The sequence below is a fragment of the Sinosporangium album genome, from assembly GCF_900100605.1.
Taxonomy (GTDB): Bacteria; Actinomycetota; Actinomycetes; order Streptosporangiales; family Streptosporangiaceae; genus Sinosporangium; species Sinosporangium album.
Map to the genome: position 1 here is coordinate 1 of NZ_FNCN01000030.1, position 56,156 is coordinate 56,156.

General features: G+C 67.5%; 54 protein-coding genes, 4 tRNA genes and 1 pseudogene (1 of these 59 running past the window's edge). 29 read left to right on the top strand and 30 right to left on the bottom strand.

Annotated elements, in window-relative coordinates:
* The first annotated feature begins 707 nt into the window (after positions 1-707).
* Positions 708-1,529, top strand: a complete 822-nt coding sequence (locus tag BLQ73_RS24110) for an alpha/beta hydrolase (RefSeq protein WP_093173653.1) — start codon at positions 708-710, stop codon at positions 1,527-1,529.
* Here BLQ73_RS24110 and BLQ73_RS31665 read toward each other — a convergent pair.
* Positions 1,516-2,961, bottom strand: a complete 1,446-nt coding sequence (locus BLQ73_RS31665) for an NsdA family TPR-like regulatory protein (protein WP_143020410.1) — start codon at positions 2,959-2,961, stop codon at positions 1,516-1,518. The genes BLQ73_RS24110 and BLQ73_RS31665 overlap by 14 nt on opposite strands.
* 823 nt (positions 2,962-3,784) lie before the next feature.
* On the opposite strand from BLQ73_RS31665, the gene BLQ73_RS32725 reads away from it, so the two are divergent.
* Positions 3,785-3,943: a hypothetical protein gene (locus tag BLQ73_RS32725; RefSeq protein ID WP_176955641.1), complete on the top strand. Its 159-nt coding sequence runs from the start codon at positions 3,785-3,787 to the stop codon at positions 3,941-3,943.
* Between the two features lie 236 nt (positions 3,944-4,179).
* On the top strand, positions 4,180-4,863 hold the full coding sequence (locus BLQ73_RS24120) for a hypothetical protein (protein WP_093173657.1): 684 nt from the start codon (positions 4,180-4,182) through the stop codon (positions 4,861-4,863).
* A 354-nt stretch (positions 4,864-5,217) separates the two neighbouring features.
* On the opposite strand, the gene BLQ73_RS24125 is transcribed toward BLQ73_RS24120, so the two are convergent.
* The gene (locus BLQ73_RS24125) at positions 5,218-6,171 is read right to left on the bottom strand and encodes a CU044_5270 family protein (RefSeq protein ID WP_093173659.1); all 954 of its coding nucleotides are present in this window, start codon (positions 6,169-6,171) and stop codon (positions 5,218-5,220) included.
* Positions 6,168-6,746, bottom strand: a complete 579-nt coding sequence (locus BLQ73_RS24130; RefSeq protein WP_093173661.1) for an RNA polymerase sigma factor — start codon at positions 6,744-6,746, stop codon at positions 6,168-6,170. The genes BLQ73_RS24125 and BLQ73_RS24130 overlap by 4 nt, the downstream gene beginning before the upstream one ends.
* Before the next feature lie 274 nt (positions 6,747-7,020).
* Between BLQ73_RS24130 and BLQ73_RS24135 the strand changes: the two genes are divergently transcribed.
* From BLQ73_RS24135 to BLQ73_RS24150, 4 genes are all read left to right on the top strand, one after another.
* Positions 7,021-7,374 (top strand): hypothetical protein, encoded by a 354-nt coding sequence (locus BLQ73_RS24135; RefSeq protein ID WP_093173663.1) that lies wholly within the window; start codon positions 7,021-7,023, stop codon positions 7,372-7,374.
* On the top strand, positions 7,367-7,630 hold the full coding sequence (locus tag BLQ73_RS24140) for a hypothetical protein (RefSeq protein ID WP_093173665.1): 264 nt from the start codon (positions 7,367-7,369) through the stop codon (positions 7,628-7,630). The genes BLQ73_RS24135 and BLQ73_RS24140 overlap by 8 nt, the downstream gene beginning before the upstream one ends.
* 265 nt (positions 7,631-7,895) lie before the next feature.
* The gene (locus BLQ73_RS32730) at positions 7,896-8,063 is read left to right on the top strand and encodes a hypothetical protein (RefSeq protein ID WP_176955643.1); all 168 of its coding nucleotides are present in this window, start codon (positions 7,896-7,898) and stop codon (positions 8,061-8,063) included.
* 34 nt (positions 8,064-8,097) lie between these two features.
* Positions 8,098-8,298: a hypothetical protein gene (locus tag BLQ73_RS24150; RefSeq protein ID WP_143020411.1), complete on the top strand. Its 201-nt coding sequence runs from the start codon at positions 8,098-8,100 to the stop codon at positions 8,296-8,298.
* A gap of 132 nt (positions 8,299-8,430) precedes the next feature.
* Here BLQ73_RS24150 and BLQ73_RS24155 read toward each other — a convergent pair.
* The 3 genes from BLQ73_RS24155 to BLQ73_RS24165 all read right to left on the bottom strand — a co-directional run bounded on the left by BLQ73_RS24155 (position 8,431) and on the right by BLQ73_RS24165 (position 10,393).
* Positions 8,431-8,506 (bottom strand) — tRNA-Lys (locus BLQ73_RS24155).
* Positions 8,507-8,675: 169 nt separating this feature from the next.
* A complete protein-coding gene (locus BLQ73_RS24160) occupies positions 8,676-8,867 on the bottom strand; it encodes a DUF418 domain-containing protein (protein WP_093173671.1) in 192 nt (63 codons plus the stop codon).
* Positions 8,868-9,235: 368 nt separating this feature from the next.
* Positions 9,236-10,393, bottom strand: coding sequence for an acyl-CoA dehydrogenase family protein (locus BLQ73_RS24165; RefSeq protein ID WP_093173673.1), 1,158 nt, complete (start codon positions 10,391-10,393; stop codon positions 9,236-9,238).
* A 133-nt stretch (positions 10,394-10,526) separates the two neighbouring features.
* Between BLQ73_RS24165 and BLQ73_RS24170 the strand changes: the two genes are divergently transcribed.
* Positions 10,527-11,030 (top strand): PspC domain-containing protein, encoded by a 504-nt coding sequence (locus BLQ73_RS24170; protein ID WP_093173675.1) that lies wholly within the window; start codon positions 10,527-10,529, stop codon positions 11,028-11,030.
* A gap of 81 nt (positions 11,031-11,111) precedes the next feature.
* On the opposite strand, the gene BLQ73_RS24175 is transcribed toward BLQ73_RS24170, so the two are convergent.
* A complete protein-coding gene (locus BLQ73_RS24175) occupies positions 11,112-12,410 on the bottom strand; it encodes an MFS transporter (protein WP_093173677.1) in 1,299 nt (432 codons plus the stop codon).
* A gap of 373 nt (positions 12,411-12,783) precedes the next feature.
* Between BLQ73_RS24175 and BLQ73_RS24180 the strand changes: the two genes are divergently transcribed.
* From BLQ73_RS24180 to BLQ73_RS24210, 7 genes are all read left to right on the top strand, one after another.
* Positions 12,784-13,140 carry a metallopeptidase family protein gene (locus BLQ73_RS24180; protein ID WP_218126000.1) on the top strand — a complete coding sequence of 119 codons (357 nt, stop codon included), beginning with the start codon at positions 12,784-12,786 and terminating at the stop codon, positions 13,138-13,140.
* 358 nt (positions 13,141-13,498) lie between these two features.
* Entirely contained in the window at positions 13,499-15,118 is a 1,620-nt protein-coding gene (locus BLQ73_RS24185) for a metallophosphoesterase family protein (RefSeq protein WP_093173679.1), read from the top strand.
* Positions 15,119-15,191 (top strand) — tRNA-Glu (locus tag BLQ73_RS24190).
* Positions 15,192-15,314: 123 nt separating this feature from the next.
* Positions 15,315-15,389: transfer RNA gene (locus tag BLQ73_RS24195), tRNA-Asp, on the top strand.
* A 20-nt stretch (positions 15,390-15,409) separates the two neighbouring features.
* Positions 15,410-15,486, top strand: a tRNA-Phe gene (locus BLQ73_RS24200).
* A gap of 189 nt (positions 15,487-15,675) precedes the next feature.
* On the top strand, positions 15,676-16,470 hold the full coding sequence (locus tag BLQ73_RS31670; RefSeq protein ID WP_143020412.1) for a hypothetical protein: 795 nt from the start codon (positions 15,676-15,678) through the stop codon (positions 16,468-16,470).
* A gap of 208 nt (positions 16,471-16,678) precedes the next feature.
* Positions 16,679-16,858 carry a hypothetical protein gene (locus BLQ73_RS24210; protein WP_143020413.1) on the top strand — a complete coding sequence of 60 codons (180 nt, stop codon included), beginning with the start codon at positions 16,679-16,681 and terminating at the stop codon, positions 16,856-16,858.
* A 178-nt stretch (positions 16,859-17,036) separates the two neighbouring features.
* Here BLQ73_RS24210 and BLQ73_RS24215 read toward each other — a convergent pair whose 3' ends face one another.
* Together BLQ73_RS24215 and BLQ73_RS24220 are read right to left on the bottom strand one after the other, a co-directional pair.
* The gene (locus BLQ73_RS24215) at positions 17,037-18,581 is read right to left on the bottom strand and encodes a serine hydrolase (protein WP_093173685.1); all 1,545 of its coding nucleotides are present in this window, start codon (positions 18,579-18,581) and stop codon (positions 17,037-17,039) included.
* 48 nt (positions 18,582-18,629) lie between these two features.
* Entirely contained in the window at positions 18,630-19,367 is a 738-nt protein-coding gene (locus BLQ73_RS24220; protein WP_093173687.1) for a glycoside hydrolase family 113 protein, read from the bottom strand.
* A 540-nt stretch (positions 19,368-19,907) separates the two neighbouring features.
* Here BLQ73_RS24220 and BLQ73_RS32735 point away from each other — a divergent pair.
* Both BLQ73_RS32735 and BLQ73_RS35115 read left to right on the top strand, forming a co-directional pair.
* A complete protein-coding gene (locus tag BLQ73_RS32735) occupies positions 19,908-20,078 on the top strand; it encodes a hypothetical protein (protein ID WP_176955644.1) in 171 nt (56 codons plus the stop codon).
* A gap of 66 nt (positions 20,079-20,144) precedes the next feature.
* A pseudogene (locus BLQ73_RS35115) lies at positions 20,145-20,519 on the top strand (DNA-processing protein DprA); the annotation flags it as partial.
* Positions 20,520-20,857: 338 nt separating this feature from the next.
* On the opposite strand, the gene BLQ73_RS24235 reads toward BLQ73_RS35115, so the two are convergent.
* Positions 20,858-21,208, bottom strand: a complete 351-nt coding sequence (locus tag BLQ73_RS24235) for a serine hydrolase (RefSeq protein WP_275936317.1) — start codon at positions 21,206-21,208, stop codon at positions 20,858-20,860.
* 216 nt (positions 21,209-21,424) lie between these two features.
* Between BLQ73_RS24235 and BLQ73_RS24240 the strand changes: the two genes are divergently transcribed.
* Positions 21,425-21,871, top strand: a complete 447-nt coding sequence (locus BLQ73_RS24240; RefSeq protein WP_218125997.1) for a GtrA family protein — start codon at positions 21,425-21,427, stop codon at positions 21,869-21,871.
* 157 nt (positions 21,872-22,028) lie between these two features.
* On the opposite strand, the gene BLQ73_RS24245 is transcribed toward BLQ73_RS24240, so the two are convergent.
* Positions 22,029-23,462, bottom strand: a complete 1,434-nt coding sequence (locus BLQ73_RS24245; protein WP_143020414.1) for an acyltransferase family protein — start codon at positions 23,460-23,462, stop codon at positions 22,029-22,031.
* A 186-nt stretch (positions 23,463-23,648) separates the two neighbouring features.
* Here BLQ73_RS24245 and BLQ73_RS24250 point away from each other — a divergent pair, with 186 nt between their 5' ends.
* Entirely contained in the window at positions 23,649-24,896 is a 1,248-nt protein-coding gene (locus BLQ73_RS24250; RefSeq protein ID WP_093173698.1) for a sensor histidine kinase, read from the top strand.
* The gene (locus BLQ73_RS24255) at positions 24,887-25,534 is read left to right on the top strand and encodes a LuxR C-terminal-related transcriptional regulator (RefSeq protein WP_093173700.1); all 648 of its coding nucleotides are present in this window, start codon (positions 24,887-24,889) and stop codon (positions 25,532-25,534) included. The genes BLQ73_RS24250 and BLQ73_RS24255 overlap by 10 nt, the downstream gene beginning before the upstream one ends.
* Before the next feature lie 285 nt (positions 25,535-25,819).
* Here BLQ73_RS24255 and BLQ73_RS24260 read toward each other — a convergent pair whose 3' ends face one another.
* Positions 25,820-26,704: a maleylpyruvate isomerase family mycothiol-dependent enzyme gene (locus BLQ73_RS24260; protein WP_176955645.1), complete on the bottom strand. Its 885-nt coding sequence runs from the start codon at positions 26,702-26,704 to the stop codon at positions 25,820-25,822.
* 180 nt (positions 26,705-26,884) lie between these two features.
* Entirely contained in the window at positions 26,885-28,003 is a 1,119-nt protein-coding gene (locus tag BLQ73_RS24265) for a glycoside hydrolase family 19 protein (RefSeq protein WP_245691340.1), read from the bottom strand.
* A gap of 393 nt (positions 28,004-28,396) precedes the next feature.
* Between BLQ73_RS24265 and BLQ73_RS24270 the strand changes: the two genes are divergently transcribed.
* Both BLQ73_RS24270 and BLQ73_RS24275 read left to right on the top strand, forming a co-directional pair.
* Positions 28,397-29,005 (top strand): hypothetical protein, encoded by a 609-nt coding sequence (locus tag BLQ73_RS24270; protein WP_093173704.1) that lies wholly within the window; start codon positions 28,397-28,399, stop codon positions 29,003-29,005.
* Entirely contained in the window at positions 29,002-30,381 is a 1,380-nt protein-coding gene (locus tag BLQ73_RS24275; protein ID WP_093173706.1) for an XrtP-associated glycosyltransferase, read from the top strand. The genes BLQ73_RS24270 and BLQ73_RS24275 overlap by 4 nt, the downstream gene beginning before the upstream one ends.
* A 147-nt stretch (positions 30,382-30,528) precedes the next feature.
* Here the strand turns inward: BLQ73_RS24275 and BLQ73_RS32740 are convergent, their stop codons facing one another.
* Both BLQ73_RS32740 and BLQ73_RS24285 read right to left on the bottom strand, forming a co-directional pair.
* Positions 30,529-30,744, bottom strand: a complete 216-nt coding sequence (locus BLQ73_RS32740) for a hypothetical protein (protein WP_093173708.1) — start codon at positions 30,742-30,744, stop codon at positions 30,529-30,531.
* A gap of 264 nt (positions 30,745-31,008) precedes the next feature.
* The gene (locus BLQ73_RS24285; RefSeq protein ID WP_093173710.1) at positions 31,009-31,719 is read right to left on the bottom strand and encodes a LuxR C-terminal-related transcriptional regulator; all 711 of its coding nucleotides are present in this window, start codon (positions 31,717-31,719) and stop codon (positions 31,009-31,011) included.
* Between the two features lie 232 nt (positions 31,720-31,951).
* On the opposite strand from BLQ73_RS24285, the gene BLQ73_RS24290 reads away from it, so the two are divergent.
* Positions 31,952-33,040, top strand: a complete 1,089-nt coding sequence (locus BLQ73_RS24290) for a quinone-dependent dihydroorotate dehydrogenase (RefSeq protein WP_093173712.1) — start codon at positions 31,952-31,954, stop codon at positions 33,038-33,040.
* A gap of 24 nt (positions 33,041-33,064) precedes the next feature.
* Positions 33,065-33,268, top strand: a complete 204-nt coding sequence (locus BLQ73_RS24295) for a heavy-metal-associated domain-containing protein (protein WP_093173714.1) — start codon at positions 33,065-33,067, stop codon at positions 33,266-33,268.
* Positions 33,269-33,364: 96 nt separating this feature from the next.
* Here the strand turns inward: BLQ73_RS24295 and BLQ73_RS24300 are convergent, their stop codons facing one another.
* From BLQ73_RS24300 to BLQ73_RS24330, 7 genes are all read right to left on the bottom strand, one after another.
* Complete coding sequence (locus BLQ73_RS24300) at positions 33,365-35,392, bottom strand: glycosyl hydrolase family 18 protein (RefSeq protein ID WP_245691341.1); 2,028 nt, start codon at positions 35,390-35,392, stop codon at positions 33,365-33,367.
* 334 nt (positions 35,393-35,726) lie between these two features.
* The gene (locus BLQ73_RS24305; RefSeq protein ID WP_093173716.1) at positions 35,727-37,349 is read right to left on the bottom strand and encodes a beta-N-acetylhexosaminidase; all 1,623 of its coding nucleotides are present in this window, start codon (positions 37,347-37,349) and stop codon (positions 35,727-35,729) included.
* A gap of 180 nt (positions 37,350-37,529) precedes the next feature.
* On the bottom strand, positions 37,530-38,399 hold the full coding sequence (locus BLQ73_RS24310) for an N-acetylmuramoyl-L-alanine amidase (RefSeq protein WP_420820037.1): 870 nt from the start codon (positions 38,397-38,399) through the stop codon (positions 37,530-37,532).
* 102 nt (positions 38,400-38,501) lie between these two features.
* On the bottom strand, positions 38,502-38,750 hold the full coding sequence (locus BLQ73_RS24315) for a hypothetical protein (protein ID WP_093173720.1): 249 nt from the start codon (positions 38,748-38,750) through the stop codon (positions 38,502-38,504).
* Between the two features lie 116 nt (positions 38,751-38,866).
* Positions 38,867-39,961, bottom strand: a complete 1,095-nt coding sequence (locus BLQ73_RS24320) for a LacI family DNA-binding transcriptional regulator (protein ID WP_093173722.1) — start codon at positions 39,959-39,961, stop codon at positions 38,867-38,869.
* A gap of 608 nt (positions 39,962-40,569) precedes the next feature.
* Positions 40,570-40,773: a developmental transcriptional regulator BldC gene (gene bldC, locus BLQ73_RS24325; protein WP_013133571.1), complete on the bottom strand. Its 204-nt coding sequence runs from the start codon at positions 40,771-40,773 to the stop codon at positions 40,570-40,572.
* Positions 40,774-41,096: 323 nt separating this feature from the next.
* Positions 41,097-41,966 (bottom strand): DUF8083 family protein, encoded by an 870-nt coding sequence (locus tag BLQ73_RS24330; protein WP_093173724.1) that lies wholly within the window; start codon positions 41,964-41,966, stop codon positions 41,097-41,099.
* A 116-nt stretch (positions 41,967-42,082) separates the two neighbouring features.
* On the opposite strand from BLQ73_RS24330, the gene BLQ73_RS24335 reads away from it, so the two are divergent.
* Both BLQ73_RS24335 and BLQ73_RS24340 read left to right on the top strand, forming a co-directional pair.
* Positions 42,083-43,186: a Glu/Leu/Phe/Val family dehydrogenase gene (locus tag BLQ73_RS24335; RefSeq protein ID WP_218126002.1), complete on the top strand. Its 1,104-nt coding sequence runs from the start codon at positions 42,083-42,085 to the stop codon at positions 43,184-43,186.
* Positions 43,187-43,338: 152 nt separating this feature from the next.
* Positions 43,339-43,572 (top strand): DUF3073 domain-containing protein, encoded by a 234-nt coding sequence (locus tag BLQ73_RS24340; protein ID WP_093173728.1) that lies wholly within the window; start codon positions 43,339-43,341, stop codon positions 43,570-43,572.
* A 225-nt stretch (positions 43,573-43,797) separates the two neighbouring features.
* Here BLQ73_RS24340 and purM read toward each other — a convergent pair whose 3' ends face one another.
* A complete protein-coding gene (purM, locus tag BLQ73_RS24345) occupies positions 43,798-44,823 on the bottom strand; it encodes a phosphoribosylformylglycinamidine cyclo-ligase (RefSeq protein WP_093173730.1) in 1,026 nt (341 codons plus the stop codon).
* The gene (purF, locus tag BLQ73_RS24350) at positions 44,820-46,253 is read right to left on the bottom strand and encodes an amidophosphoribosyltransferase (protein ID WP_176955646.1); all 1,434 of its coding nucleotides are present in this window, start codon (positions 46,251-46,253) and stop codon (positions 44,820-44,822) included. The genes purM and purF overlap by 4 nt, the downstream gene beginning before the upstream one ends.
* A 306-nt stretch (positions 46,254-46,559) precedes the next feature.
* Here purF and BLQ73_RS24355 point away from each other — a divergent pair, with 306 nt between their 5' ends.
* Positions 46,560-47,915, top strand: a complete 1,356-nt coding sequence (locus BLQ73_RS24355; RefSeq protein ID WP_093173734.1) for a DUF4190 domain-containing protein — start codon at positions 46,560-46,562, stop codon at positions 47,913-47,915.
* Between the two features lie 66 nt (positions 47,916-47,981).
* On the opposite strand, the gene BLQ73_RS24360 is transcribed toward BLQ73_RS24355, so the two are convergent.
* From BLQ73_RS24360 to purS, 6 genes are all read right to left on the bottom strand, one after another.
* Entirely contained in the window at positions 47,982-48,428 is a 447-nt protein-coding gene (locus BLQ73_RS24360) for a sterol carrier family protein (RefSeq protein ID WP_093173736.1), read from the bottom strand.
* 262 nt (positions 48,429-48,690) lie between these two features.
* A complete protein-coding gene (locus BLQ73_RS24365) occupies positions 48,691-49,503 on the bottom strand; it encodes an adenylate/guanylate cyclase domain-containing protein (RefSeq protein ID WP_245691347.1) in 813 nt (270 codons plus the stop codon).
* Positions 49,504-49,625: 122 nt separating this feature from the next.
* Positions 49,626-51,881, bottom strand: coding sequence for a phosphoribosylformylglycinamidine synthase subunit PurL (gene purL, locus BLQ73_RS24370; protein ID WP_093173738.1), 2,256 nt, complete (start codon positions 51,879-51,881; stop codon positions 49,626-49,628).
* A complete protein-coding gene (gene purQ, locus BLQ73_RS24375) occupies positions 51,878-52,558 on the bottom strand; it encodes a phosphoribosylformylglycinamidine synthase subunit PurQ (RefSeq protein WP_093173740.1) in 681 nt (226 codons plus the stop codon). The genes purL and purQ overlap by 4 nt, the downstream gene beginning before the upstream one ends.
* A 339-nt stretch (positions 52,559-52,897) precedes the next feature.
* Entirely contained in the window at positions 52,898-53,296 is a 399-nt protein-coding gene (locus BLQ73_RS24380) for an ATP-binding protein (RefSeq protein ID WP_176955648.1), read from the bottom strand.
* A 223-nt stretch (positions 53,297-53,519) separates the two neighbouring features.
* Positions 53,520-53,765, bottom strand: coding sequence for a phosphoribosylformylglycinamidine synthase subunit PurS (gene purS, locus BLQ73_RS24385; RefSeq protein ID WP_093173743.1), 246 nt, complete (start codon positions 53,763-53,765; stop codon positions 53,520-53,522).
* A 476-nt stretch (positions 53,766-54,241) separates the two neighbouring features.
* On the opposite strand from purS, the gene pdhA reads away from it, so the two are divergent.
* Positions 54,242-55,342, top strand: a complete 1,101-nt coding sequence (gene pdhA / locus BLQ73_RS24390; RefSeq protein ID WP_093173745.1) for a pyruvate dehydrogenase (acetyl-transferring) E1 component subunit alpha — start codon at positions 54,242-54,244, stop codon at positions 55,340-55,342.
* On the top strand, positions 55,339-56,156 hold the 5' portion of the coding sequence (locus BLQ73_RS24395) for an alpha-ketoacid dehydrogenase subunit beta (RefSeq protein WP_093173747.1). The gene runs 166 nt beyond the window's last position; the window shows 818 of its 984 coding nt (coding positions 1-818); the start codon lies at positions 55,339-55,341; its stop codon lies beyond the right edge, outside the window. The genes pdhA and BLQ73_RS24395 overlap by 4 nt, the downstream gene beginning before the upstream one ends.

A 56,156-nucleotide genomic window follows, 5' to 3' on the forward strand; every position in this document is an offset into this window, starting at 1 on the left:
ACGTTCACGCAGTTCAGAGCTGTACTTCCTCGGTGGTGCCATAGCTCCTCACCCTTCCAGGTTCAGGAGCCTCCAACCAACCCGGGGTGATCCACCTACCTGCACCGGCCCTTCGCGGCCGGTGAGCATCGAAACCAGGTCGCCTGCCGGGAGGGTGGGACCCAGCCGCACCAGCACCGGCTCTTTGCGACCGGTGAACATCGCAACGACTGCGGCAACCAGCTTGCCCGGTGGGCAGAGCAGGCAGCACGGGCCCTTTACGGCGGGTGAGTATCGCAATTCCCGCATCGAGGAGCGAGCCTTGCACACAATCGCTCAGCGTCGGCCCTTCGCGGCCCGACCATTAGGTCGAAGGTCTCAGCCGGGGAGAGGGGTGTGTAGTTCGACACGACACCGTAGGGGAACCGTGCTGTAGACACTTATATCGACTCAACTCTGCATGTCATACTGATGAGGGCGCGCTCCTAGGCTGGATAATCTCGACCTTCTGTCTAGGTGAGAGGAATGCGAAGCCGTTGTAAAAGGTAAATGCGGGAACAGGGAGTTGCTGAGCAGGGATTCTTCGTTGCCCAGTCGCGAGACTTCCGCAGTGCGTCGCGGGTCTACCTTCTATCTCTCACAGGCACCTAGTCCATGTGGCTGCTGTGCCGACATCTATTCGAGGTGTTATCGCCGACGGCAAAGATTTTAAGTGAGGAGATTTAGGTGTGAGTGCAGAAAGCCAAGAAATTGCCATTTCTACCCTCGATGGACTCTTCCTCTCTGGGGCCTTGGTTGTTCCTTCTGGCTTGCCCAGCGAAATCGTGGTCCTTGTGCATGGAGGTGGCGTAACCCGTGAGGAGGGCGGGTTCTTTACGCGCATTGCAGAAGCTCTGTGCAGTGCCGGTATCGCCAGTCTGCGCTATGACTTGCGAGGCCATGGTGCTAGTCAAGGACTTATGGAAGAGGCGACACTATCTGCACATCTCAACGACATTCGTGCTGCAATAGAGTACGCCCGTCGGGAACTCGAGGTGAGCGCACTGCATCTACTCGGGGCAAGTTTCGGTGGTGGTCTGGTGGCGTATTATGCAGCTAAACGTCCTGGTGAACTGGAGCGGTTGGTGCTCTTGAATCCGCAGTTGGACTACAAGAATCGCTATATCGATCAGAAATCACACTGGCAGAACGATCGGCTGGCAGTGCCGGCGGCTGAGCTACTGCGGAGTCAGGGTCATATCCATCACTCCTCGACTGTGAAACATGGTAGAGCAATACTCAATGAGGTCTTCTGGATTCGCCCCTGCGAGGTAATCGAGGAAATTGAAGCGCCGACGTTGATCGTCCATGGAACAAGAGACACCTTCGTGTCCGTCGATGGATCGCTGGAGGCGGCTAGGCGTCTCAGATCGGAATCGCGGTTGATAACGATCGACGGCGCCCAGCATGGCTTTGCTATCGACAAAGATCCCGCGTACAGAGATCCTCAGACGCAGGAATGGCAAAAGTTTGTGATCGAGAATATTGTTGATTGGATCAATCGGCGCTAGGTCGCTTGACGTGCAATTTCATCGCTGTGCGCAGGTCGCGGGGGGCGGGTCGCGACTCCCATGGCGCCAGCGCTTTGACCGCGCGTCGTAGTTCACGCGCAGTGCGCTCGGACTTGATGGCTGTCGCGATGTACAGGGCGGCCACACCTTCTTGGGCAGCATCATCGGGTTCGCCGCTCAGCGCGAGCGCAACTGCTCGGCGGGCGCGAAAATATGCTTCATCGCGCCAGGAGAGCGTGCCGCTTTCCAATACCTTGTTGAAAAGGTCGGCGGCCTGATATGGTTTTCCGGCCTCGATAAAGCAGCTCGCCGTGCGAAGCAGGAACGTATTCTCGTCGTAATAAGAGCCGAGTTTGGGTTCCCCGTTATCGACGGTGGAGTTGAGTATGCTTCGAGCTTGGTCAAGAGTTCTCTCGATAACGGTGAATGACTCACCGAGCATGGCGTGACCCCGTGCTTCTTGCTGGAGCACCTCAACGAGGACTTTCGGTGGAAGCTGCCAAGGTCCGTACCGCGCCGCTTGAGCAAAGGCAAGAGTCCGCACGGCATCTCGTTCCTCGTATGCCATCTGGGATTTCTTGAGCAGTACATAGCCCTGCATCGGTAGGTTTCCGGCTTCCTGTGCGAACTCGGTAGCCCTGTCCAGCCAGTATTGAGCAGCGTTGGAATCCTGGAGGTCGCGGTAGAGCCAGGCAGCGAACTCTGCGCCGTCTGCTCCAGCTACAAGCAGCCTTCGCCTTGTCTCCTCTTTCCTGAGGTCTCTGGCATGAGTTTGGATCACTTCAAGGACCGACAAGGTTGAGGGAAGGGCCTGCACAGCTCCCAGGCGGCCATCCGCAGATTTACAGCGGTCGAGTTGTCGATGGATAAGCGCAACGGCTGAGCTGTCGAAGTAGCGAGGCTCGCTCACGGCCTCGGCGAGGCGCCGTTGATCGATCTGATCGTTTGTTCCGTTGCGTTCTTCGATTGTTTCAGTCAGGTGATGTGTCGAGCTTGCATGCATCGAAATTTGGGAACTGGGCCGCTGTGACGGCTGGTTGGAGTCCAGGCTGCGGTGGTCGATCAGGTTGATCTCTCCACGGGCTGAATCAGAGTAGAGGCCATACTCTGTGTCGGTTAGGAGCCGTCTCCCAGTCGTCTTGTAGATGCGGGCAAGCATATCCAGCGCAGCCGCGCTTGGACGGCGCCCACTCTCGGGGCTCGGCCAACGTTCGAACTGATAGATCCTTGATTTGACCATGGTGGGCTCACCCGTGGTGAGGGTATTCCAACGATCGGCTACGTCCTGATGGCTCAGCCCGTGGGCTTTGCGAAAAGCGACACGCGGCCCTATGCCTGGCTCATCTACGTGGAAGACGCCGGCGATCTGCTCCCATGTGAACCCCCTACGCCGAAGCTCGTCCGCACGCTGTGCAGCTTCGCGTCGTTTCATGCTCTTCTGCATCGTTTGCCTTCGCCCGATGTTGGGGTGGTAGCTGATCGATCCGATCGTAACCCGATATCCGAGTGATCAGGAATGGTTAACCAGTTGTCGCTGACATTGTTAACCTCTTCATCCCGTCAGCGGAGTATACGCAGGTCAGAGCCGTATAAAGCTGTTAACTAGTGCGGAAGTCTTTTCGGTGGAACGCCTTCGGCATGCTGGAGACAGGTGGTGCTCTTGAGTGGGATGCCGCACTGGGCGCCCTCTGCTGTTAGTTATCTCCCCCGAAAGGAATAGGGCCATGAGGAACGGTGAAGGACCCTCGAAGGAAGCCCAGACGCAGCGGTCCACACATGAGTGGGTAGGAGAAGATGCTCGTTCTGACCGGGCTGCTCCGCGTCCTCGGTTCATGTGTTGGAGGGTAGAGGTCGCAGCCGATAAGGCTCGGCGTGCTGAGGAAGGCCGTCGGAGGGATCTGGCGATGTTCCGCCGGATGCGCTCGCAGGGGTAGCTGTCCAGTTCGATAAGTTGCGCGCTCCTCATGGACGCAAGTCGCGGCGGCCATATGGACCCAGGGGCGGAACCTTGGGAAGGTCCCGCCCCCTGCTCGCCTCTGTTTCCTGCTCCGATGCTTGCCGTCGGCCGAGTGAAAGCGCCCTGAACTGTGGAAGTGTCTGCGAGTGACTTGGTCTGGCTGGTTTATGCCGTGGGGACCGCCGTGGCCGGTTGGGTTATGTTCAGGCAGTTGAAGCGCCTCGCGGATAGGGGCGGGGATTCGGGGTGTGATTGTTGCCAGGAGCGGTCGCATTCGCTGGAGCGAGTGTTCTTGGTGGTGAGCGCGGGTCCTCCGATGTCGGTGCTGGCGGCTCTGATGTTCCTGGCCGTGGGGGCACTGTGGCCGCTGATCCTGGTCCACCTGCTGTACTGGCGGCTCTTCCAGCCGCGCCGGGGTGGAGGGTGCGGATGCTGTTTGGAGAAGTTGCTCCACTGAGCGCGGTGGATGCGCCGCTGCTTCTCGCGTGTCAGGGAACGGCGTCAGGCGAGTTCCGAGAGCGTAGGCGGGCCTTCCCGTTTCCCGGTGTTCGGGGCGCGTAGTCGGCAACGGACGGCTGTTGCCCTCCTTTACCGCTGACGCCCCGCCGCGCAAGTACAAAGGCCGGGGCCACAAGGTGTCCCGTACGGCTGGCCCTGTCTGTCAGTCCATCGATCGAAAGGAATCGTTGTCCTATGTACATTCCGCGGGTTTCTGTACCGGACGTGCGGTTGCGTGCTGCTGGGGGCCGCAGTGGGCCGTACCGGACGGGTGACGCGCTGCATGATTTCTGGTCGGGGTGGAGTTGGGATCTGGCCGGGGCGGTGGCGTCGACCGGGTCTCTGCCGTACGGGGCGGTCCTGGTGGGGGTTGGGGGGCGGCGGAACGCGGTGTTCGCCGCGCTGCTGGCGATGCATGGGGACTGCGCGGGGGTCGTTCTGGACTTCGACGGGAGCCGGGACGTGATCGAGCGGCAGTTGGAGCTGGAGGGGGTGGCGCAGCGGTGCGATGTCGTGTCGGCCGGGGAGCGGCTGGTGGTGCCGGTGGCGCCGTTCTATCTGGTGGCGGAGCTGCCCAAGCGGTTGCCGGAGCCGGACACGGTGGGGATCGTCGGGGCGGTGGGTGCGGCTGTTCCGCTGGGTGGGCGGTTGGTGGTACTGGATACGGTGCTGGATGAGCTGGGGCCGGGGGAGGAGCACGATTTCGATGGGCAGCCTCCGCCGCCGGAGGAGCGGTGGTGGATGCCTTCGCGCTATGAGGGGCTGCTGCATCCGCTGGGGTTGCGCACCAGGGCGATGTGGACGTTGGAGAGCGGGATTTCGCTGCTGGAGTTCGAGAGGTCGTCGTCGCCGGCTGCCGCGGTCGTGGTCGCGGGTTGAATCAGGGTGCTGTTGTGGTTCTCGTTGTTCGGGTGGCGGAGCGGAGCGGGCGTGGGTAGCGTTTGCAGTGCCTTGATGTGAGCACGACACATCTGGGTGCGGAGAACCCGGGCGGCACCTCGCCGCTTGCCTGGGTTTGACCCTCCACTCCGCTTTCTCGCCGCTCGCGCGCATCAATCGGTTGGCCGGCTCACTCCGGCTACCGCTTGCCGAGCCGGGTCGGTTCGCCGCAGCAGCGGGTGACTTCCCGGGTGCTCGTCGACATACACCTCACCACGCTCGAATAGCGATCACAGCCGATCATGGCAGGCAGGCGGGCCGGTAAGGCCCGCCTTTCGTCCGCTGAGCGCAGGCTCAGACGCAGTTTTCCGGCTTCAGTGACTTGGACCAGGCCGGGAGTACATCGGTGATCTGCAGGCGGGTCACGGACCAGAGTTCACGCCCTTGCCCCGGCACGAGTTCCTGACCGCCCAAGAACACGTAGGAGGTCTTGTCGAAGATGAGGGATTCGCGGCCCTGGTTGTCCACCCGGGTCACAGCAACGCCCGATTTGCCGGTGGCGTCCTTGAGCTCTTCCATCTCGATACCCGGCAGGGCCGCAGCGATCTTGAAGATGGCCGCCTGCTGCTTGGGCGGGACCGGGCTGCCGAGAACGTCGCGGACGCCGTACCAAGTCCGAGTTGCGGCGTCCTTGCCGGGGTACATCTCGTTACCGCGTTCGGCCAGCTTGTGCCGGAGCTGCTCCTGGTCGGTCGGCCACCCGCGGAGGTCGGCGTAGGAGGGACCGCTACGGACGCCGGTGGGGCCTGGGCCGGGACACCGGGTCAGGAGCTCCTTGTATTCGCGGTCCTGGGGGCGGGACTTCGACGGCTTGTGCCAGAGGAGTTCCGGGCGGGAGCCGTCGACGGACTCCCAGACCTCGCCCGTTATGTGGCGCGGACCGACGTTGGGAACCCCCTTCTCGCTACGCGTCTCCGCGATCCGCTCATAGTGGAGGTACTGGTCGTCGCGGGGTTCCGGCCACGGGGTGGTGGTCGCGGCCTCGGCCGCCAGCCTCAGGACCTCGGCGGCGCTCACCGGCGCGGAGAAGTTGACCGTCTGGACGGCGATCACTCCTGCGGTCGTCGCCGCGACCAGGCCGCCTGCCAGCATCAGACGCCACAGGCCGACCGCCCGGCCCCGAGGCCGCTGCTTCATGCGAGCTTCGGCTAGGAGGGCGGCACGGGCGGGGGCGAGGCGATCCGCCGTGGGGTGCGGCTTGTCGGCGAACAAGTCGCGGAGTTCGGTCAGGTCGGTCAGGTCGTTCATGAGGTCTGCTCCATCGTGGGGTCGGTACTGCCGAGGGCGTCGCGGACGACGGCCCGCGCGCGGTTGAGGCGGGAACGGACTGTTCCGATCGGGATCGACAGGGCGCCTGCGACCTCCTCGTAGGTGAGGTCGGCCCAGGCCACGAGTAAGAGGACATCGCGGTCGCGGGCCTTCAGCGAGGCGAGCGCCTGGGCGAGAGGGCGGCGTACGGCATGCGCACTCGCCCGCTCAAGAGCTTGTTCCGCGGCGTCGTCGGCTTCGGGAAGCACGCCCACTTTCGAGTACGCCTTGTAGCGGTGCATCTCGGCGCGCTGATACCGGCGGATGAAATTGGTCGTGATGCCGTACAACCAGGGGAGGGCCTCCGGACGGGCGGTGTCGTAGTCGCGGCGCAGCCTGAACGCGGCGAGGAACGTCTCGAAGACGACGTCGTCGGCCGTGTCATCGCCAAGCCGGCGGGCCACATAACGGTGGATGTGTCCTGCGTGCCTGTCGAACAGCAAGGCGAAATCCTCGGGATCTCGCCACGACCGTTCGATCAGGACGGCGTCAGACAGGGTCGTACTGAGCGGCATGTTGTCGGGCCTTCCCAAGTGGTGTCGCCCGTCTTTCACACGAGTCGGGAAACAAGTTCACGGGACGACGCCGACCGCCCGGCAGGCTCGGGGTGAAGGCCAAGAGCGCACGCCAAGATCCGCCGCCTCCCCACGGCCCCCGCTACGGGAGCAGTCCCGGCAGGCCGTGACACGAGATGGATCATCGGGAATCGGTGACGGCGGGAGTGTCCACCGTGTCATCCCTCGGTCGGCCGTCTAGAAGGTGCTGGATGCCGACGGTACTGTTGAACCCGTGTCCACCTCGCATCGCGATGGCGAGGCGCTGATCCCTCGCCCGCCGCTGACAACGGCTGCTTTGCGAGTCGCGGTGGCTCAGATCGCACCGGCCTATCTAGGCCAGTTCGTTGACCATCTCGATCAGACGACAGAGCAGGCCGCGCGGCAGAGCACCGTGGCGCCCCTACAGGGGTTCTTGGAGCAATGGGGCGAGTTCGTGGCGATCCACCGCCATCCCGCCAGAGCCGCACGCCTGCGAGAGCTGGAGAAGCAGGTGGCCGCTGTCACCGACCGAGACGCGTTGAGGGTGGTCTTGGCCGAGATCAGGGAGCTCACCGCTCTCGCGCGTCGTGAAGCCGCCGGTGAGTGACATCTGGGCCTGGGAGTACGATCCAGACGAAAGGCATGTCGTTTCGGGACCCCCGGTCGTGGTCGTCACGGAGGTTGAGCGGCTGGCTGAACAGCTCGTGATTCTTGGAAGGGACGCAGCTAACGCGGGCCGGGGGCCGCTACACGGGGGAGGGCTGCGAACGCTTGATCTCTTCGGGGGGCGGGGCTTTCTGCACTTCATCGTCGCCGACCATCTGCGCTTGGTGCTGATCGTTCGCGTCACCTGGCTGGATTGAGGCAACCTGGACGTCGGTTGAGTCGGAGTTGTGCGTGCAGGATCTCCCGCTTGGCCGCTGCCGCGCAGGCGCGGGTATTCGCTGAGTACGTCGGTCAGGACGGCGGGTTGCGGAGTAGCCAAGAGACACACTGGTGGTTCGACGTCGGCGACGGCAACACCTGGTGGCGCTGTCCAGCCCGCACTGGTGGGAACGGCTGCCTCAGATGCGGCCTTTTCGCACAGTGCCGGCTAGCCACCCGGAGTTGAGCAGCAGAGTCGACACGTTGATCGGGTTCGACTTTTCGGCTTCAAGGCGGGACTTGCAGCAAGTCCTGATCGTGGACTTGCTGATGCCGCTGGTGGAGGCAACCCGTAGCTGCGTCTTCGACCGTACTGTCTTTGATGAGGCATACGAGCGGATGGAAACGGGTCTCCTCGCGGAGAATGTTTGATAGATGCAAGGTAGTGCCACTATCCGGCTTCGACATGGCGCTGCACCCTCAGGTCGACCTGGAGAACGGCTTGGTCATTCGGCTTATGACCGACGCCGAACTGTCAGCGGCTGCGCAGGTCGGTCTGCCGGATCAGGAGACCTTGGGGACGCTGAGCCGTTCGGTGTCGCGGATGCATCAGTGTGCTGTGGTCAAGGTGACCACTTCCGAGGGCGTTCCCAGAGGTCTGACCTGAAGAACGGCGACTAAGAAATCTTGCCGTGTGCCCGGTTTGTGCCCGCGAGCAGCCAGTGAGCAACAACTTGGCGAGACCTGGGCCCTTCAAGGACCCCGGGTACGTGTTTTCGCAGGTCATGTAGGGTGTGGGTGGTAGGCCGCCCGGGACTCGAACCCGGAACCTATGGATTAAAAGTCCACAGCTCTGCCAATTGAGCTAACGGCCCTTGCTATACGCAGGGTACAGCGGTTACCGAGTGCTACGCACCGGAGATCCGCCTGATCACGATAACGTACTGTGACCGGTGGGCGGGACGGGATTCGGGGTGGCTTGTTGGGCCCGGGAGGCGATGGGGTTGGTCTCCCGGGCTTTCGTGTGTGAATGGGTGGCCTGGGCTACTGGGTGGTCGGGGTGGGGCGGTGGCGGGGGCCGTAAGTGGCTTTGCGGAGGAGCCATTCGATGGGGCCGTAGCGGTGGTTGGCGGTCCGCCAGAGGCTGAGGCGGAGCTGGATGAGGTAGATGGCCGCGGCGAGGGCGAGCCAGGTGAGCCGGTGGGCGAGGCGGAGGATTGTGGCGGCGTAGCCCATGGCGAGGAGGGGCGAGGCGATGATGGCGGTGCCGGTGACAGCGTGTTTGGGGAGGACGTCGGTTCATTGGCCGAGGTTGAGGGTGCCATTGGGCGCGGGAGAGCAGCGGGGCGTATTGACGGCTTGCTACTTATGTCGGCACGGCACAGCCCCGGCCGGGGCCGGTGGGGGTGTGCGGCACCGCGGCTGTCGCTGAGGTGCCGCAGAGTCCGACCTCTTCGGGCGCACGCCGTACGGGGTCGCCCAGCGCAAAAAGGTCGAGCGCAAAAAGGCCGAGCGCGAAGGGGCCGAGCGCAAAGAGTCGAGCGTGAAAGGGCGTCAAGGGAAGGTCCCCGTGCGCTCGCACGGGGACCTTGCTCTTCCACCGATCAGCGGTAGGCGGCGAGCCCGGTGAGGGCCTCGCCGAGGACAAGGGTGTGGATTTCCTGGGTGCCCTCGTAGGTGAGGACTGATTCCAGGTTGTTCATGTGGCGGATGACGGGGTATTCGAGGGTGATTCCGTTGCCGCCGAGGATGCTGCGGGCTTGGCGGGCGATGTCGAGTGCGGCCCGGACGTTGGCGAGTTTGCCGAAGCTGATCTGCCGCGGCGTGATCGTGCCGGCGTCTTTGAGCTGGCCGAGGTGGAGGGCGGTGAGGTGGGACTGGCCGAGGCCGACGGCCATCCAGGCGAGCTTCTCCTGGGTAAGCTGGAACGCTCCGATCGGTTTGCCAAACTGCGTGCGCGAGGTGGAATAGTCGACCGCCGACTCCAGGCATGCCCGGGCGGCGCCGACGACGCCCCACAGGATGCCGAAACGGGCCTCGGAAAGGCAGGACAGCGGGCCCTTGAGGCCTTTCACGCCGGGAAGTACGGCGGAAGCCGGCAGTCTGACGTCGTCGAAATAGAGCGAGGACGTGACGGAGGCCCTCAGCGACATTTTGCGGTGGATCTCCGGCGCGGTGAAGCCGGGCGTGTCAGTCGGCACGACGAAGCCGCGGACGCCCTCGTCGGTCTGGGCCCATACGACGGCGACGTCGGCGATGGAGCCGTTGGTGATCCACATTTTCGAGCCGTTGAGGATCCAGTCGCCTGAGGGGTCGCGTTTGGCGTGGGTCCGCATGCCTCCGGGGTCGGAGCCGTGGTCGGGTTCGGTGAGGCCGAAGCAGCCGATGGCGTCGCCGGCGGCCATGCGGGGGAGCCATTCCTCTTTCTGCTCGTCGGTTCCGTACTTCCAAATGGGGAACATGGCGAGCGATCCCTGCACGGAGACGAAGGAGCGCAGGCCGGAGTCGCCGGCTTCGAGCTCGCGGCAGGCCACGCCGTATGAGACGGCGTCGAGCCCGGCGCAGCCGTACCCTTCGAGGTGCATGCCGAGGACGCCGAGTTCGCCGAGGGCCGGGGCGAGCTCTTTGACGGGGAATGTCGCTTCTTCAAACCAGTCGGCCACGTCGGGGAGGATGCGGTCGGCAACGAACTCTTTGACGGTGTCGCGGATCAGGCGCTGCTCGTCAGACAGCTGGTCGTCGATACGTAGCAGGTCGTCCATGGGGGTGTTTCCTCTCCTCCAGCCGCCATTGGCCTCTGTCAGGGTATTCCTGGTCGAATGGCGGGGTGCCCCCAGGGTTGGGCCAGGGGAAATCCCGATGTACTCATGAGTCCTATGACGGCAATCTGGCCATATGAGCGACATCAACCTTCAAGGTGGCCATGGTGTGAAGAAGCTGAGCCGTAGCCAGGATGGACGCATCATCGCGGGCGTGTGCTCGGGTATCGGCAGGTTCCTCGGTGTCGATGCGAACATCGTGCGTTTCGCGATGGCGGCGGCGACCCTCTTCGGAGGCCTCGGCGTGGGCGCCTACGTCGTCGGCTGGCTGCTCCTACCCGACGAGACCCAGCGCGCCTCGATCCTCCAGGACCTGGTCGACAGGCACAAGAACGGCGCCGCACCCTGGCAGCAGAACAAGGCCGGCGATTCCCCCGCCTGGGGGACGGAACCCCCGCGCTATGACAGCGCAGACCAGTTCCGGCCTACCGGCGCTTACGGCGACGTGCGTACCGACTCCATGTCCACCCCGGGAGCGTACGGCGCGGCGCAGCCGTCCCGGACGCCCCAGCAGCCCCAGGTGCCCGCACAGGGGCCGGACGCCGGGGCTGCCGACTCCTCGAACCCCCGCGCCTTCTGAGAGGCGGAGCCGGGCCCCGAAGGGCCGACGACCGCCTGAGGGGAGGCGGGGGTAGGACACGACAGGACAGAGCGGGGCGGGTTAGGACGAGGTGGACGCCTCCGCCCGGACCTTGGCGATGATCCCGTCGCGGGACTCGGTCCACAGGAGCGCGAGCAGCGTCGCCGACAGCAGGCCGGCGATGCCGGCCAGGGCCACCACGGCCTCGGGTCCGAGCTTCTGCGCGGCCGCGCCGCCGATCAGGATGCCGACGCCCTGGACCGCGAGCAGGCCGGAATGGACGAGGCCGAACGCCTGGCCCCGCCGTTCCGGGGGGACGCACTGCACGAAAGCGGCATTGGCGGCGAGCTGGTAGGCGCCCCCGATGCCGGACAGGATCCAGAGGAAGAGCACGATGACCAGCGGTGGCCGTACGGCGCACGCGATCAAAGGGGCGCACGTGAGCATGGCCATCCACCCCATCGCACGTAAACGTCCCGACGGCGAGACGAACCGCGCGAACAAGAACGCACCGATCACCGTGCCGGTGGGCATCGCGGCCATGAGCAGACCAGTGATCACCGCCACGGGAAGGCCGCTGCCGGTCAAGGTGGCGGCGTACGGCGCGGCGATGCCCTCCGGGAGCACGTAAAAGCCGCACAGCCACGCGAACATCACCAGCGTGCGCAACCGCCTGTCGCCGAAGACCAGCCGCGCGCCCGCCCGAGCCGTCGCCCACATGCCGGGGCTCTTGCCGGGAGGCGCCGGCGTGGCGCGGCGCCGTACGCCGGCGACGATGATCAGTGCGGAGGCGATGAACGTGGCGGAGTCCAGTGCCAGCGCGCGGTACGGCCCGAGGCCCGCGATGACCGCGCCCCCTACGGCGAAGCCCAGCATCTGGACGGCCTGGTTGGTCATGTTCTGGAGGGCGGAGCCCGCGACATAGCGGTCACCACTCAAGATCTCCGGCAGCAGCGCGGCCCGCGCGGCCGAGAAGGGCGCGCTGAGCAGCACCACGCAGAAGACCAGGACGCACAGTGCCCAGAAGGGCACCCCCGGGATGGCCATGACCGCCACGAGCAGGGCCCGGATCACGTCGCAGACGAGCATGACCCGGCGCCTCGGGTAGCGGTCGGCGAGCCCCGCGAGCAGGGGCCCGCCCATGATCGGCGGAAGGTAGGTCAGGGCATAGACCGCCGCGGTGGCCAGGGGGGACTGGGTGCGGCCGTAGACGAGCACGGCCAAGGCGACCTGCGCGAGCTGGTCGCCGAGTAGGGACAGGCACTGGCCGAACCAGAGGGCTCGGAACTCACCGTTGGCGATGACTTCGCTATAGGTGGCTTGACTCTCGGGCAGACGGCGGTGCCTCCCGGGAAGTCTGCCGGGCTTTGTGGCCGCCATAGGACTCCGCTGACCTTGCAGGCGAACCTGACTAAGAGTGTTCGGTATGTAACCTACGGTGCCCGCTGGCGGCTCACCGCGCAACCCGATGCCGCCAAGCTCCTGCAAACTGTGATCGCTGATCATGATACGTCGGGAAAAGTGGGGCATCACAGCGCCAAAAGAGGTTACTCCATGTTTAGCGGGAAATTCTCATAGTGACCGAAGTGGACGTAGAGACTAAAAGTTGATCACCGTGGCGTGGGATGAAAAGTCGGTCGCCGAGCGCTGTGTGATCAGTGACGGGGACCTCGCCGGGCAGGGCCTCGGCGAGACGGACACCCGCTCACAGGACGGGTTCTGTGTCCGGGAAGCGGACGTAGGGGGGCGCAGAATGAGGACTGTGGACATGACGCGCATGGAGTTCGAAGCCCTGGTGAGCGAGGCTCTCGACCTCATCCCCCCAGAGCTCGCGCGTGCCATGGACAACGTCGCGGTGTTCGTGGAGGACGAGCCGCCGTCGGGCGACCCGCACCTCCTCGGGCTCTACGAGGGCGTGGCACTCACCGAGCGCGGCGACACGTACGCCGGATTCCTCCCCGACCGGATCACGATCTACATGGGCCCGACGCTGCGTATCTGCGAGACCCGCGAGGACGTCGTCGAGGAAGTGGCCATAACCGTCGTCCATGAAATCGGCCACCATTTCGGCATCTCAGATGAGCGGCTGCACGAGCTGGGCTGGGGCTGACTGTTCCCGCGTGCGGCGCTCACGGCCCGCCCCGCACCGTCCTGGGGCGTTCAGGAATTTCCTACCGCCAAATCTCCCCGTTGACCAGGCGAAATACCGGCTTACCCAGCGCTGTTAGGAAAAACTCGGTCTACCACCTCACTGCGTCTCCTTCATGAGTGGGTAGTGACTCCGTCAAAGAACGGCGCGAGAGGAACTCGGGAGTCATTCTGGCCGTGCATGAGTTGGGAGCGAGCCCGCCCATCCTCCGGCCCTGGGCCGGTGGGCCGCGTCGCGCGCCACGTGTGCGGCCTGGTGGGCCACGGCTCGCACTCTCGGTCCGCGACCTGGATGGAAGCCGCTCACTCGGGGGACATACATGGACTTCACGCACCTGAGATCCCTGGTCCGCTCCGGGGCCACCGGCACGGCGGCCCTTCTGCGGCGTGCGGGCGGGACGGTTGTCGTGAAAACCCTGCTGATCGTCGTTGTCGCCCTGGCGGGGGCCTGGCTCGCCCTGTCGGTGGGGGCGAGCGTGCGCACCCCCGTGGGGCCGGCCGAGATCGGCATGAGCCTCCAGCCCGCCACGCGGGGGGAGACCGTCGTCGACGTCCATCCCCTCGGCAAACTGCTCTTCGACACCCACGACGCGCCCGTACGGCTGCGCATCACCCTGGAGAACATCGACCAGGACCAGGCCAAGTCCATGATCGAAGATCCGCGGCTCGCGGATCGGCTGCCCGGCATCATCGAGGAGAACCTCGGGGTGGGTTTGCGGGCTCTTGCCCTACAGGCCGCGCTCTGGTCGCTGGCCGGTGCCGTACTGGCGGCCTTGGTGGTCTTCCGCCGTCTCTGGGCGGTGCTGACCGGCTTCGTGGCCACGCTTGTGGCCATCGCGGCCATTGGGGTGGGGGTGTTTGTAACGTTCCGACCGGAATCGGTGGTTGAGCCCCGCTACACGGGCCTCATCGCGGGAGCGCCCTCCCTCGTCGGCAGCGCGGAGTCGATCGTCACCCGCTTCGAGTCCTACCGCCTGCAACTCGCCAAACTCGTGACGAACGTCTCCAAGCTGTACGACACGGTCTCGGCGCTTCCCGTCTATGACGCGGACCCGGCGACCATCCGCGTCCTCCACATCTCCGACATCCACCTCAACCCCATCGCCTGGAGCCTCGTCCGCTCCATCACCGGCCAGTTCAAGATCGACGTGATCGTCGACACCGGCGACCTCACCGACCACGGCACCCGGGCCGAGGACAAGTTCGTCGAGGAGATCGGAAAGCTGGACGTTCCGTACGTCTTCGTGCGCGGCAACCACGACTCCAAGGCCACCGAACGCGCGGTCGCCAAGCAGAAGAACGCGATCGTGCTCGACGGCAAGAGCGCCGTCGTCGGCGGGCTCAAGATCTACGGCCTGGGCGATCCGAGGTTCACGCCCGACAAGTCCGTCGTCGTCGACACCCGCCTGGAATGGCTGCACGAGCTCGGCCGCACCCATGCCGTACGGTCGGCCGCCGACAAAGCCGACCTCGTCGCCGTGCACGACCCCACCGTCGGCAGGGGTTTCTCCGGGACCGTCCCCATGGTCCTCGCCGGCCACGCCCACAGGCGCAGCACCGAGGTCCTGCCCACCGGCACCCGCGTCCTCGTCCAAGGCTCGACCGGCGGTGCCGGCCTGCGCGCCCTCGAACACGAGGAGCCCACCCCCGTCCAGGCGTCCGTCCTGTACTTCAACCAGGAGACCCGCAGGCTTCAGGCCTGGGACGACATCACCCTCGGGGGCCTCGGCGAGCAGTGGGTTCAGATCCAAAGGCACGTGGAGAGCCAACCTGCGCGTACAATTTCCCAGGAGCCAACGCAGAGCCCGTCTCCAGCGGGAAAGGCGTCTGGCGCCGCGACGCCTCCGAAGGGCAAACCGCTTTGGCATCAAGGGCAAACGTCCCCTATGCTTCAGAGGTCTCCAACGGAAGACGTCACGGAACAGGAATCACTCTCCTGAGCCCCCATCGTCTAGCGGCCTAGGACACCGCCCTTTCAAGGCGGCGGCACGGGTTCGAATCCCGTTGGGGGCACCGGTGAGCAACAGCTCGCCAGAACGAAGGAAGGTCAAAAGGACCTCCGGAAGACTGGTAAGCTAAGCAAGCCGAAACAAACGGCCGAAAGGCCGGGGCAAACGATCGGAAGATCTAAAGCAAGGTCCTGTAGAGCAGTTTGGAGTGCTCGCCACCCTGTCAAGGTGGAGGTCGCGGGTTCAAGTCCCGTCAGGACCGCTCACGGCGAAAGCCGACAAGGTCAGGTAGCTCAGTCGGTACGAGCGTCCGCCTGAAAAGCGGAAGGTCGGCGGTTCGACCCCGCCCCTGACCACCATCATCTGATGCGCAACGCTGCCCCGGACGATTCTCGTTCGGGGCTTTTTCGTGTGAGTGATGGCAACGGCGTCGCCGTGGCAAGCTGCTACACGTGTGGTCACTCCTATGGCCGGTGGCGAAGGACCCGGATCAGGGCACGGTGTTGCCGAGGGCGCTTCGGACCGTTCGCGCCGTCAATACCGCCACAATGACCGAGCTGCTGCATGAAACCTCAGGTTCCGCCAAACCGCAGGCCACCGAATTCATGGCCGCGCACCTCGCTCCACGGGGAACCCACTATGTGATCCCCTGGCCGCGCAGGTCGTGGGAAGTGCCTGCCGAGGGCTGTTTCTCCGCCGCCATGATGCTCATGATGAACGACGGTGCGCTCATCATGAGCGGACTTCGCAGGTCTGTTCCCCTACTGCGTTTCCAGGAACTGCCCAGGAAGCTGTCACGGTGGGAGGAGCATCGGATAGCGCGGAGTGCGAGCCGCGTACGGCGGGACTTCCATCTGTGGTCCCGTGATCACCGGCATGACCACAGTTGTAAACATCCGCGCTGCATTGAGGAACGCGAAGGCCACTGTTCCTGCTTCATCTTGTGGGAAGACAGGAGGGCGGTGCCTGACCGTCCCGCAGGGCTGGAACGGGGTTCGGCGCAGGAGGCTATAAGGGTCTTGATGGCCAAGGGGTTCATTGACATCCGAGCCCTCAGCCACCTTGTGAAGAAAGCGTTGGCCGACGGGGACATGGACACTGCGCTGGGGCACCTGGAGCGCATGCGCATGATCGCCAATGTATGCCACAACCTTCCGGGAGACTTCCAGCCCCGGAGGTCCAAGGTCCGTGAGCGGAAAGCCATCGAGAGTCTCCGGTTCCTGCTGCGGGAACTCGATCCTGGTGATCGTGCTGCTCAGTGGGTCGCGGGACAGTTGGAAGATCGGGGATTCGACTATGTTCGTGTTCTTCAAGATCGGATCAAGTGGAAGCAGCCTCGGTAGCGGCGTCAACGCATATCGATCCGGCCGGGCGGTGGTCGATCGTGCGGAGCGATGCGAGGGCGTGCGGTGGAGTTAGGGGAGCTGAACGCCGTGATCGGCTACATTCGTCGACATGGCGACGTATCTGCCGGAGTCAGACCGGACAACCCGCCCAATTCCCCTCACGGGCCAAGAGGAGGTGCAGTTCCTTTTGAATATGTCCCAGTTTGTGAGTCAGGAATTGCTGGCCAAGGGGACGTTCCGTATCTCGTCCGGCACTGAGGACCACAAGCGGCGGTTCATGGCCGTGGCGAGCCGGGTGGGCGAACTGCTCCAGCGCAAGGTCACCTGCTACGTGGACAGCCGCGAGATCGTGATCACCCTGGAGGCCGAGCGCCCCGCGCGCTGAAGGCGGTCGGCCACGATCGCGGTGACCGCGCTGCCCACCTCGGAAGCCGCCGCAGAGCGGGTCAACACCGCCCTCGACACGACCCTCTGCGCCCAGACGTAGGCCCGCCCCTTCTTCAAGGCGGTGCCGTACCGGACCGATCGGGTGATTCTGGCCGTGTCGGCGCGGGATGTCGCGGTCAATGGCGGTGCGTACGGCCGGCGCCTGCGGCCATCGCGATGAGGGTACGGCCCGGCTGCCGGGCCGTACCCTCATCGGGTCGTACGGTCATCCGGGCTGCATGGTCATCGGGCTGTACGGTCACGGCAGTTAGCGCCTCCGTCGCGGTCTGGTAGTCGTCGACGGCCTTGCCGAGACGCGCCAGCTTCTGGGTGAAGGTCACGGGGAACAGGCCGGGCTCGGTCGGCGGCCGGTTCGCGTCGACGTATTGGGTGCCGAGGTTGGTGAGGGCGACGACGATGTAGTGCCTGCCCGCCTTGCCCGGCAGCGACTTCACGATGCCGGCGTCGGCGCCCGAGTTGCCCACCCAGCCGGTCTTGTGGGAGAAGGTCACCTCGGCGTCGGCTTCGCAGGGACGCACGTCGCGGCCGAACCGGTTGCCGGCGACGGTGACGGTCCCGTCGTCGCCGACCCAGCGCGGCGGCACTCGGTGCGGGATGCCGGGCACTGGATCGCCGCACCGGTTGGCCGTGGACAGCATGTCGTTCCACCCCTGGTCGGCGAGGTGGTTCTTGAACACCTGGCGCGAGGCCGGGCTCAGCACGGCGGAGGTCACCCGGGTGCCGTCGGGCGCGTTCCAGGCATTGCCGGGCAACCCGTTGATCAGAACGAGTAGCTTGGCGGTGTCCAGCGAGGTCATGGTGACCGGGTTGGACCAGCGTCCGCCGGTGGCGGGGTTGGTGTTCTTGAGCTGGAGGGTCTCCAGTCCGAGGCTCTGGAAGGTCTGGTTCAGCTCGTTCACGGCCCCCTTGTCGTGGAGGAGCTTGATCAGGGCGCAGGTGGCCGGGTTGTCGGAGGTGGTCAGTGCCGCCTCCAGGTAGTCGCCGACGGTGTCGCTGGTGTTGCCCCGGCACAGCGAGTTGCTCTCTGTGGGCCGGTAGTCGTAGGTGTCGGTCAGCGCGATCGTGCCCTTGTCCACCAGGCGCAGCACGCCGAAGCCGACCATCAGCTTCAGGACGGAGGCCGGGTAGGGCGACATGAAGTCGATGGGCGCCTGTTCACGGCCGGGGACGATGTCGATGGTGCCCCTGCCCTGGTTGGCATACCAGCCTTTGTCGTCCCACTGGCGCCAGCGGACGGCGGTCGTGCGGTAGTCGCGGTCCACGGGGACGGCGATGCCGTTCGGGTGCTGCGGGCTCATCAGCACCGTGCCGGACGCCAACGGCCTGCCGTGCCGGTCGAGCTCCAGGACGGTCACGTCGAGCTGCGGCTGCTGCACGATCGGCTTGGGGGCGGACGCAGCGAACAACCGGGCATATGCCTCGGGCGTCCTGGCCATCTTCTCCTCGACGTTCGCAAGCCGGGCAGCCTGGACGGAGCCGCGCGGCGCGAGGTCAAGCACCTCGTGGAAACGTGCGTCGTTCATGGCCTGCTGGAGGAAACGGGCGACGCGGTCGCTGGGGCCCTTGGCTTGCGCCTGTGCGGGCACAGCCGCCAGGCCCAGGAAGAGGATGCCGGCGGCGGCCCCCGCGGCGGCGGCGCGGCTCTTCTGCGTGAGGGACATGGAGAAAACCCTAGTGAACGATCTTGCGCGGCTTCGCGCTTAGCAGCGTCACGTCGTCTTTTCTTCGGTCGTGGCCCTCCGGGCGCGTCCGTATTCGGCCAGGGTGTGGAAGGCGGCTTTGGGTTCCCACGGCAGCCCCGGATAGGTCGTCCCTGTACGGCCGTGCTCCAGGATCTTGACGATGCCGAAGCTGGCGGTGTCGAAGTCTCGTCCGGGCTCTGAGGAGGTCGGCAGGTCGCGGCGGGCGAACGTGTTGACGAAGGCCGTGTCCGTGCCCTCCTCGTCGTAGATGCCGAGAAGCTCGCGCACGTATTTGGCTTGTTCTTCTTCGTCCCGCGTGACGGTTGTGGTCAGGCGGGGGCGGGCGCGCTCGTCCCATTCGATGATGGAATCGCCGCGTCCGCCCAGTTCGGCGGCTCCGCGGTGGGTGGTGCAGCCGAACTCGGTGACGGCGAACGGCTTGCTCTGGGAGGTCTGCGCGCGCAGACCCTCACGGAAGGTGTGCGCGGTGGTCGCGTCGCGGTATCCGGCGTCGGTGGCGATCATGTCGAATGGAGCCCAGTCCACGCCTTCGAAGGGCAGGGACGCGTAGCTGATCGGACCGCCGAATCGCTCGCGCACCTCCGTGGCGGTCCGGGCGAGGAAGGTGTTGACGCGGGCGTGCAGTTCGGGGAGCGCGGCGCGCAGCCGAGCGGGCTCCGCCATCAGGCCGAGCCGCTCCTCCAGGCTCTCACCGGGCAAGAAGCCGCTGGTGAACAAGCTGATCTCGGAGTCGGTGAGGAACATGACGCGTGTCCCTCCCCGGCGTAGCCGTTCGGCGGGGCTCCGTGTGTGGTTGCGGGGGAGGGGTGTAGCTCTTCTCGGTGTCGTCGGCGCCGTCCACGACGGTGGTCTTGTCCGTGGTCATGACCACTCTGTGGGCGTGGCCCAGCAGGTCGAGGGTGGCGGTCCCCGCGCTTGAAGCGACTGTACCCATAAATTGCGTGTTACGCATCTAGTGCGTAACACGCAATATCGGCCCCGCTGGCTCACCGACCGCATGCTCGCTTAACAGATTGCTCAGGGAGACCGGATGCCCCGACCCGCTGGTCGTACGGCCTCGGCCTGATGAAGTTCAAGCTGAGCTGCGGTGGCCGCGCGTGGGGCCACCGCGGCGACATCCCCGGCTACGAGACCCGTAACGGCATCACGGAGGATGGCCCACTCCTCGGGCGACCAAAGGCAGTAACCGTCCTCTGGTTCAGCGTGTCGTGGAGAACTCGGCATGATCCGGCGTGTGTCCCACTCCTCTGTGAAGGTGTGACGGCCAGGCACTACTCTGGCGATATGGCTCCCTGGGACAGCACAGAACGCGCCGCGATGGTGGCGCTGCTGCGCTGCACTCCTCTGGAGAAGGCTCAGCATGATCTCGTGCAGCGGATCACCGAAGAGGGCTCTGCTCTGGCGTTGCTCGATGAGCGACTGGGGCCCAGCAACCTGTTCGGTGATCCTGTGTAAGACGCCCTCAACGAGGCGTCCCAAGCGGTCGATGCTTGGGAGCGGGAGGGGATTTCCGTCCTCACTATGGGGGACGAAGGTTATCCACACCGTCTATCCGACGTATTCGACCGGCCGCCGTTGTTGTTCGCTCGGGGAGAGCATGTGGCCGACGATCAGGGAATCGCGGTAGTGGGTTCCCGCTCAGTGTCGAACCACGGTCGACATCTCGCCGGGGAGCTGGCTGAGCGGCTGGTCAAGCGGAACCTTTCTGTGGTGTCCGGACTGGCGGCCGGGGTCGACACCGCCGCGCACCAGGCGGCGATACGAGCCGGAGGGCGTACGGTTGCCGTGATCGGGACGGGGATCAAGGTGGCTTATCCTCCGGCGAACCGTGACCTCCACCGGGAGGTCGCGGAGCACGGTGCGGTTCTTTCCCAGTTCTGGCCCGACAAGGGACCGGATAAAAGACACCTGGGTTCAGGGTGGCCACGCGCAGTCCGCTGCCGCGACGATTCTCCGCGCCGGAGCGGCAGAAGTGACGGTTGTTGTAATCGCTCGGAGACTCAGGTCCGATGGCACGCAGTATTCGGATTTTTGGGGAATGCTCGGCCGCCTGGGAATACACGCTTGAAATCTGCCCTGTCACCGGGAGTTCTTGCCCACGGTGACCAGAGCTCGCTGCGGCGGCTTGCCGTACGGCATGGCCACGGCTCGTGCCTCCCACGCGCGCACGAAACCGTGTCGTCGTTGCCTTGCCGGCGCGGCCAGCCGAACGCGGGATCACGCCTCCGGCCGAACTAAGCGCCGCCGCTGTGGCCGTACACCGTGTCGCCGCACGGTAGGGGGAACGCCCGCAAGCCCAGCCCGTAGCCCATGCCGGAGCCCGCGTCGTGAAGGGTGCGCATCTGCTTGATTGCCGTCTGGCTGGTCAGTTTGCCGCCGAGTAAGGCGTCAAGGAACGTCACCACGTCGGCTGTGGTCGAGACCATCTCGCTGGCGCCGAACTCCAACGACGGGTTCATCCTGGTCACGTCCACCATCACGCTGCCGATGCGGAAGTAGCCCCGGGCGTCGGCGGGGATCTGGGTGGGCGCGAGGGTGGTGAAGGCAGGCGCGAGCGCCAGGGACTTCGTGACGACCATGCTGATCGCGTGGGCGACTCCATGGGGGCGGGGCCGTGCGTTGGGCCGCGTGGTCGTCTGGGAGGCAACAGGTCACAGGTGGCTGTGGGCAGGTCGAAGGGGACCGCTCGATAGTGGCTGTCGAGCTAGTCTGGTCATCCTCCATTTCGGGGGTGTTGGCGAGTAAAGCTCATTAGGGGTGCGTTTGTGGGAGGCCGAGTAGAGTACGGCAAGGCGAGCAGGGTGACCGGTGAGCTCGCCAAGTTCGGAGTTGTCGGCGCGATCGCTTTTATCATCAGCGTGCCAGGGGCCAATGTTTTCAGATATGTGCTTGATTTCGGACCGCTGACCTCGGTGGTCGTGGCGACGTTGATCGGAACCGCTTTCGCGTTTCTTGCCAACCGTTTTTGGACATGGCGTCACGCTGAGCGTTCCGGCCTCGCGCAGGAGTTTTTCCTGTTCGTCGTCTTCAACGCCATCGCGCTGCTCATGCAATTGTTGTGCGTGGGCTTCACGGAGTATACGCTGAAGTTGAGTAATCCTATCGCCCTCAATGTGGCGAACCTGGCCGGTGTGGGGCTGGGCACGCTTTTCCGCTTCTGGTCCTATAAGAAATGGGTGTTTCGTGCCCCGGCGGCGACCGGCGTGAGACCTGAAAGGGAAAAGGCATCGGTCGGCCCTCCGAAGTGAAGGCTGGAGATGATGAGGAGCCGCCAGGGCATGTCGGGTCGGCGGGGTGCGAGCGTCGGCCATGGCCTATCTGCTGTCGGAGGACGCGGGCTTCATCGACAGGGCGGCGGTGCCGGTGGACGGCGTGGGTCGGTGCCGGTGAGGGATCCGAGGAACGCTAGGTCGAGCGGGGAAAGGTGAGGGTGAGGCCGGCGAGGACGGCGAGGGTGCCGAGGAAAGGCGCGAAACCGGGGCTGAAGCCCACGACGGTGAGGGTCAGGATGCCGGCGCCGATCAGGAGGGTGGCGGCGGCGACGGCGGGTAAGCCGGGCTTGCCGTACGGCAGCGCCAGGGGGCGCTCGAACCGCGTGAACCAGCGCAGCAGCGGCCACAGGATGAGGCCGAGGGCCGTCAGCCAGAGGGGCAACCCCGCGAACCACCAGCCGCTCCAGGGGGTGGGGGTGGCGATGCCGAAGCCGATGACGACGACGCCGGTGACGACGGCGAGCGCGGTCATATGCCAGAGGTAGATGGTCATCATGCGGGGGGCCGCCCAGGCGGCGAGGGCGGCGACGCGGGGCGTGGCGGCCTGGCGGACGATGAACGGGCGGAGCGCGAGGGCGAGGCCGATCTGGCCGAAGGCGACCGCGAGAAGGGCGAGGGTGGGCGGCGCCATGTTGGAGATGGCCGCGCCGGGCATGCCGACCATGCTGGCGGGATAGGGGCCGAAGGCCACGAGGAGGGCGGCCGTGCCGAACCCGGAGAGCGCCATGGCCCACGGGCGGTGGCCGGTGCGGCGCAGGCGGCCCTCGGCGTAACGCAGGCCGAGCTGATGGACGGCGAGCCAGACGAAGACGATGTTGGCGTAGCCGAGGGCTTCGACGCCGCTGCTGAAGCGCACCACGTCGGTCACGATGGCTCCGGCGACCAGGGCGACGATCACGCGGGCGCCGTGGCGCCGGTCGGCTTCGAACATGAGCGGCGTCAGGGTCACGGCGACGAGGTAGACGGCGAGGAACCAGAGAAGCTGCCCGGCGAGGCGCGCGGCGGTCGTGACGGGCTGCTCGGGGAGGCCCGCGGCGAGCAGGATGTGGGGGAGCGGCAGCCAGACGGCCGCGAGGGGCAGCAGCGGCCAGGCGAGCCGGCGCAGGCGGGCCGCCAGCCAGGCGGGGCCGCCGTCGGCCGCGCCGCGCCGCCAGGCGATGGCGTTGGCGGCGCCGCCGGCGAAGAAGACGATCGGCATGACCTGGCCGATCCAGGTGATCACGAAGGTGCCGGGGGAGGAGAACGCGTTGCCCGTGCCGATCCTGTCGCCGGAGAAGGCGAGCACGGGCATGGTCCAGTGCTGGAGCACGACGAGGGCCATGCCGAAGATGCGCAGGAGGTCGATGAACGGGTCCCGCCCTCCGCGCGGACCTTCGTCGGAGCCCGGACGCCCGGGGTGCCCCCGGAGGGGCACCGGTACGGCGGAGGCCGGGAAGGACACCACGGCGGAAGCGGCGCGGTCGGCGTCGCGGCCCGTGGGGGATCGCGTGGCGTCGTCCAGACGCGTGGCCGTGTCCGTCGGTGTGGCGGTGTCCAGATGCGTAGCGGTGTTCAGGAGGGTGGGCATGCCTTCGAGGGTTTCAAGGTGCCCCGGCGTGGCGCAGTGAAGCGGGCACGTCTCTTCATGGTGTGACCGCCTCACCCCCCTGGGTAGGGCTGGCACTACCAAGCCGTTGGGTGGGGCTGGCACTACCAACGACACGCCGGTTGGCCGGGTCGTGGGCAAGGCTTGCGACTCTCTACCTTGGGGGACATGAAGTCGCTGCTTCGCCGCACCCTGATCGACAGCCGCTACCTGATCGTCCGCTTCCCCATGGCGATCGTGGGCTTCGCCCTCTTTTTAGTCGGCGTCGCGGCCGGTTTCCCGATGGCCCTTTTCTACATCGGGATCCCCGTGCTCGGGGTGACGCTGCTCGCGGCGAGGGCGTGTGCGGACGCCGAGCGCCGGTGGCTCCCCGAGGTGCTGGGCCGACCCGTGCCCCGTCCCGCATACGCGCCGCCTCCTGCGGGGGCGAAGTGGTTTCGCAGGATGGCCAACCCGCTGACCAGAGGGCAGTTCTGGATGGACCTGCTGTGGACGCTGGTCAACTTCCCCGTGTCGTTGCTGACGTTCCTCCTGACCTTGATCTGGTGGGCGATATCCGCCGCGGCCCTGTTCTATCCGCTCTTCGGGTGGTATCTGGCGTCGCTTCCGGAGGGCAAGGGAATCCTCGAACTGCTGGGCATCAGCGACAGCGTCGCGGCGGAAGTCGGCTTCAACACCCTGCTCGGCTTGATCTTCATGGCGTCCACGCCGTTCGTCATCCGGGGGCTGGCTCTCATGCAGGCCGGGCTCGGCCGGGCCATGCTGTCGGGCAACGCCGACCTGCGCCAGCGCATCGACGACCTGGCCGAAGGCCGCCGCGCCGCCGTCTCCGCCGAGGCCAACGCGCTGCGCAAGCTGGAGCGCGACATCCACGACGGTCCGCAGCAGCGCCTCGTGCACCTGGCGATGGAGCTGTCCCGCGTGCAGCGCCAGCTCAAGAAGGATCCCGCGGCGGCCGAATCCACGCTCGGCGCCGCCATCACCGCGACGCGAGAGACCCTCGACGAGCTCCGCGCCCTGTCGCGCGGCATCGCCCCGCCGATCCTGTCCGACCGCGGCCTGCCCGCGGCCCTGGCCGCCCTCGCCGGCCGCTGCACCGTCCCCGTCGAGCTCGACATCCAGACCGTCGAGCGCTTCCCCGCGGCGATCGAGAACGCCGTCTACTTCGTGGCGGCCGAATCCCTGACCAACATCGCCAAGCACAGCCGCGCCGAGATGGCCGCGGTCAGCCTCTCCAGGACCGGGGACGGACTGCTGCTGACGATCGGTGATGATGGTGTGGGCGGCGCACACGTCGCCAAGGGACACGGCCTGTCCGGTCTGGCCGACCGGCTCCGCGCGGTGGACGGCGAGTTCGCCGTCCAGTCGCCCGTCGGAGGGCCGACGATGGTCATCGCGGAGGTGCCGTGCGGATAGTTGTGGCCGACGACGCCGTGCTCATTCGAGCCGGACTCATCAGCCTGCTCGAAGAGTTCGGCCACGAGGTGGTGGCGGCGGTGGGCGACGGGAAAAGCCTCGTTCAGGCCATCGTCGAACATCGCCCTGATGTGTCGGTCGTCGACGTCCGCATGCCTCCCTCCTTCACCGACGAGGGCCTGCGCGCCGCTGTCGAAGTGCGCGGCCTCGTGCCCGGCGCCCCGGTGCTGATCCTCTCGCAATACGTCGAGGTGTCCTACGCCGACGATCTCCTCGCCGACGCTCGCGGCTCGGTGGGCTACCTGCTCAAAGACCGCGTCGTGGACGTCGACGAGTTCCTCGACGGGCTGCGGAGGGTCGCCTTGGGGGGCACGGTCTTCGATCCCCAGGTGGTGTCCCAACTGATGGTGCGACGACGTAAGAACGACCCCTTGGCCATGCTCACCCCGCGCGAGCGGGAAGTGCTCGGCCTCATGGCCGAAGGCAAGTCCAACCAGGCGATCGGCCGCCAACTCGTCATCAGCGACGGCGCTGTGGAAAAGCACATCCGCAGCATTTTCTCCAAGCTCGACCTCCACGCCGACGACTCCGACCAGCATCGCCGCGTCCTCGCCGTGCTCGCCTACCTGCGCTCCTGACCGCCCGACCGCTCCCCTCCGCACGTCGAGCAGGCGTACGGCAGCGGGCGTGTCCAGACGCGACCAGACGCGACCAGACGCGACCGCCAGTCGCCTACCGAGGCGCAACGGCGGCCCTGCGCGCAGGTCACGTGGATGTCGCCCCGGCACACCGGCCACTCAGGGCGTTCTCGGGTAGCCCGGCTCCGGGGCGCGGAGTTGGTGAACGGCCGGAGCCGTTCGCCCGGGCCGGTCGTTTGCCGGTCGCTTGCCGGTCTCACCGCGGTCGCAGGGCCGGGCGGTGGGTCAGGTGAGTGATGCGCGGTCGAGCCAGAAGTCGAGCAGGGCGCTGTCGCCGAGCACTTCGACGCGGCTGTCGGTCGGCGGCATCCGGCGGTAGCAGACGAGCAGCAGATAGCTCAGGGGGCCGCGCAGAGTGACGCTCGCCGTCGTGTGGCTGCGGCGCCAGCTGAAGCCCTTGGAGTAGAGCTCGATGAGCCATTCGGGGAAGAGGTCGGGGGAGTCGTCCGTGCCGTGAAGGTGGATGGAGCTGTCGGGGCCGCCGCGTAGTTCGGCCATGCGGGGGTTGGCGCCGATGACGCCGGGGTCGCCGAGCATCTCCAGCAGCTCGTCGATGGCGTCGACCGCCACCTCGGGGGCGACGGAGAAGTCGGCGCCCACCGTGATCGCGGTGTCGGCGCGGTGGACGACCAGGTCGTGGGTGGCCCGGCGGGCGAGGTAGTCGGTGCGGGCGGTGAACCCCCACACGTAGGCCTGCTCGTCGGGACCTGTGGCGCGCAACACGGACGCGCACTGCGCCGCCGACTCCGCGAGCCACGCGGCGGCCTCATGCGCGGACCGGGTGACCGCCTCGCCCGTGGCCCCGGGGGCTCCGCTTATGGCTCCGCCGGCCGTAAAGCCGCCGGCCTCACCGGTAAAGCGGTCAGTCCCACCGGTAACGTCGGCGGCCTCGCCTGTGGGGGCGCTGACGTCGTCGACGGGTTGCCCTGTGCGCACGGCGGCCTCGATCACGCGCAGGTTGCCGCCGACGTGGCCGACGAGATCGCCCAGCCGCCAGTCAGGGCACGTCGGCACGGGCACCGCGAGATCGGCGCCGGAGAGAAGCCCGGCGAGCATGCCGGCCTGCGCCACGAGCTCGTCGCAGTAACGCTCGTGCCCCAGAAGAGCCACACTCTTCACCCCCTCTTCCACCCTACTACCGGCCCCGTTCACACGTTCGAATCCAAGCCGCGTGTCGACGCGCACCCAAAGCGCGCGACACGCACAAAGACAGGCGCAAAGAGGGTGTGAAGGTGAAAGGCACGGCGATGCCGCCGTACTGATGCCGCCGTGCCCTTCGTCAGCCGTAGATCAGCAGGTCAGGTTGCTGCCCGGCGTGGTGCCGACGAGCTGGGTGAAGCGCTGGTAGGAGTTGACGCGGCTCTGCACCTGGGCGGGGTTGCGGCCGTTGCATTCGAGGGCGCCGTTGATGCTGCGGATGGTCTCGCCGAAACCTCGGCTGTTGACCATGGCGTCGTGGGCGGTCATGGTGCCGGGGCCGTTCTGGGTGTTCCAGTACCACAGGGCGGTCTTCCAGGCGACGGCGGGATCACGCTCGACGAGGAAGGGGTCGGCGAGGAGGTTGATGCCCAGGGCGTCACCGGCGGCCTTGTAGTTGAAGTTCCAGCTCAACTGGATGGGGCCTCGGCCGTAGTAGGCGGCCTGGCCGGCGGGGCAGCCGTACGGCTGGTTGGCGTCGCAGTAGTGGGGGTAGTTGGCGGTGTTCTGCTCCACGATGTGGACGAGGCCGCCCGTCTCGTGGTTGATGTTGGCGAGGAAGGCGGAGAATTCCTGCTTCTTGATGGTTTCGCTACCGGTGTTGGCGAACGCCGGGTAGGCGCTGAGGGCGTCGGTGAGGCCCTTGTAGGTGTAGAACGAGTTCCTGTTCGGGAACATCTGGTTGAACTGCGCCTCGGAGGGGACGAAGCGTCCGGTCGGGTCCGAGGGGCTAGGGGTGGGGGTCGGCGACGGGCTGGGCTGCGGGTTGTCGTTGCAGACGTAGGGCTCCCAGTACCACGTGCTGACGATCGGGTCGTAGCCCGGGTTCTCGTGCTTGGCGCGGTACTGCCGGTTGTTGGGGCGGTAGGTGACGATGCTGCCGGCCGCGTAAGTGCGTCCCGCCTCCCAGTCGGGGGCGGCCGGACAGGTGGGGTCGGGGCCGGGGCCGCCGGGGCCGCCGCCGCAGGCGCCCTGGTCCTGCCAGACGTTCGACGAGCCGGGGGTCTCGTTCTGGGTCCACCACTTGGCGAGCCAGTTCTTGCCGTTGTGGGAGGCGGTCTTGCCGCCGGTGTAAACGGCGGACGCGCTCCACGGTGCGGCGCATTCGGCGGCTGCGGAGGCCGTGGCGGTGACGGAAAGCGGTATACCGACCGCTACCGCGCCTGCGGCTGCGACGGCGGCGAGGGACACCCTCATGCGGGTCCTCAACACTGGGATCACTCCTTCAGGCGGCGTGTGAAACCGCGGGATCGACGGTCGGACCGATCTGTGGTGGAGACGGCCAATGAATCGGAATTGGTCTATACCAGTCAAGACAAGAGGGGCTTAAGTCTTTTTAAGGGTCTTAATGTGTGGTGTGTGCGGGTTCACGCACGCGACCCGCCGACGAGCCCCCAACGACACCCATGACCCGGAGACCCCGCGCTGACCGCGCTGACGACCGCGCTGACGCCGCCGAACGTTAACCCCCGTCGCCAGGGCCGCGGCCGTGCCCGCGCGGCTTCTCACCCTCTGGGGTGAGAAGCCGCGTCGGGGCCACCCGCCCGCCCCACCTCTGACGGCTACTTTGCGTAGTCATCCGTGGTCCTAGGTCTTGGGGGATTCATGATCACGCAGACCCTGAGAGGAATACGACAAGCACGCAACAAGGACGATCCACCTGACGTCGAGCGGCAAAGCGGCCTGCCGTACCGCATCCTTCTCACCGTGATGCTGGCCGCCCTGCTGGGCTTCGCCCTCGGCGTGGATGAACGGCTGCGCGGCTGGGAGGCGTATATCGCGAGCTATGTCGTCGCGGTGGCCGCACGCACCGAAACCGGGTTCAACATCGTTCACGCCGTCGTGTCGTTCGACCGTGAGACGGGTGAGGCGAAGGGCCTCCAGATCACGCCCGAGTGTACGGCGGCGTTCCTGGTCATCCCGCTGATCGTGGTCACGGCCCTGATCGTGTGGCTGCGCCGTAAGGTGAGCGTCTGGCCGATGCTGGCGCTGCTCGCCGCGGTGGTGCTGCTGGCCCTCACCGACCAGGCCCGCATCCTCACCGTCGTGCTCCTCATCAAGGGGCTCGGCTTCGAGCCCGGCTACTACTGGGGGCACACCATGGTCGGCACGGTCATCAGCGTGTTCGGCATCGGCTGCACCCTTGTCGTATACACCGTGCTCGCCGTCCGCAGAGGCGGGTCCGCTCAGGTGGGGGCGGTGAGCGTCCCATGACGGGTGGCCTCGGCCACGCGCTCGGCCTGACCCAGGCTTTCGCGCTGTTGCTCAGCGTCACCTTCCTCCTCTATGTGCTCACGATCCTGCGCCCCTATGTCAGGCAGCGGCCGGATCCGGCAGGGAACGGCGACGACTTCGAGTGGCACCTGTTCATCCCGTGCCGCGACGAGGAGGTGGTCATCGGAGCGACACTGCGCTATCTCCGCTCGACCTTCCCGAAGGCGCACCTGTGGGTCGTGGACGACGACTCCGAGGACGCCACCGCCCGTATCGCCGGGGCACTAGCTGATCACGACCCCTTCGTCCACCTCGTACGGCGACGCCGCCCCGAGGCCAGGGTCGGCAAGGGCAGCGCGCTCAACACCGCCTACCGCGCGCTGGACGACTGGCTCGGCCCGGAGGCCGACCGCAGGCGGCATATCGTGTGCGTGCTCGACGCCGACGGGCGTCCCGCGGCGAACATGCTGCGCGTGTGCGCGGGTCCCCGGTTGTTCGGCGACGAGTCGATCGGCGCGGTGCAGATCGCCGTGTGGATGATCAACCGCCATGACCGCCGGCCGTGTGCGGACGGCGGGTGGTGGCGCAACCTGATCGGCCGCACGCTGATCCGGATGCAGGACCTGGAGTTCCGGGGGGCGATCTCCGCGATCCAGCTCAGCCGCCGCAAGAGCGGCACGGTCGCGATGGGTGACAACGGCCAGCTCACCCGCCTGTCGGCGCTCGACAAGATCGGCGGGGAGGGGCGCGCCCCGTGGGGCGGCTCCCTGCTGGAGGACTTCGAGCTCGGCGTCCACCTTCTGCTGGCGGGGGAGCGCAACGAGTACACGCCGGACACCTGGGTGGAGCAGGAGGGGCTGTGGTCGTTCCGGCGGCTCATCACGCAGCGCACCCGCTGGGGCCAGGGCACGATGCAGTGCGCGAAGTACCTCCCCGACGTGTGGAGGTCGCGGCACTTCAGCGGACTCGGGGCTCTTGAGGTGCTCTACTACCTGTCCCAGCCGTGGCTGCGGCTGCTCGGCACGCTCATCTACCCGATTCCCCTGGTGCTGCTCTGCGTGAAGATCGTGAACGACCCCGCGGACATGGCCGGATGGCTGCTGCAAGGCGGGTGGATCCTGTTCGCGATCTACGCGGCGTTCGGCGTCCTGCCGCTCCTCGTGTGGGGACCGCTCTATTGGTGGAAATGCGAGCCGGGCATCGGCTTCTGGCGAGGCCTCGCCTACGGCTTCGTCTACGCCGTCTACATCTGCAACTTCTCCATCACGTCCTGGCGCGCCTTCTTCCGCGTCGTGCGCAGAAGGGACGGCTGGGCGAAGACCCGGCGCACCAGCGAGGCGCATACGCGCGGACGCCCGGTGGCCAGCGAGACCTGACCCTAGCGGTGCGACGGGCACTAGCGGTGCCACGGACCCTAGCGGTGCGACGGGCGCGAGAGGGGCCCGGACGTCTGCCGACGTCCGGGCCCCTCTCCTCACTCATCCGTCCGAAGGTATCCGTAGGCCCCGTGTGGGGAGCCTCCCTCAGGACGACCGCCGCAGCCTGACCATACGGATGATCAGCCGACCGCTCAGGATGAGCGTGACACTCAGCGCGATGCCGAACATCACCGGAAAACCGGTGAAAGGCAGCTCGGGACCCCAGCTCCCTACGCTCGCCGCCCCTCCGGCCCCTTCGCCCACCCCGATCACCTTGGTGGTGCTGCCGACTGCACCGTGTCCATGGCCATAGATGCGCACCTCATTTCAGCGAAAATGAGTTCGCCCCCACGGTTACACGGCGTTTTGTCACCAGCCGTGCGCCGCACACGCAGTCACCCCGCAGGGTGAGGGGAAGGCGAAGTCCGCGGGCTGTTCCCCGTGTCCCAGCAGCCACCCGCACGCCTGTACGGCACGGGCCGCCGCATGGCCGTCGCCGTATGCGCAGGCTCCCGCCGTACGGCACCGCGGAGCTCAGGCGCCGTCCAGAAAATCGATATGGGGGTACATGCCGCTGAGGGGCCGTCAGGGGGTGCGGCGCGGGCCGGGCACTTCGTGTGGCCGCGTACTCAGGACCAGGGCGATGGCATGCGCCCTATCCCGGGCGCCTATCTTGCGGAGGATCGCCTTGATATGGCTTTTCACCGTGTCGTGTGCGATGCACAGCCGTCCGGCGATCGTGCGGTTGTCCAGCCCGAGTACCACTTCCTCCAGCACCTCGCACTCGCGCGGGCTCAGACCGAACCGGTCCTGGTGGTTCTCCCATGACGACGTACGGCACCGCCCGATGCGGTCGTCCAGAACCCGTCGCCCCGCCCGCACGCTCTGCAGGTGGAACACCAGGTCCTCCGGCGGTGAGGTCTTCAGCAGATAGCCGGAGGCCCCGGCGTCCAGCGCCGACCGTGCCAGCAGCGGGTCGTCGCGAGAGGTGAGGATGACCGGCAAGGTGCGCGGACTCGCCGCCCTGGTCCAATCGCACAGTTCGAGCCCGTTGCTCCCGGCGATGTCCACCTCGCACAGCAGGATGTCGGGCTTCGTCTTCAGGATGACGTTGCGTGCCTCCGGTACCGCCGACGCGGAGCCGACCAGATCGAACCTCGGTGTCCGGGAGAACACCGCACGGAGAGCCAGGTGAATCAGCTTGGCCTCGTCGGCGATGACGATCCGGCACTCGGAATTCCGTGTGTCGGCGCGTGAGTCCGCGGTATACGTGGCACCGCGTGAGTTCTCGGCCATGACCCCCCTTTCCGGCTCGTGAAGCAATTAGGTGATCAATGTAGTCGCGTGCAACCGTGAGGTTCCGCGACACACTCACCCCCTGGGGTGATTAACCCGCCTTGACTCACCCTATGGAGTGAGGCAGTGGGGCAAATGACATTTCAGCAGCTCAGAGCTCTCCAACCTCCCCGATGGACAGGTGTTGTTCGGGCTCGGCGGCCCGCTACTCCCTCCGGTAGCCTGAACGGCGATGTATAGATTCGTGTTCACGCTGGTCCTCGGCCGCCTCGACCCCGAGGGGGTGCACCACGCGACGGTCCGCGGGCTCGCCCTGCTGTCCCGGGCGCCGCTCGCCAAGCGGCTGCTCCACCGCCGGCTCGCCCCCCGCGACCCGGCTCTGCGCGTCGAGGCGTTCGGAGTGCATTTCCCCGGGCCGCTCGGCCTGGCCGCCGGCTTCGACAAGGACGCCGCGTGCGCCGAGGGGCTCGCCGCCTTCGGGTTCGGGCATGTCGAGGTGGGCACGATCACGGCGCACGCCCAGCCGGGCAACGCGCGCCCGCGCCTGTTCCGGCTGATGCGCGAACGGGCCCTCATCAACCGCATGGGCTTCAACAACAGCGGTGCGCAGGCCGCCGCCCGGCGGCTGCGCAGGCCGCGCGGGGTGCCCGTCGTCGTCGGTGTGAACATCGGCAAGACCAAGGTGGTGCCGGAGTCCGAGGCGGTCCACGACTATGTGGCGAGCGCCAAGGAGCTCGCCCCGCTCGCCGACTACCTGGTGGTCAACGTGAGCTCGCCCAACACTCCGGGCCTGCGCGACCTGCAGGCCGTGGAGCTGCTGCGCCCGCTGCTCGTCGCGGTGAAGGAGGTCGCCGACGGCACGCCGCGGCGCACCCCGCTCCTGGTGAAGATCGCCCCTGACCTGTCCGACGAGGACATCGACGCCGTCGCCGATCTCGCGCTCGACCTCGGCCTTGACGGCATCATCGCCACCAACACCACCGTCAGCCGGGCCGGGGTGTCGAGCACCGAGACCGGCGGCCTCTCCGGACGCCCGCTGAAGGCGCGTTCGCTGGCCGTGCTGCGCCGGCTGCGGGCGCGCGTGGACGACCGCATCACCCTGGTGTCGGCCGGCGGGGTGGAGGACGTGGACGACGTCTGGGAGCGTCTCCTCGCCGGGGCCACGCTGGTGCAGGGCTACACGGGCATGATCTACAACGGCCCGCTCTGGGCCTCCCGCATCCACCGGCAGCTCTCCCGGCGCCTGCGCCTGCGCGGCATCACCTCGATCGGGGAGGTCGTCGGCCGCACCGCTCCGCAGGCGGATACCCTGGGTGGGTAAGTTTCGGATGCCAGGGAGAGTCCCATGAGTGTGGCCACATACACCGTCAGCGGCATGACCTGCGGTCACTGCGTCAGCTCCGTGACCGAGGAGGTCGGTGAGGTCCCCGGCGTCACCGGCGTCGAGGTCGACCTGGCCACCGGCCGCGTCGACGTGACGAGCGACGGCCCGGTCGACGACGGCGCGGTCCGCGCCGCCATCAAGGAGGCCGGCTACCAGGTCGCCTGAGGTTTCGGGCAGACGGGACAACGCAGTGGGCCGGCCCCGGGTTCCGGGACCGGCCCACTGTTATCGATGCCGCAGCGTGTGACGCTGCTGGTTCATCTACTTCTTGGCGGCCTTCTTGGCGCTCGCCTTCTGCGCGGCCGCGCCGCCCTTCATGGCGGTGATGAGCTCGCCGTTGGCGGTGTCACCGCTCAGCTCCCAGAAGAAGGAGCCGCCGAGACCCTCGCCCTTGGCGTAGGTCATCTTGCCGGCGATGGTGGCCGGGGTGTCGTAGCCCCACCACTGGTTGTTGCACTTGGCGTAAGCCGTACCACCGATGGTGCCGGTCGAGGGGCAGCGGTCCTTGAGAATCTTGTAGTCCTCGAAGCCGGGCTCGTAGGTGCCGGGAGCGGCATCGGTGGCGGTGCCGCCAGGCGCGTCCTGGGTGACGCCGGTCCAGCCGCGGCCGTAGAAGCCGATGCCGAGGAGCAGCTTGTTGGCCGGGACGCCCTTGGTCTTCAGCTTCTGGATCGCGGTGTCGGAGTCGAAGCCGGCGATCGGCTGGCGGTCGTAGGGCCTCAGCGGCGAGTGCGGGGCCGTCGGGCCCTGCTTCGCCCAGGCGCCGAAGAAGTCGTAGGTCATGACGTTGTACCAGTCGACGTACTGCGACGCGCCTCCGTAGTCGGCGGCGTCGATCTTGCCACCGGGAGTGCCGTCAGCCGTGATGGCGGCGGTCACGAGGTTGTTCTGGCCGAACTTGGCGCGCACGGCCTGCATCAGGTTCTTGAACGAGGCCGGGCCGCTGGTGTCACAGATCAGACCGCAGGCGTTGGGGTATTCCCAGTCGATGTCGATGCCATCGAAGACGTCCGCCCAGCGGGGGTCCTCAACCAGGTTGTAGCAGGACTCGGCGAAGGCGGTCGCGTTGCGCGAGGCGGCACCGAAGTTGTTGGACCAGGTCCAACCGCCCACGGAGAACAGGACCTTCAGGTTCGGGTGCTTCGCCTTGAGCTTGCGGAGCTGGTTGAAGTTGCCGCGCAGGGGCTGGTCCCAGGTGTCGGCGACCCCGTCGACGCTCTCGGCGGCGGTGTAGGCCTTCTCGTAGTCGGCCCAGCTATCGCCGATGATGCAGCGGCCGTCGGCGGACACGTTGGCGAAGGCGTAGTTGATGTGGGTCAGCTTCGCCGCGGAGCCACTCGTGTCAATGTTCTTGACGTGGTAGTTCCGCTGGTAGATGCCCCAGTTGACGAAGTAGCCCATGAGCTTGTCGCCGGGAGGGGGCGGCGGGCCGTCGTTGGTGCGCACGGTCACCGGGTCGCTCGGGTCGGAGCTGTTGCCCGCGGCGTCCTTCGCCTTGACGGTGAAGGTGTACTCCGTGTTGGGGGTCAGGCCGGTCACCTTGTGGGTGGTGCCGGTCGCCGTCGCGATGGGCGTGGTGCCGGTGCCGCGGAAGATGTCGTAGCCGGTGACGCCGACGTTGTCGGTCGAGGCGTTCCAGGCCAGGTCGACGGTGGTGGTGGACTTGCCGGTGGACCGCAGGTTGCCCGGCTTGCTCGGGGCCGTCGGGTCGTTGGTGCCGTCCTGGTCGGTCTTGACGATCAGCGGTCCAGCCGCCGCTGAGGCGTTGCCGGCCGCGTCCTTCGCCTTGACGGTGAAGGTGTACTCCGTGTTGGCGGTCAGGCCGGTCACCTTGTAGGTGGTGCCGGTGGTGACCGTCGCGATCGGGGTGGTGCCGGTGCCGCGGTAGATCTCGTAGCCGGTGACGCCGACGTTGTCGGTCGAGGCGTTCCAGGCCAGGTCGATCGTGGTGCTGGTCTTGGCCGTGGACCGGAAGTTGCCCGGCACCGAGGGTGCGGTCGGGTCGTTGGGACCGCCGCCGTCGACGACCTTCCACAGGGCCGGCACGTTGGAGGGCTCCCAGCCGACCAGCGAGGTGTGGTTCTGCCGGCACTCGTACTCGACACCGTTGTAGGTCACGCGGGTGCCCACGGTGTAGGCGGTGTTCGGCGCCCAGGGGGCGGCCGCGGCCATGACGCTCTTGACACCCGTCATCGCGAACGCGGTGCTGGGGGTGAGTGCGGCCGCGGTGAGTGGCATCGCCAGCACCGCCGTCGCCGCGACGAACTGCTTGAGAGTTCTACGCTTCATGTGTCCTGCTCCGACATCCTGTATCGGGGGGTGGATGGGGGGTGGGAGCTCGTAACTATTAGGAAGGTTTCCTGTCTATTTCGAGGAGAACTTAACCTTAGGCTGCCGGATCGGTCAACGATGAAGGGCCGGAACGGGCGCAACCATAAAGACCCTCGGACCAGCACGACAGGCCGACTCAACCCCTGAAATGGGGCTTTGTCAGTCAGACCCGAAAGTCGCCCTAAGAAAGTTTCAGCTCCCCTTAAGGCTCTCGTAGCCCCCCGGACACATGTACGGCGGAGCCCGAAGACCGGGCCCCGCCGTATCCGCGTGTGCGGCGTGCGTCACATGCTTACATGCTCGGACGCGTGGAGTCGGCGTCCAGCGTCATCTTCTCCAGCCGCGCCATGACGTCCTGGATGTCGATCACGCCCGGCCGGTGCCTGCGCCGCCCCGCCCCGCCCCGCTGCCACGGGTGCGGACCCGCGAGCGGGCGGTATTCCACACCCATGGCATCCAGCCTCGCCAGATGCCCCACCAGGCGCTCCCGGAAGTCCGGCTGCCGACCCGACCAGGCGATCTCCGCCAAGGCTGCGCCACGCGGCCACGCCCGATAGTCGAGCGTGCGGGCGTCGGGGATCCGCTCACTCCACAACTGGAACTGCGTACCGGCGATCCGCCCGAGCTCCTCCTCCGACCAGTCCTCCGGCGCGGGCTCGTAGGCCACGACGTCGTCCACCGTGATCGTCTCGCCGATGCCGAGCGGCTCCGCCTCGGACCCCGCCTCGATGTAGTCGAAGTAGGTCGGGAACACCGGCGTCTGCACCACCTCGTGCCCTGCCGCCGCCACCCGGCGGGCCACACCGGTGCCGCGCCACGGCATCACGACCGTGTCGTCCCGCAGCATGCCGCTCACGAACGCCTCGTCCCACACCACCGCGCGGCTGCCGCGCTCGGCGAGGGCGTCGGCGAGCCGCCGCAGGAACCACGCGTGGAGGTCGCCCGCGCTCTCCAGCCCGAGCGTACGGCCGAAGGCCATGATCTCCTCGGACGCCACCCAGTCGTCCAGCACGCACTCGTCCCCGCCGATGTGCACGTACGGCGTGGGCCCGAGCGCCTCCAGCAGCTCGTCGAAGATCGTGATGAGGAAGTCGATCGTTGCGGGCAGCGGCGACAGGATGGCGGGGGAGATGCCCCACCGGCCGAGGACGGCGTAGTCTCCGGCCTTCGCGCCGAACGCCGGGTAGGCCGCCAGGATGGCCGAGGCGTGGCCCGGCACGTCTATCTCGGGCACGACCACGACCCCGCGGGCCCTCGCGTAGGCTCCGATCTCCGCCAGGTCCGCCAGCGTGTAGTAGCCGCCGTGGGGGACCTCGTCGTAGGTCAGCTCCTCGCCGTAGTGGCTGCTCGCCGTACGCGGACGGTGCGACCCCACCTCGTGCAGCAGCGGGTAGGCGCGGCTCTCGATCCGCCATCCCTGGTCGTCGACAAGGTGCAGGTGGAGCCGGTTGAGCTTGTGCGCGGCCATGTTGTCGATCATGCGGAGCACTTCGCGCTTGGGCTGGAAGTGGCGGGACACGTCCAGGTGCACGCCTCGCCACCTGAACCGGGGGGCGTCCTCGATCCGCACGTGCGGGACGGTCCACCGGACGCCAGGCAGCGGGCTCGTCCGATAGGCCGCCGCAGGCAGGAGCTGGCGCAGCGTCTGGGCCGCGTAGAACGCTCCAGAGCGGTCTCCCGCCTCGATGCGCACGCCGTTCGCGTCGACCGTCAACGTGTACGCCTCCGGGCCGAGCTCCACGGCGAGAGACACGTCGATCGTGCCGGCCTCACCCGGCCGGGGGTCGAGTACGGCGAGCGCCAGCCGTACCGCGTCGACCAGGTCGGCCGGTCCCGAGACCGGGGGGGTGAGGGCAAGTTCGTAGGATCCCTGCTCGGAGTGCACGACACGCGGGCGCGGCAGCAGATCAGTCATGGATAAAGCATGCCAAATGACAGTCTGTTTCCCCCGGTTTCGCCCAGTTTCATTACGTTCCAAATCCCGGCCGGGTGCTGATTCCGATCCCTGACCAGCGCCAATGCCCCTCGACGAGGTGAGGCCTGAACGCGCGCCCATGGACACGGTCTCGCTCGATATATGAGACCAGCTCGTCCGTTACTTGAGATAGTTTTGTATGCCGTTGGCCAAAGACTCCGCCAGCTTCTGCCGGAACGCCGCGGACTGGAACTTGGCCGCATCACCCGGGTTCTTCATATTGCCCGCCTCGAAGAGCACCTTCGGCACGGTCGACAGGTTGAGTCCGCCGATGTCGCTGCGGAAGCTGAGGGCGTCCGCCCCGATGTAGGTGGAGTAGGGGAGCCCGGTGCCCTTCCGTACGGCGTCGCGCACGTCGATGCCGAGCCGCTTGGACTTGCCGACCACAGGGTCGACCGGCCCGTTGATCTTCTTCGGCAGGATCACGTGGAAGCCCTTGTTGGACGGCGCCGAGCCGTCGGCATGCACCGACAGCACCGCGTCGGCCTTGGCGGCGTTGCCGATCGCCGCCCGCTTGGTGATGCACGGGCCGACGCCGTTGTTGCCCTCGCGGGTCAGGGTGACCTTCGCCCCCTTCGCCTCAAGGATCTTGGCCAGGCGCTGCGACACATCCCAGTTGAAGGCCGGCTCGGTGTAGCCGCTCGCCGTCTCGGTGCCTGTCGTGTCGCAGGCCTTCTTCTGCGTGATCACGTTCACCTGGCGGTTGATGACATCGGGATGGCGGTAGTTGGCGCCGTTGTGCCCGGGATCCACCACCACGATCTTGCCGGCGAGCGGCCGCTGCCGCATGGTTCCCCCGGAGGCCGACGTCTGTCCCGATGTCTGTGTCTGTCCTGATGTCTGCGCTGTGCCCTGGGCCGCCGGGGCGACGGCGGCGTGTGCCGGTCCGCCGGTCCGCACCTCCTGGGCGGCGGCGCCACTGGTGCCGCAGGCGGTGGTGGCCAGCCCCAGAGCCAGGATGCCTGTTGTCGCAAGTGCTCGGCCGATCACGTGCATCCCCCTCGGTTGGAAACATGCGGTTCGTCCTGGCGTGCAGGACGAACACACACATCCAACCTTACGGAAGTCCGCGGAGCCGGGTTTCAGGTCTTGTCACCAGATGTGCTCGCCGACGTCCTGCCTGGCGAGCAGCGCAGCCAGTTCCCTCGCGTCCTCGGCGTCCAGCCCCAGCACCACCCGGGGGCGGCCCCACGGGTGGTCGATCGAATGCGCCACGTAACTGGCCACGGATTCCGCGCTGCTCTCGCCGCTCCCGCCGCGGGCGGCACGCCAGTGTGCCCAGCCACGCTGGAGTTCGGCGGCGGCGCGCTGGGCGCAGGACACGAGTTCTGGATCGCGCATGACTGTTGCTCCCGTCTCAGGTCATGACGGCCCGAGTCAACACCAGCCTGAGACGGGTCTTTCAGAGCTTGACCCAGCTTTGGCCAGGTCTTAGCCCATCAGTAGCGCGCGTCAGATCACTGCGGGACGGCACCCGTGCTTCGCCGTACGATGAGCTGCGGGGTCACCTGCCGCAGCCTGGCGACCTTGGCCGGATCGCCGATGCGGTCGCTGAGCAGGGCGGCGGCCGAACGCCCCATGGAGCGGCGGGGCTGGTCCACGGTGGTGAGCGAGATGTGGTGAACCGCCGAGAGATGGGTGTTGTCGTAGCCGACCACGGAGAGGTCCTCCGGGACCGACAGCCCGAGCTCGGTGGCCGCCGTCAGCACACCGAGGGCCACCACGTCGTTCGCGGCGAAGATCGCGGTCGGCCTGGGGTCGCGCGCGAGCAGCGCGAGCGCCGCCCGCCGCCCGCCCTCCTCGCTGAAGTCGCCGTGCTCGACCATGATGTACGGCGCGAGCGCGTGCCTGCGCATCGCCACCAGGTAGCCCTCGCACCGGAAGCGCGCCGCCGAGGAGCGGGCACCCTCGATGTGGGCGATGCGCCGGTGGCCGAGTTCGACTAGGTGGTCAACGGCGAGGCGGGCGCCGAGCTGGTCGTCGTCCACCACGATGTCGACGCTGTCCAGCTCGATGTCACGTTCCCCTACGACGACCGTGGGCGTGTAGGACGTGGCCTCGATCAAGGTTTCGCTGGTGGGGGCGATCCCGAGGAGCACAAGGCCGTCGACCCGCAGTTCGAGGAACGCCTCGACGGCTTCGTCCTCGAACGCCGGGTCCCACTGGCTGTTGCCGATCAGCAGCCGGAGTCCGTCGCCGTGCAGGCTCTCCTGCAGGCCGTCCAGGAACTCCGCGTAGAAGGGGTTATGCAGGTCGGCCACAAGCGCTCCGACGAGATGGGTTCGTCCCTCGACCAGGCTGCGGGCGACGGCGTTGGGACGGTAACCAAGCTCCCGGGCGGCCGTAAGCACCGCTTGACGGCGGTGCTCACTGACGTGTGGGGACCCGCGCAGCACTAAGGAGACCAGCGATTTGGAGACGCCGGCTCGTTCGGCCACGTTGCGAATGGTGGGGCGCGGTCGTGGGCCGAAGCCGTCAGACGTCACAGGAGCGGCACGCTCTTGGCCATCTCGAGCGCGCGGTGCTGTGGTGTTGACTGGCGGTCCTGACATGAGTCTCCCCCGCGATGTGTGGATGGGCACCTGTCACACCAAACGATCGAGTTCGGCACAGGGTACGGCCAGGTGCCAGAGAAGCCGGGTTTTTCGGCGACCCTGACCCCTGTTCGGGGTGCCCGCCGCGGGATGGCGACGTCGGGAATCGGCGCCGGGAGACGGCGCGAGCCGTACCGCGAAAGCGTGATCGACTCAGCGTTCGCCGGCACGGCGGTGGCGCCGGTCTCCCGTATGTCAGAGGGTTGAATATGGGGACGCCAGGCCGCCGACCTGGGAAGAGTGCGGGGGGTTCGATGAGGGGCGCGCTCGTGGTCGGGCTGTGGGGCGGCCTGCTGCGGCGCTGTGGGAGCGTTCCTGTGAAAGGCCCGTGGAGGGGGCTGGGAACGGCGGATGAGAGAGGCGAATCAGTTCGCCGGGCCAAATATTAGAGTTTTTCCATCTTTCGGGCTTGAGGGGAAGGATGGCGCCGGGCGGGCGGCGCCAACTCCCCGTCTCTGCGGTGTGATGGGCTGTCGTCACGCCGGTGGACCATGGGGCGCGCGGCCGGTTGACACCGGCGCCCCCAAGTCCACCTGAACCCCCCTAGGCCCGTGACGACCTCGATCTCACTCCGAGCGCTGCTGCGGAATGCCCGCGAGCAGAGCGCGCACCTCGGTCTCCCGGTAGCGTCGGTGACCGCCGAGGGTGCGGATGGACGTCAACTTGCCCGCCTTGGCCCACCGCGTAACGGTCTTGGGGTCGACGCGGAACATGGTGGCGACCTCAGCCGGTGTGAGCAGTGGCTCGGCCTCGGGTGTACGAGCTGACATTTGTGCGGCCTCTCCTCCGTGTGGACCGCTAAAGCGATCCTGCGACTACCATTGCGCTTGTCACGGATGTCCCCTTATGGCCCTGTGCGTGCGGCTTTTCCGGACCATATGCGGCATCACCCGATGTGACCATACAGCCACGCAGAGCGATTGGCGAGCCCCTTCTTGGGCTCAACTCCCTGCCTACGCGGCGTTGTCACGCTCGGTGATTCTAGCGACACGTTTCGTGGTATCGCAGTGAAAACGGCAAACTACTCAGTTCGCAGATGCGCGATGTGTCATCGCCTGACCCGCCGATGCAGGTCAGAACGTTTCTTTGGTGCTCAGTTGGCTGATTCCAGGATCTGGATTGACCTCCACCGGAGGATCACCCTCTGATACATGGCGAAGGCAAGTTCTTCCTGACCAGTGTCCAAACCCGTGAGAGCGGCGGCCAGCTCGGCCACCGACTGATCCGAACGCAGGGCCTCGTCGTCCATCAGGTGGACCAGCCCGCCGTAATCCAGCTCAACCAGCGAGTGAGGGTGGAACTCCTCCAGCCAGCGCGCCACATCCTCCACCTCGGCGACCCTGGCGACCTCGCCCACATGCCTGCGGGTCACCTGCAGGGCACGGGCCACGCGCCGCCGCGCTTGCGACATCGACGTGACGTAGATCAGGTTGCGGGTCGGCGTCATGGTGGTCGCGCCGTCGTGCTGCTCGCCCTGGCTCCCGAGGACAAGCCACCTCTCGGCGCCGTCGAACGGGGTGAACCACGAGGTCGGCACGTGCCAAGTCGAGGTACGGATGTTCGTGCGCAGCGCGGAGGCGTCGCCTCCCCGCTTGAATCCGTCGAAGTCGTCGGCCGTCTGCTCGGCCACCGACTGCGGCACGAGCCGGTTCATCAGCTTGGAGGGCGTGCTGCCGCGCAACTTGGAGAACGCCAGCCACGAGCGCAGCCTGCTCTGCCACGGGCACACGTAGAGCACGTTGTCCACACGCCGCAGGTAGGCGTTCGGGCTCTCCTCGCGCGGGGCCGGCACGGGGGGAAGGCTCAGCATCCGCCGTACGGACTCGCCGTGCTCGACCCGTAACGCGCCGGCGCGCCGGGGACGGTCGGTGGAGTCCGCATAGGCTGACCACGATTGCCGCTGAGGCTCCGGGAACGCGCTCAGCGGCTCATAGACGCGAAGGTACGCGGCGTAGGGCAGCACGAACGCATCGTGTCATGAAGAACCCCATGCTGTCCGGTATCGCCACTCAGCATGTCGCTACGCTGGAGGCGATCTCCGCCGCGAAGGAGCGGCGGGCCGGACCAGGAGTCACCACCGTGACCAACGTCTTTGGGCCCTCCCACAAGGATGTCAGCCCTGAAAGCGGCCAATCGCGCCACGAGCAGGTCGTCTTCTGCTCTGACGAGCAGAGCGGCCTTCGAGCCATCATCGCCATCTACAACACCACCCTCGGCCCCGCGCTCGGAGGCACGAGGTTCTACCCCTACGCGAGCGAGCAGGAGGCCCTGGCCGACGTGCTCAACCTCTCGCGGGCCATGGCCTACAAGAACGCCCTCGCGGGACTCGACCACGGCGGCGGCAAGGCCGTCATCATCGGCGACCCCGCGACGGACAAGAACGAGGCCCTCCTGCGGGCCTTCGGCAGATTCGTCGAATCCCTCAGCGGGAGATACATCACCGCCTGCGACGTGGGCACCTACAGCGAGGACATGGACCTCATGTCCCGTGAGAGCCGCTTCGTCACCGGCCGTACGGTGGCCAACGGCGGTGCGGGCGATTCCTCCGTGCTCACCGCCTTCGGCGTGTTCCAGGGCATGAGGGCCGCTGCCGAGCACGCCTGGGGCGCCCCCACGCTCCACGGGCGCAGGGTCGGCGTCGAGGGGGTCGGCAAGGTGGGCCACCGCCTCGTCGACCACCTGATCGAGGATGGCGCGGAGGTTGTGATCTGCGACGTCGACGAGCGGGCCGTGGAACGGGTCAAAACCCGCCACCCCGGCGTCGAGGTGGTCGCGGACAAGGGCGCTCTGACCAGGGCCGACATCGATGTCTACGCTCCTTGCGCGCTGGGCGGCGCGCTGGACGACGAGACCGTGGGCCGGCTCGCCGCGAAGATCGTCTGCGGCGGTGCCAACAACCAGCTCGCCCACCTCGGGGTGGAGAAGCAGCTCGCCGAGCGCGGCATCCTGTACGCCCCCGACTACCTGGTCAACTCCGGCGGCGTCATCCAGGTCGCCGACGAGCTCCACGGGTTCTCCATGGAGCGGGCGAGGGACCGGGCCACGCGGATCTACGACACCGCCCTCAAGATCTTCGGCCTCGCCGAGGAGGAGGGGGTGGCCCCGGCGGTCGCAGCGGATAAGCTGGCAGAGCGCAGAATGTCGGAGGTCGGGCGAATTCGGGGCATTTGGCTGGGCCGGTGACCCCCCACTCCCATACGACGTACCGAGCTGAGCGCAAAACAGGTACGGTAATAGGCGAACGAGAAGCTGACGCCTGAAGTCAGGCGGCGTCAGTGTGTGATGCGTCAGCGACGAGGGGTCGAGCTACGACCCCGCATGAGGGGGTCGAGCCGATGGGGCGCGGCCGAGCCAAGGCCAAGCAGGTGAAGGTTGCCCGCCAGTTGAAGTACAACAGTGGCGGCACCGATCTCGAACGTCTGCGTGAGGAGCTCGGAGTCGGTCATGACTCCACCCACGACGACGACGCTTACAACGAGCTCGCCGAGCGTTACGCCGATTACGCCGACGATGGAGGCGATGGCGGCGATGAGGACTACCCGGAGCACGGGAAGTCCGGTCGGCGTTAGGGATTGTCATCCTTGTGAGGTGAGGAGACACCCGGTGGTCAACCCGCCGGGTGTCTTCTCCGTCGGCGTCAAGGCGTCACTGGGCCGTCGGTCAGTGGATCGTCGGCCGGTGGGGCGTCGGCGTCATCGGCGTCAGTGAGCGTCAGTGAGCGTCAGTGTCATCGGGCGTCGGTGGGTTCGCGTCAGTGGGTCCGCGCCCGCGGTGCGGACCCACGCGCGGGCGGCTCAGCGATAGCTCGCGACGCCCTCTCCGGGCACGATCTCGCCCATCACCCAGGTGGGCAGGTTCCGTGCGGCCAGTGCGGCAAGGGCGGTGTCCACCGCGTCCGGGGCGACGACGGCGCAGAAGCCGACGCCGAGGTTGAACGTGTTGTCCATCTCGGCCTGCGGCACCTTCCCGTGGCCGGCGAGCACCTCGAAGATCGGTGGCGGCGTCCACGAGGAGCGGTCGAGAACGGCGTTCAGGTGGTCCGGCAGGGAACGCGAGAGGTTGTTCGCGATCCCCCCACCGGTGATGTGCGCATATGCGTGGACATCGACGGTCCGGGCGAGTTCGAGGCAGTCCAGGGAGTAGATCCTGGTCGGCTCAAGCAACTCCTCGCCGAGCGTGCGCGACAGCTCGGGGAGCTCGGCCGAAAGGCTCAGCTCCGCCGTACGCACGACGTGCCTGACCAGCGAGTAACCGTTGGAATGCACACCGGAGGAGGCCAGGCCGAGCACCACGTCGCCCTCGCGCACCCGGTGCGGGCCGAGCAGCCGGTCGGCCTCGACCACGCCGGTCGCGGCGCCCGCGAGGTCGTATTCGTCGGGGTCCATCGCGCCCGGGTGCTCGGCGGTCTCCCCGCCCACGAGCGCGCATCCGGCGAGCCGGCAGCCCTCGGCCACCCCGCCCACGATCTCGGCGACGCGCTCGGGGACGACCTTGCCGCACGCGACGTAGTCGGTCATGAACAGGGGCTCGGCCCCGCACACGACCAGGTCGTCCACCACCATGCCGACCAGGTCGATCCCGATCGTGTCGTGCTTCCCGAGGGCCTGGGCGATCATGACCTTGGTGCCCACACCGTCGGTGGAGCTCGCCAGGAGCGGGCGCCGGTAGCGAAGGAGCGCCGAGGCGTCGAACAGCCCCGCGAAACCGCTGGCCTCCGTCACCACCTCGGGCCGGGTCGCCCGCGCGACCTTCTCCTTCATCAACTCGACGGCCCGCTCACCCGCCTCGATGTCAACACCGGCGGCGGCGTAGCTGGTCATACTTTGGCCTCCAGAACGTATTTGCCCACGTTGTCCTGATCAATGGGGATCGGGTAGGACCCGTTGAAGCAGGCCCGGCACAGCCGGTTCTCGGGGATCGTCGTGGCCTCGGTCAGCCCCTCCAGGGAGATGTACCCCAGGGAGTCGGCTCCGAGGGAGGCTCTGATCTCCTCGACGCTCAAGGAGCCGGCGATCAGCTCGGCCCGCGTGGCGAAGTCGATGCCGTAGAAGCACGGCCAGGCGACCGGGGGAGAGGAGATGCGGACGTGCACCTCGCGGGCGCCGGCCTCGCGCAGCATCCGCACGATGGCCCGCTGGGTATTGCCGCGCACGATCGAGTCGTCCACCACCACCAGCCGCTTGCCCGCGATCACCTCGCGCAGCGGGTTGAGCTTCAACCGGATGCCGAGCTGGCGGATCGTCTGCGACGGCTGGATGAAGGTGCGACCGACGTAGGAGTTCTTGACCAGGCCCTGGCCGTACGGGATGCCGCTTTCCTCGGCGTATCCGATGGCGGCGGGAGTGCCCGACTCGGGCGTCGGGATCACCAGGTCGGCCTCGACCGGGTGCTCCTTCGCCAGCCTGCGGCCCACCTCGACCCGGGTCACCTGCACGCCGCGGCCCGCGATCGTGGTGTCGGGACGCGCGAGGTACACGTATTCGAACAGGCAGCCCTTCGGCTCGGCCAGCGCGAACCTGCGCGACCGCACCCCGCGCTCGTCGACGCTGATCAGCTCGCCGGGCTCGATCTCGCGGACGAACGTCGCGCCCACGATGTCGAGCGCCGCCGTCTCCGACGCCACCACCCAGCCGCTCGACAGGCGGCCCAGCACCAGCGGGCGGACACCCTGCGGGTCGCGCGCGGCGTACAGCGTCTTCTCGTTCATGAACACGAGCGAGTACGCGCCCCGCACCTGCGGCAGCAGTTCGGCGGCGGCCTCCTCGACCGGTCGGCCGTCCCGCGCCAGCAGCGTCGTGAGGACCTCGGTGTCGGTCGTCGCCCGCGTGGTTCCCGGTTCGAGCCGGGCCGCCAGCTCGGGCGTGTTGATCAGGTTGCCGTTGTGCGCGAGCGCGAGCCCGCCCACATCGGTCGAGCTCAGCGTGGGCTGAGCGTTCTCCCAGACACTTGAACCGGTCGTGGAGTACCGGCAGTGGCCGATCGCGATGTGGCCGCGCAGCGTGCCCAGCACCGACTCATCGAAGACCTGGGCGACCAGCCCCATGTCCTTGTAGATGAGGATGCGTGATCCCTCGCTGACCGCTATGCCCGCGGACTCCTGGCCGCGGTGCTGCAGCGCATACAGCCCGTAGTAGGTGAGTTTGGAGACTTCCTCGCCCGGAGCCCACACTCCGAAGACGCCGCAGGCGTCTTTCGGTGAGCGGTCGTCAGGGTCCAGATCATGGCCCAGTCGGCCGTCGCCCTTAAGCACGTACTTCAGTCTAGGTCGGACTCTTCCGTGCTCGCACATCCGGGTCCCAGCGCTCCGTCTTGTCACACTCTGGACCAACCCTCGCCTTCGTTTTGCCGTGTCACAGCGGTTGGGGTCAGCCGTACGGGGGATCGTGGGTTAAGGATCTTCACCGCGTGCCGCGAGACGCCGTCCGGGCCCGGCTGGAACGCGCCCATCAGGTCGAAGTCGACCTTGAGCACACAGGGCGCCCCGGCCTCGGCCAGGTGCGAGAGCACCGTATGAGAGCACCGTGTCCGCCGCGCCGACAGGTCGGGAGACTCAGACGTGAAAACGCCAGCGGATCAGCCGTGGAAGGGTCCACAGGGCCACGACTCCGGCGACGACACCGGTGCCTCTCGCGACGCCTGGAGCGCCGACCGGGAGCCCGAGGACTCCTCGGGGCCCGACGCCGAACGCGTCCGCACCGGTTCCTCGGACGCGCGCTCCTCGGACGCGCGCTCCTCGGACGCGCGCTCCTCGAACTCGCCGTGGTCCTTCCCCGACCGCGAACGGTCGCCCCGGGGCGACGTCAAGGTGGCGGGCCACCGCATCGACGACACGCCGGGCTCCGCGCCGGCGTGGTGGGAGACGATCCCTGAGGGCGAAGGCGAGAAAACCATCGAGTTCGAACTCGACTTCGCCGAACAGCGGACCCACCCCCAGGCCGAGTCCCACCAGCCCCACCCCGCACCCGGCTCGACCCCCGCCGCCTATCCCGGATGGCGCAACGCCACCGAGACCATGCCATACGAGGTTCTCGTCGCCGGAGGCACCGCAGACATGCCGTCCACTTCCACTGGCCCATCCCGCTACGACCCGCCCACTGCGCGCGTCGGCCGCCACAGCGTCACGGGCCCCACCGAATCGCTCCACGGCCCGTACCACCTCGCCACCCCCACCGGCTCCCATGCCGCGCCGTACGGCACCGGCCAGGTGGCCGACGGCCAGGCCGCGTCGGCCGCGGCCTCGACCGGCTCCAACGTCGCGGCGACACCCGCGCAGGCCGCCATGGGCCCCGCTGAGACCGTTCCAGGGGGCCGCGCGCCTGACAGGGCCGACGGCGGTTCCTCCGCCTCAGCGGGCGCCTCAGCGAGCCCGGCGAAGGGCTCCGCCGCCGCGGGCACCTCCGGCGGCGCCGACGTGCCCGGATCGCCGGTCGGCCCCGGTAGTCCAGGGGCACCAGGGGCACCAGGGGCACCAGGTGGACCCGGCTCGCCTGGAGCGCCGGGCGGGCCCGGGGGGCCCGGCGTGCCTCCGTATGGCGGCCCGCCCCCGTTCCCACCTCCGGCCGGCGGCTATCCCCAGGGCGGCCGGCCCCGGCAGGAACCGGGCGGCGGTGGGCTCGCCACGGCGGCCCTCATCCTCGGCATCGCGAGCATCTTCCTGCTGCCGATCTTCGGCATCGGCGTGCTCTTCGCCGTCGTGGGCATAATCCTCGGCATCGTCGCGGCCACCAAGCGGGCGGGCAGGGGCCGCGCGATCGTCGGCATCATCCTCAGTGCCGTAACCCTCTGCCTCGCCATCGTCGGAGTGGTCTGGTTCACCACGACCTTCGGCGACTGCATGAACATGCCCACCCAGGATCTGATGCAGCGCTGCATCGAAAGCAAACTCGGCGGCCAGAGCCCCCCGGCCTCCTGACGCACCCGGACGGGGAGGTCCAGGGGCACCCCGGCCCACGGGCGCGTCTCAGTCCACGGGCACGCCTCAGTCCACGGGCACGTAGGGCGACAGGTCCGCTCGTGGCCCGCTCGCGCTCGTCGCCGGCCGTATGACCGCCTCGGCCCAGGTGAGGCGGCCCGTGGCCAGCTCGATCCATGTCCTCGGGGCCATCTCGATGACGTTGGGCGGCGTGCCCCGCGTGTGGCGGGGCCCCTCCACGCACTGCACGGCCGCATAAGGCGGCACACGCACCTCCACCGAGCGTCCCGGGGCGCGGAGCGCCAGCCGGTCAAGCAGGTGGCGCACCGTCAGCCGTACGGCGTCGCGCTCCGGGTCGGCTCCGCCGTCATAGGCGCGCGCCACCGCCGCGACCAGGGTGGCCAGCACGTGGTCAAGCCGATCGGGCCCGTCGTAGGGAGGTTCGTCCAACGCGATCAGCTGCGCGTCGAGAGCGGCGCGAACGGTGTCGAGGTCGAGTCTGCGGGGTGGCACACCCCCATCCTGCCGTCGTTCGCCGGGGGGCGCCCACACGGCCGGAACGGCACCGCCGTGGCCCCGTGCTGTGGTCGCCGCCACGGCCGGGCGCTGTGGCCGCAGCCGTGTTCAGCGGGCGCGGCGGCGCAGGCGGTCCAGGCCGTGGATGACGACGCGGCGGCCGGTCGTAGGTGGGCCGCCTCATCGGCGGTCAGCATTTCCAGGAAACCTCCTGCCTCCAAGGAGGGTTTCACCTGGTCGTCGTACGGATTCGCCGGCGTCATGTCAGGCTCGTAAGAACGTAGGCGTGCACGGGCTGGCTCTTCCCCTTTAAATGCAGGTCGCCGAGCGAACGTGCCGTGGCCGCGCCGCCGAGGAGGTCACGGGTGGTGGAGCCGATGACGACGGTGCCCGGTTCGGCGAGCGTTTGAAGCCGGGCGGCGACATCGACGCAGTCGCCCATGGCGTTGAAACTGCGGAGCTGAGGGCTGCCGATGTTGCCGACCAGGGCCGGTCCGGTGTTGATACCGACGCGAAATAGCGGCCATTCCAATTCTCGCAGCAGACCGGCCCGCTGCTCTTTCAGAACTTTGGCGGCGAACTGCTCGGCCGCGGCCTGCAGAGAAAGCGCCGCCCGGGCCGCGGCCCGGGCGTGGTCGGGCTGCCGTGCGGGAGCGTTGAACAGGGCGAGAAGGGCATCGCCGATAAACTGCACAATGGTTCCCCCATTGTCCAGAATGCAGGGCACGGCCGCCGTGTGATAGCGGTTCAGCATGTCGACCACCTCCCCGGAATAAACCTCTTCGGAGAACGAGGTGAATCCCTTCAGATCCGCGAACAACGCCGTCAATTCGACGAGTGAGCCGCCGAGTGCGGCCTGCGCGGGATCGGCGAGCAGTGACGCGGCGACATCCGGCGACATGTATTGCCGGAACAACGTCCCGAGCTCCTGATAGAGCCTCCCGTTCTCCAGCGAGATGGACATCTGGCCGGCGAGCGTCTCGGCCGGCGCCTCGTCGTGCGGCGTGCGCCCGACCGGCACCTCAAGCACCCCGGCGAGCTTGTCCTTCACCGCGGGCACGCGGAAGTTCACGCACGGGACGACACGCTTCCGGCGTCGGGGCCGTGTCCGCGTCGGCGGTAGCCGTACCGGATCCTTAGAAAACACGCGAGGCGGCCGGGAGGTCCCGGCCGCCTCGGTAGGAGCGTCGGACGTCAGCCGAAGATCGCCGGCAGCGTCGCCTGGTGGGTCTGGCGGAGCTCGTCCACGGGGATCTCCAGCACGTCCTCCACGACGAGCGAGGCGCCGCCCGTCACGCCGAGGCCGTAGCAGGCCACGTCGTGCTTGTGGCACAGCTCCACGAACTCGGCGAACGCCTCGGGCTTGACGGCCGCGAGGGCGCGGGCGCTCGACTCGCTGAACAGGTCGACGAACGCGTCGTCGCCGGGCAGGGAGACCGTGCAGCCGACGCCTTGGGCGAGGCACGCCTCGGCGAGGGCGACGGCCAGGCCGCCGTCGGACAGGTCGTGGGCGCCGGTCAGCAGCCCGCGGGAGGCCGCGGCGGCCATGACCTTGGCGAGGGCCTGCTCGGCGGGCAGGTCGGCGGCGGGCGGTAGCCCCCCGAGGTGGTCGTGGGCGACCTGCGCCCATGCCGAGCCGCCGAACTCCTCGTGGGTCTCGCCGAGGAGCACGACCCGCGCCCCTTCCTCGGTGAATCCGCTGCGGACCCGGGTGCCGACGTCGTCGAGGACGCCGAGCACGCCGACGACGGGCGTCGGGTGGACGGCGGCGGACCCCGTCTGGTTGTAGAAGGACACGTTGCCGCCCGTCACCGGCACGCCGAGCGCGCGGCAGGCGTCGGCGAGGCCCCGGGTGGCCTCGGCGAACTGCCACATGACCTCAGGGTCTTCGGGGGAGCCGAAGTTGAGGCAGTTGGTGACGGCGAGGGGCACCGCGCCGGTCATGGCGACGTTGCGGTATGCCTCGGCCAGGGCGAGCTGGGCCCCGGCGTAGGGGTCGAGCTTGGCGTAACGCCCGTTGCCGTCGGTGGCGAGGGCGATGCCCCGGTTGGTAGTGGTCGCGCCGGGCATGATCTCGCCGATGCGCAGCACACCCGCGTCGGCGGGCTGGGCGAGCACGGTGTTGCCCCGCACGTAGCGGTCGTATTGCGAGGTCACCCACTCCTTGGAGGCGATGTTCGGCGAACCGAGCACCGAGAGCAGCGCCGCGCGCAGGTCGGAGGGGCGGGGGAGCATGGCGGGGTCGGCCGCGTTGAGCGCGGACTGGCCGGCGGGCTCGTGGAGCGGGCGCTCGTAGACGGGGCCCTCGTCGGCGGCGGTGCCGGGCGGGATGTCCACGATGGTCTCGCCGTGCCACGTCATGACCAGGCGGCCGGTGTCGGTGACCTCGCCGATCACGGTCACCGGGATGTCCCACTTGTTGCAGATGGCGGTGAACGCATCGATGTCGTCGGGCGTGACGACGGCCATCATGCGCTCCTGGGACTCGCTCATCAGGATCTCCTCGGGCCGCAGCGTCGGGTCGCGCAGCGGGACGAGGTCGAGCCGGACGTCCATGCCGCCGGTGCCCTTGGCGGCGAGCTCGGTGGTGGCGCAGGACACGCCGGCCGCACCGAGGTCCTGGATGCCGACGACCACGTCGGCCTCGAACAGCTCCAGGCAGCACTCGATCAGGAGCTTCTCCATGAACGGGTCGCCGACCTGGACGCTCGGGCGCTTGGCCTGCGACTCCTCCTCGAAGGTGGCGCTCGCGAGCACCGAGGCCCCGCCGATACCGTCGGGGCCGGTCAGCGCGCCGAACAGCACGACCTTGTTGCCGGGGCCGGGGGCGGTGGCCAGCTTGATCTTGTCCTTGCGCAGGAGGCCCACGCAGAGGGCGTTGACGAGCGGGTTGCCGATGTAGCAGGGGTCGAAGGCGACCTCTCCGCCGATGTTCGGCAGACCGAGGCAGTTGCCGTACGAGCTGATGCCCTCGACCACGCCGGGCAGCACCCTGCGGGTGTCGGGGGCGTCCGCGGCGCCGAAGCGCAGGGAGTCCATCACGGCGATGGGCCGCGCGCCCATGGACATGATGTCGCGCACGATGCCGCCGACGCCGGTGGCCGCGCCTTGGTGGGGTTCGACGTAGGACGGGTGGTTATGCGACTCGATCTTGAACGTGGCGGCCCAGCCGTCGCCGATGTCCACGACGCCGGCGTTCTCCCCCATGCCGACGAGCAGGGCGTCGGACTTCGGGGCCTTGGTGCTGAACTGCCGCAGGTGCACCTTGGACGACTTGTAGGAGCAGTGCTCGCTCCACATCACGCTGTAGATCGCGAGCTCCGACGAGGTCGGCCGACGGCCGAGGATCTCGCGGACCCTCGCGTATTCGTCGTCCTTCATGCCGAGCTCGGTGTACGGCTGGCGCTCGTCCGGCGTTTCGTGGGCGCGGCCGACGGTGTCGAGGGTCATGCGTTCACCAGAGCCTTCATGATGGAGGTGAAGAAGCCGAGGCCGTCGGTGCCGGGGGCGCCGGTGAGCTCTTCGACGGCGTGCTCGGGGTGAGGCATCAGGCCGATGACGTTGCCCGCCTCGTTGCGGATGCCGGCGATGTCGTTGAGGGAACCGTTGGGGTTGCCCACGTAGCGCAGCACCACCTGGCCGTTCGCCTCAAGCCCGGTGATGGTGGTCTCGTTCGCCACGAAGCGGCCCTCCCCGTGCTTGACCGGGATGACCACCTCCTGCCCCGGGGCGTAGTCCGAGGTCCACGGCGTGTCGACATTCTCGAAGCGGAGCTTCTGGTCGCGGCAAACGTAGTGCAGGCCGGCGTTGCGCGTGAGCGCGCCGGGCAGCAGGTGGGCTTCGCAGAGGATCTGGAAACCGTTGCAGGTGCCGAGGACGGGAAGGCCCGCCCGCGCGGCCGGGATCAGCTCCTCCATCAGCGGCGCGAACCTGGAGATCGCCCCGCAGCGCAGGTAGTCGCCGTAGGAGAAGCCGCCCGGCAGGAACACCGCGTCCACGCCCTTGAGGTCGTGGTCGGCGTGCCACAGAGGCACCGCCTCAGCCCCGGCGAGCCGTACGGCACGGGCCGCGTCTTGATCGTCAAGAGTCCCGGGAAACGTGACCACGCCTACCCGTGCACCACTCATGCCTGTCGCCTCCACACGCGAGTTTCCCTTCACACGCGTACGCCGCGCCCATGCCTCACTCGACGGACAGGGGTCTGCGGCGGTACGCCTCAGGCTATCCGACCCTCGCCCACACGCTCGCAAGCGAGGTGCGCCGACGGTCCAACGAGCCGTGCCTCCGGCCGGAACATGCGAGAACGCTGAGGTCACAGGCCTGTCGCGTCGGCCTGGCTATGCGATTCCGCTCACGGAGTAAGGGGGAGGGCGCGCATACGCGCCGAACGAGGGGGGTTCCGGGGGAAGGAGGTGTTCAGAGGCGTTCGGAGGCGTTCGGAGGCGCTCGGAGGCGCTCAGAGGCGTTCAGACGGAGGCGAGGACGCGGTGGTCGGTCGCGGCGCGGAGGGTGGCGTCGTCGTCCCAGTCGAGGTGCTTGAGCAGCCGGACGGTGGTGCCGAGGCCGGGCGCGATGTCGAAGGAGATGTCGTCGACGACGGACTGCATGATCAGCAGGCCCCGGCCGTTCTCGGTGTCGCTCGGGGGGTAGTGCTCGGGCACGCGGGGCAGGCCGCTGCCGTTGTCGATGATGCGGACGTCACATCGGCCGTGCCCGATGGCGGCCACGACCTCGTAGCGGTTGGCGGGGCCGCCGTGCCGGACGGCGTTGGCGCAGGCTTCGGAAACGGCGAGGAGGATGTCGGCGGTGCAGTCCTCTGTCACGCCGAGTGAACGCAATGCGTCGCTCAAAACCCGGCGAACCATCGGAATGCCCACCGCATCCCGTGGAAGTGCCAACGAGAACTCAAAGTCCACCGGACCCCTCCCCGGCGCTGAACATCATCGTCGGAAGGTTTCCCCGTGGAATCAGGGCTAACCGCGAAATCACGTTGTTGTTATTCACTGTTGGCCGACCCGTGGCATTGTGACATGGGCTGAGCTGGCTTTACGCCGATATGCCGAGGTTTTCTCCACGGGATGAACCATCCTATTCCGCTACGCGGAGCGTGAAGTCCTCGATCACTGGATTGGCGAGCAGGGTCTCGGCCATCTTCCGGACCTCGGCCAGGGCGGCGTCGTCGGCGGGCCCTTCGAGATCGACTTCAAAGCGTTTGCCCTGCCGTACGGCTGAGACGCCCGCGAAGCCCAGACGGGGCAGTGCACGGGCAATCGCCTGACCCTGAGGGTCGAGGATCTCAGGCTTGAGCATGACGTCCACGATGACGCGCGCCACGGTCTTCCTCCTGATGGGGCGGGGGTTATCAGAGCCCGTACAGCCTAACGGGCGGGATGGGCCGCTCGTCCTTCACCCCTTGTGACGCTCCAAAGATCTACGGCAATGCCGTTGCGAGGTATGCAAGTGGCGGAAAACGTCCATTGTGGACCGTGACGAAGATCTGGCAAGACCGTTGTCCAGCCATACGACTTGAAGGGAAGAAATGCCTGGTAGGACTGAGATTCAGAGGGATCGACCGTAGTCGTTATGGCTTGCCGTGAGACTGCCGGTGCGGTGTCGCCGTTCACGTCCACGCAGGTGGGCGGGCATGGCGGGAGAGTGGGGTAGCCGATGGGGCTTGCGCTGGGTGGCGTGACGTCTGCCACGATGGTCGCAAAGTGCCCTGCCCCACACCAATCGGGCTGGGCACGCAAAACAGGCCTACGCGACGTGGCGACCCCACCGCCGTGGCCCAGAACGCACAGGAGTGGCACGTGACAGCCGACGTCTCTCGCGGGGCGCAATCACCCCCAGAGCTCGTCCAGTTGCTCACCCCCGAAGGGGAACGGATCGAGCATCCCGACTACGACATCGATTTGACCGCGGAGGAACTGAGGGGTCTCTACCGGGACCTCGTCCTCGTCCGGCGCATCGACCTCGAAGCCGTGGCGCTACAGCGCCAGGGCGAACTGGGGCTGTGGGCCTCCCTGCTCGGCCAGGAGGCCGCGCAGGTCGGTTCGGGCAGGGCACTGACAGACGCGGACATGGCATTCCCCACCTACCGCGAACACGGTGTCGCGTGGTGCAGGAAGGTCGACCCGGTCCAGCTCCTCGGCATGTTCCGCGGAGTCAACCACGGCGGCTGGGACCCCGTCGAGCACAACTTCCACCTCTACACGATCGTCATCGGCAGCCAGACTCTGCACGCGGTCGGCTACGCGATGGGCATTCAGCGAGACGGCGCCGAATCCGCCGCGATCGCCTACTTCGGCGACGGCGCGACGTCGCAAGGCGACGTCAACGAGGCATTTATCTGGGCCAGCGTGTTCAACGCCCCCGTCGTCTTCTTCTGCCAGAACAACCAGTGGGCCATCTCCGAGCCGCTGGAGAAGCAGACCCGCATCCCGCTGTACCGCAGGGCCGCGGGCTTCGGCTTCCCCGGCGTCCGCGTCGACGGCAACGACGTGCTGGCCTGCCTCGCGGTGACCCGCAAGGCCCTCGCCGACGCGCGGTCGGGCCAGGGGCCGTCCATGATCGAAGCGTTCACCTACCGTATGGGCGCCCACACCACCTCCGACGACCCCACCCGCTACCGCGTGGCAGACGAGCTGGAGTCCTGGAAACTGAAGGACCCGATCGAGCGGGTCAAGGCATACCTTGCCAAGAGCGGCATCGCCGACCAGTCGTACTTCGACGCCATCGACGCCGAGGCCGACGAGCTCGGCCGGGATCTGCGGCGGCGCTGCCTGGCCATGCCCGACCCGCAGCCTATGGCGATGTTCGACCACGTATACGCGGAGCCCCACGCACTGGTGGCCGAGGAACGCGAGCAGTACGCCGCCTACCTCAACTCTTTCGAGGAGGGTGCGCGATGACCACGCTGACGCTGGCCAAAGCCATGAACCTGGGCCTGCGCAAGGCCATGGAGGACGACCCGAAGGTCCTCATCATGGGCGAGGACATCGGCAAACTCGGCGGCGTGTTCCGCGTCACCGACGGCCTGCAGAAGGACTTCGGGGAAGACCGCGTCATCGACACCCCGCTCGCTGAGTCCGGCATCATCGGTACGGCGATCGGCCTCGCCATCCGCGGCTACCGGCCCGTCTGCGAGATCCAGTTCGACGGCTTCGTGTTCCCCGCGGCCGACCAGATCATCACGCAGCTCGCGAAGATGCCGCTGCGTTCCCTCGGAAAGCTCAAGCTCCCCGTCGTCGTGCGCATCCCCTGCGGCGGCGGCATCGGCGCCGTGGAACACCACAGCGAGTCCCCCGAGGCGTACTTCACCCACACCGCCGGTCTGCGCGTCGTCGCCTGCTCCAACCCCGTCGACGCCTACACCATGATCCAGCAGGCCGTACGCTCCGACGACCCCGTCATCTTCTTCGAGCCCAAGCGCCGCTACTGGGACAAGGCCGAGGTCGACACCTCCTCCGCGCCCGACACCTGGCACCCGTTCGACACCGGCAGGGTCGTACGGCAGGGCGCCGACCTGACCATGCTCGCCTACGGCCCGATGGTGAAGACCGCCCTCGAAGCCGCGAACGCGGCGGCCGAAGAGGGACGGAGCATCGAGGTCGTCGACCTGCGCTCCCTCAACCCGGTCGACATGCCGCTTGTCACCGAATCCGTAAGGAAGACCGGGCGCTGCGTGATCGTGCACGAGGCCCCCGTCTACAGCGGCCTCGGCGG

Bases quoted from the DNA above. Each gene is read 5' to 3' on its own strand.
- BLQ73_RS24165 (WP_093173673.1), bottom strand. From the start codon at position 10,393: ATGGACGACCTGCTACGTATCGACGACCAGCTGTCTGACGAGCAGCGC.
- purL (WP_093173738.1), bottom strand. From the start codon at position 51,881: ATGACCCTCGACACCGTCGGCCGCGCCCACGAAACGCCGGACGAGCGC.
- BLQ73_RS24170 (WP_093173675.1), top strand. From the start codon at position 10,527: ATGAGCGACATCAACCTTCAAGGTGGCCATGGTGTGAAGAAGCTGAGC.
- BLQ73_RS32735 (WP_176955644.1), top strand. From the start codon at position 19,908: ATGGCTCCCTGGGACAGCACAGAACGCGCCGCGATGGTGGCGCTGCTG.
- BLQ73_RS24250 (WP_093173698.1), top strand. From the start codon at position 23,649: ATGAAGTCGCTGCTTCGCCGCACCCTGATCGACAGCCGCTACCTGATC.
- BLQ73_RS24130 (WP_093173661.1), bottom strand. From the start codon at position 6,746: ATGCCGCTCAGTACGACCCTGTCTGACGCCGTCCTGATCGAACGGTCG.
- BLQ73_RS24220 (WP_093173687.1), bottom strand. From the start codon at position 19,367: ATGTTCCTCACCGACTCCGAGATCAGCTTGTTCACCAGCGGCTTCTTG.
- BLQ73_RS24245 (WP_143020414.1), bottom strand. From the start codon at position 23,462: ATGCCCACCCTCCTGAACACCGCTACGCATCTGGACACCGCCACACCG.
- BLQ73_RS24380 (WP_176955648.1), bottom strand. From the start codon at position 53,296: ATGGTTCGCCGGGTTTTGAGCGACGCATTGCGTTCACTCGGCGTGACA.
- BLQ73_RS31665 (WP_143020410.1), bottom strand. From the start codon at position 2,961: ATGAAACGACGCGAAGCTGCACAGCGTGCGGACGAGCTTCGGCGTAGG.
- BLQ73_RS24305 (WP_093173716.1), bottom strand. From the start codon at position 37,349: ATGACTGATCTGCTGCCGCGCCCGCGTGTCGTGCACTCCGAGCAGGGA.
- bldC (WP_013133571.1), bottom strand. From the start codon at position 40,773: ATGTCAGCTCGTACACCCGAGGCCGAGCCACTGCTCACACCGGCTGAG.
- BLQ73_RS24315 (WP_093173720.1), bottom strand. From the start codon at position 38,750: ATGCGCGATCCAGAACTCGTGTCCTGCGCCCAGCGCGCCGCCGCCGAA.
- BLQ73_RS24275 (WP_093173706.1), top strand. From the start codon at position 29,002: ATGACGGGTGGCCTCGGCCACGCGCTCGGCCTGACCCAGGCTTTCGCG.
- BLQ73_RS24185 (WP_093173679.1), top strand. From the start codon at position 13,499: ATGGACTTCACGCACCTGAGATCCCTGGTCCGCTCCGGGGCCACCGGC.
- BLQ73_RS24285 (WP_093173710.1), bottom strand. From the start codon at position 31,719: ATGGCCGAGAACTCACGCGGTGCCACGTATACCGCGGACTCACGCGCC.
- purQ (WP_093173740.1), bottom strand. From the start codon at position 52,558: ATGAGTGGTGCACGGGTAGGCGTGGTCACGTTTCCCGGGACTCTTGAC.
- BLQ73_RS24150 (WP_143020411.1), top strand. From the start codon at position 8,098: ATGGCGCTGCACCCTCAGGTCGACCTGGAGAACGGCTTGGTCATTCGG.
- BLQ73_RS24175 (WP_093173677.1), bottom strand. From the start codon at position 12,410: ATGGCGGCCACAAAGCCCGGCAGACTTCCCGGGAGGCACCGCCGTCTG.
- BLQ73_RS24290 (WP_093173712.1), top strand. From the start codon at position 31,952: ATGTATAGATTCGTGTTCACGCTGGTCCTCGGCCGCCTCGACCCCGAG.
- BLQ73_RS24180 (WP_218126000.1), top strand. From the start codon at position 12,784: ATGAGGACTGTGGACATGACGCGCATGGAGTTCGAAGCCCTGGTGAGC.
- purM (WP_093173730.1), bottom strand. From the start codon at position 44,823: ATGACCAGCTACGCCGCCGCCGGTGTTGACATCGAGGCGGGTGAGCGG.
- BLQ73_RS24125 (WP_093173659.1), bottom strand. From the start codon at position 6,171: ATGAACGACCTGACCGACCTGACCGAACTCCGCGACTTGTTCGCCGAC.
- BLQ73_RS24295 (WP_093173714.1), top strand. From the start codon at position 33,065: ATGAGTGTGGCCACATACACCGTCAGCGGCATGACCTGCGGTCACTGC.
- BLQ73_RS24120 (WP_093173657.1), top strand. From the start codon at position 4,180: ATGTACATTCCGCGGGTTTCTGTACCGGACGTGCGGTTGCGTGCTGCT.
- BLQ73_RS24160 (WP_093173671.1), bottom strand. From the start codon at position 8,867: ATGGGCTACGCCGCCACAATCCTCCGCCTCGCCCACCGGCTCACCTGG.
- BLQ73_RS24215 (WP_093173685.1), bottom strand. From the start codon at position 18,581: ATGTCCCTCACGCAGAAGAGCCGCGCCGCCGCCGCGGGGGCCGCCGCC.
- BLQ73_RS24320 (WP_093173722.1), bottom strand. From the start codon at position 39,961: ATGTCAGGACCGCCAGTCAACACCACAGCACCGCGCGCTCGAGATGGC.
- BLQ73_RS31670 (WP_143020412.1), top strand. From the start codon at position 15,676: ATGACCGAGCTGCTGCATGAAACCTCAGGTTCCGCCAAACCGCAGGCC.
- BLQ73_RS24340 (WP_093173728.1), top strand. From the start codon at position 43,339: ATGGGGCGCGGCCGAGCCAAGGCCAAGCAGGTGAAGGTTGCCCGCCAG.
- BLQ73_RS24300 (WP_245691341.1), bottom strand. From the start codon at position 35,392: ATGAAGCGTAGAACTCTCAAGCAGTTCGTCGCGGCGACGGCGGTGCTG.
- BLQ73_RS24270 (WP_093173704.1), top strand. From the start codon at position 28,397: ATGATCACGCAGACCCTGAGAGGAATACGACAAGCACGCAACAAGGAC.